Below are 57,671 nucleotides of genomic sequence, written 5' to 3'. Positions count from 1 at the left end.
GGAACTGTTTAGCAGAACACTGCTATATCTGGATGAATCCCAGCGCGACTGGCTTTCCTGGCAGGAGTGGTTTGAGCAGGTTGGCTGGTCTCCCATTACGCCCCGTAACCGGATTAACATCAATAATTATCCCATGCTGATCCAGGCTGCCCTTAATGGTCAGGGTATCGCCCTGGCCTGGGGCTCGCTGGTGGATGAATACCTGGAAAGTGGTGCCCTGGTGCGGCCAGTAGACACAGTGCTGCGTACTCCGGCCAGTTTCTGCATGCTGGAGCCGCTGAACCGGGGCGTGGTGCCCAACAGCGTGAAAACGTTCCGTAGCTGGCTGCTGGAACAATTACCGGGCCAGGTTGGTGAAAAAGGCCTGCATGAACAGTCCGAGTAAGGCGGTGTTTCCCGCCCGCTTCGTAGTCATTCCCGCCCGCTTCGTAGTCATTCCCGTGAAAACGGGAATCCATTCCGCAGACACCGCAGTTGTGTGAGACTCAGCCCAGGCCGCGGCAATAAAAAAACCGGCATGTTTTGCATGCCGGTTTTTTTGTGTGCGAATAGCCGGTTATTTGTTGATCACGGGCGAGCTCAGATCCACAGTGCCAGTGGCCTCAGCGGTTTCTTCAAACAGCGGCTGAACCGAGCCGTCCAGCTTGGCCGGTGCCGGGCGCACATTGTCGGGCACCATGGCCCAGGGCTTGGGCTCACGCCGGATGCTGTGCACCAGCGTCATGCTCATGACCGCAATAAAGATGCAGATGGGGAAGCCGGCAATAATGGATGCGGTTTGCATCGCCTTGAGGCCACCGGCATAGAGCAATACCCCGGCAATGGCCGCAATCATAATGCCCCACAAAATCCGTATGGGTTTGGGAGGCTCCGGATTACCCAAGGAGTCCAGGGTGCAGAGGATCAAGGTGCCCGAGTCTGCCGAGGTGATGAAATACGTACCCAGCAACAGGCAGGCCAGCACACTCAGCAGCTTGCCCATGGCGCCGGCATCCAGCTCGTCAAACAGGGTGAACAGCGCCAGGGTGGTATCTTTCTTGGTGGCCTGAAGAATGGGGCCGCCGGCAAAGGCTTCCTGAGCCGGTTCACCGGCCTCGGCCAGTACCACCGCCTGTTGCTCGTAGGCTACCCGGGCTTCCTGCTCTACCTTCAGCGCCGAACCACCAAATACCGCCATCCACAAAAAGGTCATCAGGGTCGGCACAATCAGGGCTCCGCCAATCAGCTCACGAATGGTACGGCCCTTGGAAATGCGCGCCACAAACATGCCCACAAAGGGAGCCCAGGTCATCCACCAGGGCCAGTAATAGGCGGTCCACCAGTTTTGCCAGCCAGAATCTTTCTGGGTGTCACTCCAGAAGCTCATGCCCACTACCTGGCTGCTGTAGTCACCTACACCTTCCAGAAAGGCGTGCAGAATATAGCGGGTAGGGCCAATGTAGAGTACGACCAGCACCATCAGGACCGACAGCACCATATTCCATTCCGACAGCCGGCGGATGCCCCGGCCGACTCCCGACAGCACAGAGACCACGGCGCAGGTGCACAACACCACAATAATCAGCAGCTGCACACCAAAGCCAATGCTGGTGCCAAAGACCTGGTTCAGCCCGGAGTTAATCTGGATCACCCCCATGCCCAAAGTCTGGGAGATACCGAAGGCGGTAACCGCAACGGTAAGAATGTCCACGGTATGGCCGATGGGGCCGTAAATACGATTGCCGATCAGCGGGTAGAGAATGGATCTCAGGGTCAGCGGCAGTCCTTTACGGTAGGAAAAATAGGTCAGCGCCAGGGCTACGATCAAAAAGATAGACCAGGGGTGCAGGCCCCAGTGAAAGAAGGTCAGCCACATGGATACCCGGGCAGACTCGTTGGTGAGCCCTTCCGCAAACGGGTTGCTGGCATAGTGCCACATGGGCTCGGCCACCGACCAGAATACCAGGCCAATGCCCATGCTGCCCGAGAACAGCATGGCAATCCATGACAGGTAACTGAACTCGGGTTTTTCGTCGTCCTTGCCCAGCCGGATATGACCAAAACGGCTGAGCATCAGATAAAGCAGCAGGCCAGTCACCAGGCTGACCACCAGCAAATAAAACCATTTCATGTTGTGCAGCAAGGCACCGGAAATGGTTTCAAAATACTGGCCAGCCTGGTTGGCCATAATGGCACAAAACAATACGAACCCGATGACCAGCACCTTGGAGGCGATGGTCACCGTTGGGTTGAGTCCTTTCAGGATCCCGGATGTAGCACGCATAACTCCTCCCTCTGCGTAGTACGCTAATTGGTTAATCAGTTGTTAACGCCGTGAGGTTAGGGATAGCAGCATAAGCGCTCAACCTATTTTTTCTCATGCGTCAGTGATGACAACTCATGCGGCAGAGTCAGAACTACAGGAGAAAATATCAGGGTGGTTACATTTGAATCACATTTTACACGGATGACAAAAGCTCATTAACACCCGGCTAAAAAGTCGTTTGTTTGTTGCGGTCCTGTTAACCAGAATCCACTCCATCGGCACCGGAGTGTGCCCATAACAAGGAATCACGCAGCCACTGCTGCGTTACTGTGGAGAAAGCAACATGAGCAACGTCAGCCAAACCATTATTCCTGTTCAGCAGGTTGAAAGCGTACTGAACCCGATTGTAGAAGCCAGCGGCATGCCTAATACCGCCTACATCAGTCAGGAATACTTTGCCTTTGAGCGCGACAAGGTGATTGGCCGTACCTGGGCTTGTATCGGTTTTGCGTCCGATCTGGTTAAAAACGGTTACGTGATGCCGGTCAGTTTTATGGGGCTGCCGCTGTTGATGATGCGCAATAAAGACGGGGAAGTGCAGGTGTTCCATAACGTCTGCAGCCACCGCGGCATGCAGCTGGTGCATGAAGCCGGCGAAGTGCAGGGCATGATCCGCTGCCCCTATCACTCCTGGACCTATGATCTGGACGGTAACCTCAAGGGCACCCCGCACATTGGCGGCATTGCCAAGCATAAGGATGACCGCTTCAAGTGCGAGAAGCATGGCCTCAAGCCACTGCGCTCTGCCATCTGGATGGACATGGTCTTCGTTAACCTGTCCGGTGATGCGCCTTCTTTCGAAGAGCATATCGCACCGCTGGAAACCCGCTGGAACGAGTTTATTGGCAGCGATGGCCTGAGCCAGCTGCGTCGGGTCAATATGGGCGGCCACCTGGAAATTGAAGTGCAGAGCAACTGGAAGCTGACCGTAGAAAACTACTGTGAAGCCTACCATCTGCCCTGGGTACACCCGGCGCTGAACACTTACTCCAAGCTGGAAGATCACTACAACATCATGTTTGAAGACCGCTTTGCGGGACAGGGCAGCTACAAATACGACCTTTCCGGCACCGCCGGCACGCATTTGCCCAAGTTCCCCGGCTGGCCGGAAGACAAGCTGCGTCATGCCGAATACGTCGCGCTGTTCCCCAATGTGCTGCTGGGCATTCAGGCGGATCACGCTTTCGCCATGATGATTGACCCCATTCACGCGGAAAAAACCATTGAGCGGCTGCGTCTCTACTATGTTGGCGACGAAGCCACCAGCGATGAATACGCTGCCTGCCGCACCGCCACCCTGGAGTCCTGGCGTGTGGTGTTCGGCGAAGACATCGGTGCGGTAGAAGGCATGCAGCGTGGCCGTCATTCCCCTGGTTTCGGCGGTGGTGTGTTCTCGCCCGAGATGGATCTGCCTACCCATTTCTTCCAGAAATGGCTGGCCACCCAGACCAAAGCTGCCCTGGAGGACTGAGCATGCAACATTATCTGAATTACGTAGATGGCGAATGGCGGGATGCGTCCCGCCAACTCACTGTCATGAATCCGGGCACCGGTGAAGCCTACGCCACTGTTGCCCAGGCCGGCATTGAAGACGCTGATGCGGCCATGGCTGCCGCCCGCCGCTGTGTGGACAGCGGCGCCCTGAGCGACGTGCGTCCGGCCCAGCGTACCACCTGGATGCTGAAGGCGGCTGAGGCCATCCGTGCCATTGCCGACGAAGGCGGCCTGGTGGGCTGCCGGGAAAACGGCAAGAGCCTGAATGACGCCCGCGATGAATTTATTGAAGCGGCCCGTTACTTTGAATATTACGCCGGCATGGCCGACAAGATTGAGGGCATTTCGGTGCCCTTGGGCAAGGACTATGTGGACTTTACCCAGTACGTGCCTTTTGGTGTGTCGGTGCAGATTGTGCCCTGGAACTTCCCGGTGTCCATCTGTGCCCGCTCACTGGCTCCGGCGCTGGCTGCCGGCAATGCCGTGGTGATCAAGTCACCGGAAATTTCGCCCCTGGCCATGACCCTGCTGATCAAGGCCGTGGAAGAGGCAGGTTTCCCCAAAGGCGCGGTTAACCTGCTGTGTGGCAAGGGCTCGGAAGTGGGCAGCCATCTGGTGCAGCATGCTGACACCAACCAGATCGTGTTCACCGGCTCCGTGCCCACCGGCCAGCGCATTCTGCGCGATGCCGCCGAACGGGCCACCCCGTCGGTAATGGAGCTGGGCGGCAAGTCTGCGGCCATCGCCCTGGCAGATGTGGATCTCGACACCCTGCTGGCCAGTGTGAAAGTCGGCATCTTCTTTAATGCCGGCCAGGTGTGCTCTGCCATGTCCCGCCTGCTGGTGCAGCGCAGCCGCTACGACGAAGTCAAGGCTGCCGTGGTTGCTCTGGCCGAGAGCCTGACCATTGGTCAGGGTGAAGGCAACCCGGATCTCACCCCGGTGGTGTCTGAAGATCAGCAGCAGCGCGTGCTGGCGATGATCGAGCAGGCCCGCAGTGAGGGCGCGACCGTGCTCACCGGCGGTGTGGCCCCGGACTTGTCCGGCTATTTTGTGGCACCCACCGTGATCGAGGCGACGCCGGACATGAGCATTGCCCGGGAAGAAGTGTTCGGTCCCGTGCTGGTGATCATGCCCTTCGACGATGAAGACCACGCCGTGGCGCTGGCCAATGGCACCGATTTCGGTCTGGTGGCCGGGGTATTTGGTGAAGGTCTGAATCAGACCCTGCGCGTAGCCAACCGGCTGCGGGGCGGACAGGTGTTCATTAACGAATGGTTTGCCGGCGGCATTGAAACGCCCTTTGGCGGCGTGGGCCTGTCGGGCTTTGGCCGCGAGAAAGGACAGGAAGCCATTTACAGCTACGTTCAGACCCGCAATATCGGCATTCGCCTGCGTCAGGGCTGACAGTAACAAGGAAAGATCCGGTGTTGGTCTGAGATGGGCCATCACCGGCTTGAAGCAAAGCAGTAACAGGGTAGTGGGGAGAGGAAGATGAAAAAGTGGTTATGCATCATCTGCGGACTGATTTACGACGAAGCCAAGGGCTGGCCGGCTGACGGCATTGCCCCGGGCACCCGTTGGGAAGATGTGCCGGACGACTGGTTGTGCCCCGATTGCCTGGTGGGCAAGGCAGACTTCGAAATGCTCGAGATCACCGACGAAGAGCCGGCACCTGTGGTGGCGGTGGCCGAGGCGGTAACGCCGGCGGCCGAGCCTGAACTGGAGCCGGTGGTGATTATCGGTACCGGTCACGGTGGCTATCAGCTGGCGGCGGCACTGCGTGCCCGCTCTCCCGAACTGCCCATTACCCTGTTTACCGCCGATGACGGCGCCCTTTACAGCAAGCCGGCCTTGTCCAATGCCCTGGCGCTGGGCAAGGACGGCGACAGCCTGGTGAGCGAAACCGCGCTGTCCTGGGAACAACGTCTGGGCGTGCGGGTTTATCCCCATACCCGGGTGGAAAAAATCGACCGGGACAACAAGCGGCTGCACACCAGCATTGGTGAATATCCTTACGGCCGCCTGGTGCTGGCCACCGGTGCTTCCCCCATTGTTATTCCGGTGGCGGGTGAACAGAGCGCCATGATCAGCGTGAACGATTTGCTGGACTACCGCCGTTTCCGCGAACAGCTGGCGGGTAAAAAGCACGTTACCATTCTCGGTGATGGCCTGATCGGCTGCGAGTTCGCCAATGATCTGGCGGCTCAGGGCATTGCGGTGACTGTGGTCGGACTGGGCCAGTGGCCGATGGAGCGGTTGATCCCGCAGCCCCTGGGTGAAGCCTTGCAACGGGCCCTGAGCGGCCTGGGTGTGGAATGGGCGCTGCAGGACAGCATTTCCCACATTGCAGCCGACGGTGACGGTTATCGCCTGCAATTGCAGAGCGGCACCGAGCTGGCCACTGATCTGGTGCTGAGCGCGGTGGGTCTGCGGCCCAATACCGGGCTGGCGCAGGCGGCCGGCCTGACTACCGGACGCGGAATCAGCGTTGATCTGACTCACGCCACCAGCGATCCGGCCATTTTCTCTCTGGGCGACTGTGCCGAAGTAGCCGGGCAGTGGGCACCCTATATCGCTCCTATCAATCAGGCCATTCCTGCCTTGGTGAGCGGTCTGCTGGGCCAGCCCGCCGAGGCCGCGCTCAAGGCCACGCCGGTGCTGGTGAAAACCCCGGTGCTGCCATTGTCGGTACAGCCGGCCATGGGCCCCGGCGAGTGGCGGGTGGAAGCCCACGGCGAAGAGCTGGCGGCCGGTTTTTATGGCCCGGACGGCAGCCTGAACGGGTTTGCGCTGCTGGGCAGTGCACTGCAGAGCCAGCGCGGTCAGTGGCTGGAACAACTTAATCCGGCTCGAAGCGCGGCCTGAGGAAAACATCATGATTGCCTTACCTAACGACGATAACAGCTGCGGCTGGTATCAGGCGCTGCCACCGGCAGCGCCCGTCACCCGGCTCAAGGGCCGGCAACAGGCCGATTACGCCGTGCTGGGCGCGGGGTTTGCCGGCCTGGCTGCAGCCCGCCGGCTGGCTGAGCTCAAACCCGAGGCGCGTATTCTGCTGGTGGATGCCCAGCGGGTGGCGGAAGGTGCCTCCGGGCGCAACTCCGGCTTTGTGATTGATTTACCTCACAAGTTTGCCCTGGAGCATCCGGATCCGGCACACAAGCAGAAACTGCTGGGTCTGAACCGGGCGGCCATCGCCCAGTTGCAGGGGCTGGTGGAGCGCCATGACATCGACTGCCAGTGGTCTGCCGTGGGCAAATATCAGGGTGCGGTGGGGGAGCGCGGCATTGCCTTCCTCGAGCACTTCGAACATTTGATGAAGGATCTGGGCGAGCCTTACCACTGGGTAGAGCAAGCCGAACTGGGCAAGGTGCTGGGCACCGGTTTTTACCGCAAGGCGATTTTTACCCCGGGGTGTTACCTGATGCAGCCGGCGGCCTTGGTGCGCGGCATGGCCGAACACCTGCCCGGCAACGTGGAGCTGCTGGAGCAGTCGGCTATCCGTTCGCTGCGCCGTGAAGGTAATCAGTGGTGGCTGCAGGGGGATAACGGCGAGATCCTGACGCCGACCCTGTTGCTGGGCACCAGTATCTTTACCCGCGAGTTCGGTTACCTGAAAAACCGGCTGCTGCCGGTGATGACGTTTGCCAGCTGGACCCGGCCACTGACCGATGACGAGCTGGCCCGCTATGGTGGTGAGCTGAACTGGGGTCTGACCCCGGCGGATCACGCCGGCACCACGCTGCGCATGACCGCCGACCGGCGCATTCTGATCCGCAACAGCTACAAGCATGTGCCCAAATACGGTGCCAGCGTCAGCGAGCGGATGCGCCAGAAAATTCAGGCCGACCATCGCAAGGCGTTTCTGGATCGTTATCCGGATCTGGCCGGGGTGCCCTTTACCCATACCTGGGGAGGTGCTTATGCCATTTCCCGTAACTTCACCAACTTCTTTGGTGAACTGGAGGACGGCGTGTTTGCCAGTGCCTGTGACAACGGCGTGGGTGCGGCCTGGGGCACCATTTCCGGCACCCTGATGGCAGAGATGGCTGTAGGATCAGATTCCCGGTTGTTACGGGATATTCGTCAGGTTACCGGCATGCCCAGTCTGAACCCGCCCGAGCCCTTTCTGGGAGTGGGCGTGAAAAGCCGTATTCGCCTCGCCAGATGGCAAAGCAGGAGTGAATTGTGAAAGAAGTAAAACTGATTGACAGCAAGCAACTGGATTTTACCGTGCGGGGCGACACGCCCGGTATGGCCTGGGTGGCCCGGGCCCTGAGTCCGGAAGTGTCACCGAACATCGGGGTGGGCTTTGCCCGCTGGGAAGGGGCCGAAGTGGCCTGGACCGTACTTTATGATGAAGTGGTGTTCGTGATTGAAGGTTGTTTTGAACTGACCGCCAACGGTAAAAAGCACGAAGTACGCCCCGGCCAGATGCTGTGGATCCCCGAAGGCACCGAGCTGGTATACGGCGGCCACGCCCTCTTTGGTTATGTGGTGCACCCTGGTAACTGGAAAGAGCTGCACGGCCTGTCCTGAACCGAATAGTGATACGTCTCCAAGCACTACCTTGCCGGCCGGTTGGCCGGCTTTTTTGTGCTGTCAGACGGGGCAGAATGTGCGGTCTGCCCCACTGTTGTTCAGCTCCGGGCCAGATAGGCTGCGGTGGAGGTGACGGTGGCGTAGCCGAACTCAAAGGCTGCCATCATGGCGGCCTGGACATGAGCGGCCGGCACGGTCACGCCGTTAAATGTGAGGTCCAGAGTGGCGCAGGCATCGTGCAGTACGGTGACCGGGTAGCCCATGTCGGCAGCGGCGCGGACGCCCGCATCAACGCACATGTGGCTCATGGCACCGATAATGACGACGCTTTCTACTCCCCGGGACTCAAGCTGCTGTTTAAGGTTCGTCTCACGGAATGAATTGACATAATTTTTGACGATAACGGGCTCGTCGTGGCCGGGAGCGACACAAGGTTGAATTTCAACTCCGGAAGTGCCCGGCACAAACAACGGGGCTTCATTATTGGCGAATTCATGGCGGATATGGATGACAGGCATGCCTCTTTCGCGAGCATCAGCGATGACACTGGCGGCATTGGCCGTGGCGGCTTCGATGCCGGACAGGGGAAGTTTTCCGGTGGGCAGGTATTCATTCTGCAGATCAATAACGATCAGGGCGCATTTTTTCATTGTGCTCTCTCCTCATGAATGGAAAGAACATTGTGCTCGTCCGGGCACAACGCGAACAGTGTCGTGCACGACAATATCCGGGGTAATAACGACAGTCAGAAGTGTTGTTTTATTGTTGCTTTCAGGTGGTAGCACTACCAAAGCGGCGTCTGTACTCACTTGGTGTCAGGCCCACGATGCGCATGAATACTTTGCGAAATGCGCCGGTATCGCTATAACCAACCTCCCATGCCACCCGCTCAATGGTGGTTGTGCTGAATTGCAGTAACTCCCTGGCACGATTGACCCGCAGACGCTGGCAATACTCTGTGGTGGTCATACCGGTGGCTTTCTGGAAACGACGTAGCAGGGTGCGTTGTTCCAGTCTGGCCTGGGCGGCAAGGGTAGACAGGGCGACGTCTTTGGCACCGCTGGCCTGCAACCAGTGCTGGACTCTGAGCACCGCCGCATCGCCATGTGTCAGACAAGGCGAAAACACGCTGTAGTAACGCTGTTCCCGGCCGGGTGGGTCAACCAGCAGCATGCGGGCTGTTTCCAGCATGACAGCGGAGCCGAGAAGGCGATCCACCAGCTGCAGTCCCAGATCAAGCCATGACATCAGCCCGCCGGCAGTAATGATATCGCCGTCATCAATGATCAATCTGTCGGTATCTACCTGCACCGATGGAAAACGCTGTTGCAGTGCGTCGGCATGAGTCCAGTGGGTGGTCATCCGGCGGTTGTCTGTCAGGCCGGTGGCGGCCAGCACAAAAGCACCGGCACATACCGAGCTCAGAATAATGCCCTCGGCATGCCGCTCGCGCAGCCAATGAGCCAGATGTGCGGCTTCCTGAACGCTCATGGGGGTGTTCAGACTGGGTGGCAGGATCAGTGCCATCAGTTGGCCCGGTGGTGCTTCCGGGCAACTATCCGGGGTGCGGTGGGGCGGGACATCCGGATCCTGTGTTTGCCAGTGGCTGATGCGCAAGGCCGGGACATTGCTTCGGTGATCATTAATGGCGATACGATTGGCCATATTGAACAAATCAGTCAGTCCCAGAACGGCCGATTGCTGAGCTCCGGAATACAGAATGATCCCTATTTCGACAGGTGTTGTTTTATTCACGGGGCGATCTTGTCTGATGGTTTCTGAATGTTGTCACGGCAGGGTATAACGCATGATCCAGAAAGTGAGCATACCCAGGCACAGGGGCCAGAACACGCCCCGAAAACGCCAGGCCAGTCCGGCAGTGACAGCGGCGGCAGCCAGGGCTGGCAGGCTGGCCAGCAGGTCCGGTGTTTTGTTTTGCTGCACAATAGCCGGGATGGACAGGGTGGCCAGCACGGCCGGGGCGAGCAGGTGCAGTACCTTTTTATATTTATCCAGCCGGACCATGCCCTTGCCGTGAATCTGAATAAACGACAGCCTGATCAGAAAGGTACCGATACCGACGGCAATAAAAATGATCCATAACGTGGTTTCATTCATCAGGATGAGTCCGTTTCTTTATGAGCAAGGTGCTCGCTAACAGGCCAAGTGCAGTACCGCCGATAATCGCAGCAACAAATCCCAGGTTATAGGGCAAGCCGCTCAGGGCGATAGCCAGTATGGCGGAGCAGGTTGCCGTCACCAGCGCTGTGTTGTCGCGGATATTGGCAACCAGCATGGCCAGAAAAGCCAGAGGAATGGCGAACTCCAGAGACCATTCGGCCGGGATTTGCTCACCGACCAGCAGACCAAGGCCGACAGAGCCGACCCAGCTTACCCACAGGGCAAACGCGGCACCGATGTAGTAATACAGCTTTTCACGGCCATTATCCTGAGGAGAGAACCGCGAGGCGCATAAACCATAGGCCTGATCACTTAGCAGATAGACCAGTGGCCACTTGTGGCGGGTTTTCAGATCATGCAAAAGGGGGGCAAAGGCTGCGCTGTAAATAAGAAAGCGGATATTCACCATCAGGGCGGTAAAAACGATGATGGCGGGTAACGCCTGATCCTGAATCAGCTGATAGGCGGCCAGCTGGGCCGAGCCGGCAAAAAACAGCAGTGTCATGCCCAGGGTCATTTCAGGGGAAAAGCCAAGGCTGGTGCCATTGGCTCCGGCGATCAGGCCAAAGGGCAACACGCCGGGCACCATGGGCAGCAGCTCCTTGACCCCGGTGAGAAAATAAAATCGGTTATCGGGACGGTCTGAACCGGGAAACGCCATGGTGATGGATCCTGTTTTGAGATGTTATGTGATGAGAATGAACCGTTTATCACCCGATAGGCGAGGCTAGGCGGAAAAGAGCACAGGTTCAATACATTTAATGTTATTGCTACTGATTACTTCTGGTTATGGCTTGTGTGAGTCGGGGGGGCCTTGCTGTATATCTGGCACTGCACGGACCTGAATAAACTTTAGTGATCACTAAAATACCCCTTGACGAACAAGTTACCAAATGTATACTTAAGCTTAAGTTACCATTGGTAATTTGATTGGTGGTTATTGAACAGGATGGGGCTGACTCATTCTTTACTTACTCATATTCTGTAACGGAGCCTTGCATGCTTGAACTTAACCTGCGTACCATCGATACCGCTGACGAAATTGCGGCCCCCATCCTGAAAAGCTTTAAAGAGCAGTACGGCATGGTACCCAATTTTTTTGCGGCACTCGGTATTGATGGTGGTGCATTAAGTGGTTATCTCGATTTTGTAAATTCCATCGAAGCGCATGGCCAGCTCAACGAGCGCCAGCGTGAACTTATTTCCCTTGCTGTTGCTAATTACAACGGGTGTCATTACTGTGTCAGCGGCCATACCTTCTCCGCAAAACGTGCGGGATTGAGTTTGGATGAGTGTGAACAAGCACAGCTTGGTCAATCAACAGATCCTTACGAACAAGCGTTACTGAATTTGGTAGAACAGTTGCTTGAGAAAAAAGGGCACCTTGAAGAACAGGATAAACAAGATGCCTGTGATGCCGGAATGACCGAACAACTGGTGATCCAGGTCGCGGCGTGGACGGCACTCAATACGTTCAGCAACTGGGTCAATAACATCGTGCAAACGAAGATTGATTTTCCTAAGGTTCCGCTAGCACAACGCTAACTGGAGAAAAAGGTGGTAACTCGACTGACCAAGGAAGCCCGCCGCGATCAACTGCTGGATGTGGCAACCCAGATCATCCGGGAAAAAGGGACTGAAGCCCTGACACTCATTACCCTCGCACAAGAGGCGGGGGTAACAAAGCCAATCACTTATAATCACTTTGCAACCCGCCAAAGTTTACTGCTCGCAATCTATAAAAGGTGTGACAAGATTTTTGTCGAGACCATGAACGCAAAAATCGAACACCAGGCGAATTGTTTTGATGAAGCCGTTCAGCTCTTTTCTGATGCCTATCTCGAATGTGTGGAACAAAACGGCCGTGAATATGAAGAAGTGGTTTTCGCGCTTATGGCGTATCCGGATCATCGCCATGTCCGGCGCGTGATTCGTGATTTTTTCTGTGATGTTTTAATCGATGTGTTCCGTCCGTTTGTGACACAGCCACAGCAACTTTTGCCACTTCGCATGGCGGCGATTTTTGGTGCCATCGAAGGAATTGCGACCATGTTCAACGAAGCACGGGTCAAGCGTGAAGAGGCACGTAAGGCCATTGAAGACGTATTGTGTTGTCAGTTGCGAGACTGACTACGAGATGGAAGTGGATTACTGACGATAGTGCAGATTCCCCCTAAGCACGCTCCACATGGAGCGTGCTTTTTATTATCTTTTCTAAGAGTTGTTAGCCAGCAAGCCATTGAGGCAGCCACAGTGCCAGCCCCGGGTAAACGCATACCAGGGCCGCCGCCAGACACATCAGCATAAAAAATGGCAGGGCTGAGTAGGCGACCCGGCCGATATGCTCGCCGGTGAGCCCCTGCAGAACGAACAGGTTGAAACCCACCGGAGGGGTTATCTGCCCCAGCTCCACCATGATCACCAGAAATACTCCGAACCAGATTGGATCGTAGCCAGCCTGCAGGACGATAGGCAAGGTAATGGGCAGGCTCATGACGGTAATGGAAATACCATCCAGAAATAGTCCCAGCACAATATAGAACAGCGTCAGGACTATGATATTGCCGAAGTATAATCGCCGTTAACGACGTTCTGCTATCGTCAGATCGCCGGTGCTCAGGCTCCGGGCGTTGACGTTGACGTTGCCGAATGCGCGCGGCGCTGCCGCGGCAAGCGTGGCAGCAGCAGGGCGGTCAGTACCACCAGGCCACCCAGCACGGCTTCTCTGCCTGGCGGCTCGTTCAGTATCAGCCAGACCCAGAGTGGTCCCAGAAGCATTTCCAGTAACAACAGCAGTCCCACTTCTGCCGCCGGCAGATAACGTGGCCCCTGGCTGATCAGGGCATAGGCCAGGGGCACCACGCCCAGGCCAAGCAGACCCAGCCAGATTGCATCGGTGGCCGGTACGGTCAGTACCGGTGCCTGGGTAAAACCCACCAGGGCGATAATCAGGCCGGCGGGTACCAGTGCCGGTGCCATATTGGCCGGGCGGGCGGCGCGGTCGCAAACCAGTTTGCTGCCCAGGCAGACGGCACACAGCAGCGCGGCCAGATCGCCGGTCAGGTTGCCTTCCCGGCTGCCCGACATCACCAGCATCAGTCCTGCCAGGCACAGCGCCAGGGCCATCCAGGTGCGCAGCGTGATTTGCTCTTTCAGCACCAGGCGACTTAGCAGGGCACCCACCAGCGGGGCGGCGGCAAGAATGATCAGGGTATTGGCGACACTGGTGAGGCGCACGGCCAGCACAAAGGTAATGGTGGTGGCGGCATAGCACAGCGCCGAACCCAGCAGCAGCCGGCGCGGTAACCGCGCTTTGGGCCGGCAAAACACGGCCAGGCTCAGGCTGAGCAGCAGCCCGCGCCAGAACAGGAGCGTCCAGTGATCGGCACTGATAAGGCGGATCAGCAGGGCATCCAGGCTCAGCACCGTCACGCCGGCCAGGGTCAGGATTACGCCTTTTTGGTGAGGAGTCATAAGGGCCTCTGCAGTATAAAAATAGAGCTCAGCATGGCGTGTTCGCAGGGTGCGGGTTGTGCTGAAAGCGGCCTGATGGGTAACGGAAACGACTTGCTATCAGGGGCCTTTTGTCTGCTGGCGCAGCAAGCGGCCAACGTCGGGCTGGTCCGGCTGACGGCCGGCAAGGCGCAGGGCATGCCAGTACATGGCCTGGTTGGAACTCACCACGGGCAGGTTAAAGCCTTGTTCAAGCGGCTCCAGCACCGCCAGTGTCTTCAGGTTGGTACAGGACAGAAAGATGCCGTCGGCCTGGCAGCCATCCAGCAGGGCGGCCGAGGCTGCCATGATGGCATCGGGATGGATGGAGGGAATTTCGGTGTCCAGCATCAGCCCAAAGGCACCGAAGGCCACTACTTCAATGCCGGCCTGTTGCAGGGCCTGGTAAAGTGGCCGGTTCACCTCGGTCTGATAAGGCGTCAGTACCGCCAGTCGGTGAATGCCCAGATGCTGAAATGCCGACAGGCTGGCCTGCCAGGGATTGGTGGCGGGCAGCCCCGGCCGATCCCGGGTCAGGCGTTCGGCAACGGTGTCATTGCCAAGCAGCATGCTGGCAGAGGTACAGCCAAAGGCCATGACATCCAGTGACAGTCCCGGTGCTATTTGAGCGGCAGCACCGGCAATATGTTCACCGGTGGCCCTGAGGGCATGCGGGGTCATCTGGCTGCTGCAGGGCAGGCGGGTGCTGTAAATCTCAACCCCGGGTCCGGCCAGCCGGTGCCAGTCGTTTTCCAGGGTGTAATCGCTTGCCAGTTGCACCAGGCCGATACGGAGCTGTGCCCGGCGGGTATCGTTATAAAAGGAGTAAACCTGCTCCAGAGCGGTAAAGGGATCGTTGACGAGACTCATGCTGTGTATCCTTGCAATCACAGCCGAACGGGATCGGCTATCCGTAGATGGCCGGGAAGCGGCCATCTGATAATGGTTGAAAGTCAGGTCTGCGGATCAGCCGTGCAGGCGGTCGGCGGTATAGTTGGCGATGGCGGTGTCCTGCACTCCGGTGCCACTCAGATCGCAGACGGTGATCTGCTGTGCGTTGGTGCGCAGTTGCAGGTGTTCGGCCACCACCTGGCCCAGTTCGAATACCGGCCGGGTAAAGGGGCCGGGGAAATGATGAAGTTCACCAATCACCTCCGACTGTGCTCGTCTGTCCACCACCAACACGTCGGCATTGGCCAGAATGGCGGGCTCCAGCTCCTGCTTGTGGCTGTTGTCCGAGCCCATGGCGGTCACATGGGTACCGGGGCGCAGATCGGTCCAGTGCAGCACCGGACTGGAGGCGGGGGTGGTGGTTACCACTATGTCGGCGGCGGCACAGGCGGAAGCCGCACTGGTGTGCACCGTCACCGGCAAACCATATTGCTGTGCCATCCGCTTTTGGTAAGCGGCCATCTTGTCAGCGTTGCGGGCAAAGACATGCACTTCCCGGATGGGGCGCACCAGGGTGAGGGCGGCTACCTGCAGTTCGGCCTGCAGACCGGCACCGATTACCGCCACTGAGCGGCTATCCGGCCGTGAAAGGTGTTTGGCGGCGATGGCCCCGGCCAGGGCGGTGCGGATATTGGTCAGGTAGCCTTCGTCAAACAACACCGAATCGACCAGGCCGGTTTTGGCCGAGAACAGTACCATCAACCCGTTCAGGCTGGGCAGGCCGAGTCTGGGATTGTCGAAAAAGCCGGGGCTTATCTTGATGGCAAACCTGTCTTTTCCGCGAATATGGGCGGTTTTAACATCCACTTCGCCATTACTTTCACTGATATTCATGTTCAGTACCGGTGGTATGGCGACTTCATTCCGCCCCAGGGCGGCAAAGCCAGCTTCTACCGCCGCCAGCGCATCGGCGGTCAGGCCGGTTACTTTGGCTATCTGTGCCTGGTGATAAATCTTCATCTGTTGCTCCAAAGCGGGTGTCTTGATGAGGGGATCTGGTCAGGATGGGATGGCAGCCAGGCACCGGGCCTGGTCAAAGGTTTCCAGCGCCACGTTATGGCCACTGATCACAAACACCACTTTTTTGCCACGCATGTCCAGCCGGTGCTGCTCCATGGCCGCCACGCCGGCCACGGCGGCACCTTCCACCAGCATTTTTTCCTGCCTGGCAAAGTGCACCATGGCGCGGGCGATGGCACTTTCGCTGACCAGATAGGACTGGCTCATCACCTGGCGTACCGCGTGGAAGCTGTATTGGTTACTCAGCCCGATGCCTCCACCCAGACTGTCGGCAAAGGATGCGTATTCGGTGACCTGTACCGGCCGGCCTTGTTGCAGGCTTTCGACCATGGCGGCACCTTTGTCCATGGACACACCAATCAGCTCGATGGCCGGGTTTATGCTTTTTACGGCAATGCCGATGCCGCCCAGCAGGCCACCGCCGGAGAGGCCGGCAAAGATGGTGTCCACGTCTGGTAAGTCCTCCAGAATTTCCAGACCGATGGTGCCCTGGCCGGCAATAATATCCGGATGATCGAAAGGAGGCAGATAGCTCATGCCCTGCTCTGCGACCAGCCGTAATGCTTCCACTTCGGCCTCATCCTGGGAGTCGCCGATAATCCGGGCTTCGGCACCCAGTTCGCGAATGGCGGTGACCTTGTTGGCCGGCACCAGTCTGGACATACAGATAATGGTGTTAATGCCGAGTTTGTTGCCGGCGTAGGCGATGGCCCTGCCGTGGTTGCCGGTAGAGCAGGTAACCACTCCGTGCTGGCGTTGCTCGCGGGTCAGTTTGCTCATGGCAAAGGTGGCACCGCGCAGTTTGAAGGCGCCGGTGGGTTGCAGGGTTTCCAGCTTGAGCCAGGCTTCGCAGCCGAAACGACGGGATAGCGACTCGGAGCGGATAAGCGGCGTTCGCACCACCTGGCCCTGCAATGCCTGCCGGGCCAGGTACATCTGATGCGGATCGGGGATAAAGGTCGTTGCTGGCATCCGTTGCCTCTTCTTTATACGTTGCTACCGCAAAAGCGAGGACCGGTGGACGATCCTCGCTGGGTTATTGTTTACTGTGGGCCGGCTGATGCCGGAGCGGGCAGCGCCGGGTTATCTGGCGTTCCAGTCACCGCTGCTGATCAGCTTGTCGGTCACCTTGTTCACCGCACGCAGGGTGCGCTCAACGATGTCGTCCACTTCGTTACGGGTCACCACCAGCGGCGGAGCAAAGCCCAGAATGTCGCCGTGGGGCATGGCGCGGGCGATCAGACCCTGCTCCAGACAGGCGGCGGAAATCTGCGGGCCGACCTTGAGGTTGGGATCGAAATGCTCGCGCTTGGTCTTGTTGCTGGAGAATTCCAGGGCGTGCAGCAGGCCGACACCGCGGCTGTCACCCACCAGCGGGTGGTTGGCAAAGGTTTCCTGCATGCGTTGCTGCAGGTAGGCACCGGTGTCACGGGCATTACCGACCAGGTTTTCACGGGCGATGATGTCCAGGTTGCACAGGGCGGAGGCAGCACCGATGGGGTGGCCGGAGTAGGTGTAACCATGACCGATGGCACCCCATTGATCGGTTCCCTGCTCCAGCACGGTCCAGACCTTCTCGCCCACAATCACGCCGGACAGCGGCTGGTAGGCGGAGGTGAGGCCTTTGGCCACGGTGATCAGATCCGGCTTCATGTCGTAATAGATGGAACCAAACTCGGAGCCCAGACGGCCGAAACCACATACTACTTCGTCGGCAATCAGCAGAATGTCGTATTTGTCGAGCACCTTGCGGATCTCGGCCCAGTAGCCTTCGGGCGGCGGTACGATACCGCCGGTGCCCAGTACCGGTTCACCGATCATGGCAGCAACGGTGTCCGGGCCTTCGGCCAGGATCATTTCTTCCAGCTTGGCGGCGCAGTACCTGGAGAACTCCAGCTCGCTCATGTTGTCGTCTTCGCGGCGGTAGTAAACCGGTGCGATGGTGTGCTTGATGCGCTCAAGCGGCAGATCAAAATGGGCATGGAACAACGGCAGGCCGGTCATGGAGCCGGAGGCAATGCTGGAGCCGTGGTAGCCGCGATCCCGGGAGATCACCTTCTTCTTCTGGGGCAGGCCGCGGGCGTTGTTGTAATACCACACCAGCTTGAGCTGGGTTTCATTGGCATCACTGCCGGACATGCCGTAGTACACCTTGCTCATGCCGGCCGGGGCCATCTTGATGATGCGTTCGGACAGTTCGATCAGCGCCTCGTTGGTGTGACCCACGTAGGTGTGGTAATAGGCCAGTTTCTTGGCCTGCTCGTAGATGGCCTCGGCCATTTCGGTGCGGCCATAACCGATATTCACGCAATACAGGCCGGCGAAGGCATCAACCAGCTCAACGCCTTCGGAGTCCTTGATACGAATACCTTCGGCACCGGTGATAATGCGGCCGCCGATTTCCCCATGGGCATATTGCTTCAGGTGAGTAGAGGCGTGAAACACGGTGTTGCGATCGATTTCGAGCAGCTTTTTGGTATCTATGGTCATGTTAAATACTCCTGTAATCAGTACGTGTCGTTGCTGTGTAATTCCATCTATCAGGTTCAGCTGCCGCTGACGGTCGGCATGCCGCCCAGGCAGTAATATTTGAGCTGGCTGTATTCATCGAAGCCATGACGGCTGCCTTCACGGCCCAGGCCGGATTGCTTGACGCCGCCGAAGGGGATCGGATGGCCGGTCATTTTTACCGAGTTGACCGAGACCATGCCGAACTCCAGACCGCGCATCAGTTGCCAGATATGGCGAATATCGTGACCGTAAACATAGGCGGCCAGGCCGTATTCGGTGTCGTTGGCCAGGGGGATCAGCGCGTCAATGCTGTCGTAGGGCAGCACCCCGGCTACCGGACAGAAGTTTTCTTCACGGAACACCTTCATCTCGGGGGTTACGTCGGCCAGCAGGGTGGGCATAAAAAAGTTGTCTCCCGGTGCCTGGCTCTGGTCACCGGCGATCAGCCGGGCACCTTTGGCAATGGCGTCGTCGACAATTTCCCGCGCCTTGGTCACGGCCTGACGGAAGATCAGCGGGCCCATGGTGACGCCGTCATCAAAGCCGTTACCTACTTTTATGGCGGCCATTTCGGCGGCGAAGGCGGCGAGAAATGCCTCGTATTTGTCGCGCGGCACAAAAATGCGGTTGGCGGCCAGACAGTCCTGGCCGGCGGTCTGGAATTTGGCATCCACGGCGGCCTTGGCGGCGGCGGTGATGTCCATGTCGGGCAGCACAATAAAGGGAGCGTTGCCGCCCAGCTCCATGGAGCATTTCTTGACGGTGGCGGCGGCCTGCTCCAGCAGTAGCTTGCCCACCCGGGTTGAGCCGGTAAAGGAAAGAGCCTTGACTTTATCGGACCGGCACAACACCGAGCACACCTCGGCTCCGTCACCGGGGATCACGTTATAGACACCAGCCGGGAAGCCGGCTCGCTCGGCCAGCTCGGCCAGAGCCAGTGCCGAAAAGGGGGTTTCATTCGCGGGCTTGACCAGCACGGTGCAGCCGATGGCCAGAGCCGCTGCGGCCTTGCGGGTGATCATGGCGTGGGGGAAATTCCAGGGCGTGATCAGGGCCGCGACGCCAATAGGCTCACGAATGGTGGCCAGCTGAGCATTGGGTATATGGCTGGGAATGGTGTCGCCATAGGCCCGGCGTGCCTCTTCAGCAAACCAGCGGATAAAGGAAGCACCGTAGTTGACCTCGCCGCGGGCATCATCCAGGGATTTACCCTGCTCCAGCACCATCAGGGTGGCCAGATCTTCCTTGTGCTCCAGGATTAGATCGTGCCAGCGCATCAGAATGGCGGCGCGTTCGTCGGCCATCAGCGCACGCCAGGCGGGTAGTGCCTGTTCGGCGGCATCAATCGCCTGTGAGATTTGCTGTGGCTGCAGTTGGGTACAGTGCCCAATCACATCATCGGTAGCCGGATTCAGTACGGGAACGTCCTGGCTGGCGCTAACCCATTTGCCGTTGATATAGGCCAGTTCGCGCACCAGGCGGGGGTCCTGCAGATAAGGCATAATCGCTTCGGTGACCTTGCTGTCGAAGCTGTCTTGTAAGGGAAGGCTCATAAACACCACCAGTTTGCTCTAGGGGGACGGGTTGTTGCTATGAGGTCATTCTAGGTGGGATAGCCGGGGAATACTTTTTGTTGCCCGGAGCCAAAAGGGGCAATTTTTCTGGAGTTCGGGGTAAAAAATGATGTTTTTGCTGGAGCGGGAACAGGACCGGTGACAGGGAAGGAGAGGGCACCGGCCCGGCGGTGTGCTATGCCAGCATTTCCGGCGAAAACTCCAGTTTGGCAGATCGCTGCTTGATGGTTTTGGTCACAATGTAGGTAAAGTAGCGCTCAATGCCGAGCTCCGATACCAGCCAGCTGTCGATCAGTCGCTGGTAGTGGTCAATGCCTTCACTCATCACCCGCAGAATGTAATCCACGCCGCCGCCGGTGGCGAAGCAGTCCACCACTTCTTCGCATTGCATCATGGCTCTTTCGAAGCGGTGAAAGGCATCAGCATTATGCTGTTTGAGAGTGACTTCCACCATCACCGGGGTGCGTTTGAACAGGATGTCGGTATTAATACGGGCACCATACCCCTGAATGATGCCGGCATCTTCCAGTCGTTTGACTCGTTCCCAGCAAGGGCTGACCGACAGGTTGATCGCCTCGGCCAGCCCCGACTTGGTGATGCGGCCCTGCTGATGCAGTATGTGCAGAATTTTGATGTCGTAACGATCCAGACGCATTGTTACTACCTGTTTACGTTTTTGAAAAATTTCTTGCAGTATACAAAGGGCTGCTGGTGGTAACTAGCAGCCCTTGTTTAATAAATTGCAGTTTTTTGTTAACAAGTCACATCAACGGCCAGTACCGCGAAGGTATCTCCGATATCGATCAAGGAAGGGTGACGGCGTCCGGCCAGAATGCCATCACGCCGGGCCCGGTATTCTGCCGGTGGCTGGCCGGTACGTTCCAGGGTGTGGATGGATGCCACCAGGTCGCCTGCTTTCACCTCATCACCCAGCGTCACGTGCATTTCCAGCAGTCCATGGTGCTCACTCATCATGTAGCAGGAGCCATCGGGCATATCCAGCAGGCGGGGCGGGGTGTCGGGTAACTGGTAATCTCCCTGAGTGAGGCCGGAGAAGAGCAGGAAGTTATGCAGGCCGCGATCCACCATGGCAATGGTTTCCGGGGTACTGGTGCCGCCGCCACACAGCTCGGTGGTGACAAAAACCTTGCCCTGTGATTCCACGGCGGTGTCGTACAGCGAAGCGGTATCGAGTTCGAACATCACCACCGTATTGGGGGCGCCAAACAGCCTGGCTCCTTCGATGCAGGCGGCTTCCTGGGCTGGATCCGGCAGCCGGTGTGCGGCGGAGAACGGGATAAAGTCGAGGGTCTTGCCACCGGAGTGAATATCCAGTGCATAGTCACACATGGGCACCAGATAACGGCTGAAATAGTCGGCAATACGTTGGGTCATGGTGCCTGCCGGATCACCGGGGAAGCTGCGGTTCATGTTGCCCTGATCGATGGGAGATGTACGGCTGCCGTTTCTCACCGCCGGATAGTTCATGGCCGGCACGATGATCACCCGGCCCCGTATCTGCTCAGGAGTCAGGCGGTTGGCCAGCTTGAGCAGGCCGGTGATACCTTCGTATTCATCGCCATGGTTGCCACCGGTGAGCAGGGCGGTGGGACCTTCACCGTTTTTAATCACGGTGATTGGGATCATGATGCAGCCCCAGGCCGATTGATCACTGGAGTAGGGCAATTTCAGAAAACCGTGCTGCTTGCCATCCTGTTCGAAATCCACTGTGGGGGTAATGGTGGTTGCCTGCATGAGTCGTTACCTCTTCACGAAAAGTTGACGCGGATAGTTACACAGGGTTTCGACCCCGGTGTCGGTGATGACAATACTTTCGGTGGTTTCAATGCCCCAGTCGTCGAGCCATAATCCGGGCATGAAGTGGAAGGTCATACCCGGCTCCAGAATGGTCTGATCGGTGTTACGCAGGCTCATGGTGCGCTCACCCCAGTCCGGTGGATAGCTTAGACCGATAGGGTAACCGCAGCGGGCACCTTCACGGTCGAAGCCGTATTCTGCCAGGGTGGCGTTGAGGGCATCGGCGATATCGGCACAGCGGTTACCGGGTCTGGCGGCGGCCAGGCCGGCTTCAAGTCCGGCATTGAGGGCTTCGGAGCCACGCAGAAAGTTATCACTGGGCTGCCCCAGATAGATAGTACGGGACATCGGGCAATGATAGCGGCGGTGGCAGCCAGCAATTTCAAAGAAGGTGCCCTCGTTGTTGTTGAACGGACGCTCATCCCAGGTCAGATGCGGAGCCGAGGCGTCCTTGCCCGAGGGCAGCATGGGAACAATGGCCGGATAGTCGCCAAAATGACCCTCATGTCCCTCCATCGCCACCCGGTATATTTCAGCGACCAGACGGTTTTTGGGCAAACCGGGCTCGATCATGTCGTAGGCGGCCTGGTGCATATTTTCAACAATACGTGCGGCAATACGCATGTATTTAAGTTCGGTTTCCGACTTGACGGCCCGGCACCAGTTGACCAGAGAAGTAACGTCCACCAGGGTGGCATCCGGCAGGTTTTCCGTCAGCGCCAGATAAGCCGTGGGGCTGAAGTAGTAGTTATCCATCTCAATGCCGATATTGCCGCGGGCCCAGTCTCTGGGTTTGAGGATCTGGTTGGCCAGGTACTCCATGGCATGCAGCGGCGGGTTCATCACGTAATGGTCCGGGTACCAGGTAATGTTTTCTTCCAGCATATAAACAGTGCGTTTTGCACCATGCGAGTCCATTTGCCGGCCATACCAGATAGGCTCGCCGGTCATGCTGACCACTACAACCTGCGGAGTATAGAAAGACCAGCCGTCATAGCCGGTTAGCCAGGCAATATTGGACGGATCGTGCACAATCAGGGTGTGGATTTCGTGCTTGTCCATGGCTGCGCGTACTTTGGCCAGCCGCTGCTGGTATTCTTCGATAGCGAAATTGAGAACATGGTTATGCATGGGGTACATCTCATCAATGTCAATCGGGACCACCAAGCCCTGTCTTCCCCTGAGGGAAGTCAGTAAGTGGCATTTCTTTTTGGGGATGTGCGGTTGAATCGGCCGTGGTCACCGACTCAACCGCATATTAGCGATCGAGGGGGAACTGGCCTTTTACTAGAAGGATACGGTTTCGTGCCGGTGAGATAGCGGCATAAAACGAAATAGTATGCTGGCAATATTCATCCATGCGAATTACCTCATCAGGCATCATGCCTTTTTGGAATAAGTAATATGATTCTTCCATGATCACTATTCCATGACCCAGACAGAATATGCTTAATAAAATAAAATTATCACAATAACGATACTTGTCTCACCGTATTGTCAGACCCATTTCAGATGGCGCCAGTACACAACAGTTTATTTAATTGTGTCAATCGTTTTATTTGCTTTAAAAAATAAAAAAATTCTCCTGACTTCCACTGTCTGATGACTTGCTTATCGTGCGGCTGACATACCTCCGTATTGTGACGACCTGGTGCTCTTTTGTCCCCATATTGGACCTTTCCCTGAGCGGGATCAACGCCGGTCAGGTACCTCCTTAAGGTGATAGGTGGTGCCTTTAAAGTCAATTTTATCAATGGTTTGAGCTTGCTTTGATAGGGTGGCCATTCGTTTGTAAGACACAGATTTTCTGTTGTAGAGGCCAATAACAGAAGAAGTCGCAACATCTGCCCCTATGACACAAAAAAAATCCTCCATCGGCTTCGGTAGAGTACAAGAGCACTTAAATTATCAGCCATAGAAATCAGTGTTAAAGCGCGGTGAGGAACGGGCTTCAGAGGCTGCCGCCAAACCCACTTTTATTAAAGTAAAATAAATCATCAGAGGGATTACTGATATGAGTAAGAAAGCGTGGAGTCTTACCACCAACATTTCTGTCGCTGCTTTGGCGTTGTGCTCTCTACAGGCCAATGCCGCTAACTGGCGTTATGCCATTGAAGAAAGCCTGAGCGAAGTCCAGGGCGTTTATGCGACCAGGTTTAAGGAAGTGGTTGAAGCCAATTCCAGTCACAAGGTTCAAATCTATCCATTCGGTACACTGGGAGAGTCTGTTGATGTGATGGAGCAGGCTCAGGCCGGTATTCTGCAATTTGTTGATCAGTCACCTGGTTTTACTGGCAGCCTGATACCCGAAGCTCAGATTTTCCTGATGCCGTATGTTCTTCCTGAAAAGCAAAGCGAAATTAACTATTTCTTTAAAAATTCCAAGGTCATTAACGAAACGTTTCCCAAGCTTTACGCAGAAAGAGACCTGGAATTATTGAGCATGTTCCCCGAGGGCCGGGTGCATATTACTACTCAGCAGCCCTTTGAAACGCCTGAGGATCTGGATGGTGTGAAGATCCGCGTGATGACTTCACCATTGTTGGTTGAAACTTATAAGTCTTTTGGTGCTGTACCGACACCGCTGCCTTGGGGAGAAGTATTTGGTGCGATGCAAACCAAAATGATTCAGGGGCAGGAAAATCCCATGTTCTATATCGAGTCAACCAAGATGTATGAAGTATCTGAGGTGATCACCGATATTGGTCATAACATTTTCACCACTGCGGTGATGGCTAACAAACGCTTTTATGACGGTTTGCCGGCGGAAGATCAGGCATTGATTCAGAAAGCGATCGGCGAGGCTACGGATTACATTCTTGAATATCAGCAAGGGCTGGAAGAAGAGTCCATTGCCAAGGTCAAGGCTGCCAAGCCGGATATCAAGCTGGTTTCACTCGATGAGGATAAGCGAGTGCGCTTCCGCGAAGCTTCTTCCTCGGTAAAGGAAAAGTTTGTCACCATGACCGGTGATTCAGGGAAAGCGATTCTTGAACAAATGGAAGCAGATTTACAGGCAGCCAGCGGCAAGTAAGCTCCTTTCTGTGGTGCAGGGTTTACTGCACCACAATCGTACTCTAAAGATCCAAGGACCTGCTGATGAAAACCTCGTCTCCCAACCAGATAAAATCAGCTTACCATTACTTTATTGGCATCATTAATAAAGTGGAAGGCGCCATACTGGTTATCAGTGTATTGTTAATGGCATTTAACAATATCTTTAATGTTATTGGTCGTGTTATTTTTAATAACAGTCTGTTCTTTGCTGAGGAGGTGAACAGCATTCTGATTATTCTTATCACATTCGCCGGAACAAGTTTTGCTGCCCGCCATGGCAGTCATATCCGGATGACAGCCATTTTTGATGCCCTTCCAAAGAAATATCAGAAAGTTCTGATGATCATCATTTCTTTCGTTACTGCTATCTGTATTCTGGTCATCGGCTATTTTTCAATAAAGTATATATTATGGATTGCACCGCGCGGGCAACTGTTGCCGGCATTGCAAATACCGGTATACACCATTTATCTATGGGCACCCATCAGCCTGTTTATCACTGGTATGGAATACTTTCTTGCCGGAATTAAAAATCTCTTTAATACAGAGGTCTTCCTGGCCAGTGAGGTGACTAACCAGCAGCACGACACTGTGGCAGAACTTTAGGGGATAGAGATGGACATGACCTCATTAATGCTGATCGCGATGGTATTGCTGTTACTGCTTGGATTTCCCATGATGATCCCCATGCTGGTAGCAACCCTCATTGGCTTTTATATACAATTTAGTGGCTTTGATAGCTCTCACTTTATGATTCAGCAGATGTTTGCCGGCATCAGGCCCGCCTCACTGATTGCGGTGCCCATGTTCATTCTGGCGGCGGACATCATGACCAAGGGGCGCTCTGCCAACAAGCTGATTGAGATGGTAATGGCCTATATTGGTCACTACAAAGGTGGACTGGCAGTCAGTACTGCAGCCGCGTGTACCATGTTCGGTGCCGTATCAGGCTCTACTCAGGCCACTGTGGTGGCGGTGGGATCACCGCTTCATCCTAAACTTATTCAGAACGGGTATAAGGACTCGTTTTCACTATCATTGATCATCAGTGCCAGTGGGATTGCACTGCTTATTCCTCCCAGCATTGGCATGATTATCTATGGCGGTATTTCACAAACATCTATATCAGAGTTGTTTATTGCCGGTGTCGTGCCCGGTTTACTGATCCTGATTTTATTTTCGGCTTATTCCGTGTTCTTCGCCGTTAAACATCAGGTGCCAACAGTCGCCAGATCCAGCTGGAACGAAAAAATGAAATCAACCAGGGAAGCTGTCTGGCCGCTTGGTTTCCCCATTATTGTGGTTGTCGGTATTTATGGTGGTCTGTTCAGTCCTACCGAAGCTGCATCGATTTGTGTGCTCTATGCCCTGCTGCTGGAAGTTGTTATATTTCGTGAATTAAATTTTAAGGATGTGCTTGGTATTGCCAAGTCTACCGGGCTGATTACCGCTGTGGTATTTATTCTGGTGGCGGTGGGCAGTGCCTTTTCGTGGGTGATTTCATTTGCCCAGATCCCTCAGGCCATTATGGCCGGGCTGGGGTTAAACGACGCGACGGAAGTCGGGCTGTTGCTGGCCATTTCCATTGCGTTCTTTGTTGGTTGTATGTTCGTTGATTCCATTGTGGTTATCCTGATCCTGGTGCCCATTTTCCTGCCTGAAATTGAACGGTTGGAGCTGGATAAGGTACTGATTGGGGTTATTATTACCCTGCAGGTTGCTATTGGAGCCGTCACTCCTCCTTTTGGCTGTAATATATTTACCGCGGTGGCGGTATTTCGCCGGCGTTATATGGATGTGGTTAAGGGGTCTCTGCCATTTGTTATCATGTTAATTACGGTTGCGGTACTGCTGATACTGATGCCGCAAACAGCCCTGTTTTTGCGTGACCTGGCGTTCGGCAAATAGACTTCGCTACTGTGGCTGGTCCGGACACGTCGATAACGGAATTAACAGAGCACCAAAAACGGGCCGGATGGCCCGTTTTTTATGTTATTCGAGCAGTACTACTTTGCTGGTGCCGGCGCAGCCAGTTCGGCGGCTTCCTGTTGCCACTGTGCCTTTTCACTGGCCGACGCCTTGGGCGAGAACCAGCCCAGGTGGGCATAGGCCATGCCGATCAGCGGCGACAGCCAGCAGGCGAAGGCCAGCGGAATATACAGCAGGTTCTCGGTGTTGCCGTCGGAGATGCCGAGCCCCAGGGCGGTGATCACCACGGCCCCGCCGGCATTCCAGGGAATCAGCGGTGAGATCAGGGTGCCGCCTTCCTCACAGGCGCGGGACAGATTGAGCGGTGAGTAGCCTTTGGTCTTGTAAGCGGGGGCATACATGCGGCCGGGCAGGGCAATGGACAGATAAGGATCGCCGCCCACCACGTTGGTCATGGCCGAGGTGGCAATGGCGGAAGACTGCAGGGCACCAAAGCTTTTGGCCCGGCTCAGTATTTTTTCCACAATGACTTCCAGACAGCCGGTACGCTCGAGCACGCCGCCAAAGGCCAGGGCCACCAGCATCAGGGTGATCACCCAGGTCATGCTCTGAATGCCGCCCCGGTTGAGCAGGGTGTCGATTTCGCGCACGCCGGTGTCAATCTGGTAACCACTGAACATAAACTCAAAAGCCTGTTGCAGGCCGACCCCCTGGGTCAGCATGGCGGTGGCCAGCCCCAGCAGAGCACCGGCAAACAGGGTGGGCAGGGCCGGCATTTTCTTCAGCGCCAGGCCAATGGTAACCACCAGCGGCAGCAGCAGGCTCCAGGACAGTGCAAAGTGTTGCTCCAGGCCGTTAATAATGGTGTCTATACGGGCAAAATTGACCAACTGATCGCCAATCAGAGCAAAGCCTGCCACCAGGTAAATAACCAGTGCAATGAGCATGGCGGGAATGGTGGTGGGCAGCATGTTACGGATGTGGTCGAACAGGTTGACCCCGGTGACGGCGGGGGCCAGGTTAGTGGTGTCGGACAGCGGCGACATCTTGTCACCGAAGAAGGCGCCCGACACTACGGCCCCGGCAGTCCAGTACATGGGAATGTCAAAGCCGTTGCCGATGCCCATCAGCGCCAGACCCACGGTGCCGGTGGTGCCCCAGGAGGTACCAAGCGACAGCGATACCACGGTGCAGATCAGCACGGATGCCGCCAGGAACAGTTCCGGTGAAATTAAGCTTAGGCCCAGTTTAATCAGATAGGGAACAGTGCCGCTGGCAATCCAGATGCCGACAATCATGCCCACGATGATCAGAATCCCTACCGACTGCAGGCCGAGACGCACCACGTGCATCATGCCCTCTTCCATGTCATTCCAGCGATAGCCACGCAGCCAGCCGATCAGTGCGGTGACGGCCACGCCGATGGCGAGGGGAATATGGGGAGTAAAATTGCCGAAGTAAAACAGTTGCACACCCAGCACCATAAAGGTGAGGGCGATGGGCAGACAGGCCAGCCAGAAGCCGGGTTTGTGGGGTTTGTTGATTGTCATGGTTCTCTCCTTGAGCCTGAGCCCTCCCGATAAGTGCCGGGAGGCAATATGTAACGGTCTCAGGCTAATGAGAGAATGTTTATTACTGTTTCACTATTTGTAATTTTTTGTAAATAATTTGTGTTATTTTTTGTTTTCCAGACGCTGACATAGCACGGTCAGAGTTTTACGGGTGTCCCGTATAATACGCTCCAGGGCATTGACGGGCAGCTGCCGGAAGGAAGTTTGTGCATTGGCGGCCTGCTCCAGCTCGGCCAGCGCGTCCGCCAGCCGGGTTTGTGCCAGCATGCCTGCGGTGCCACCCAGGCGATGGGCCAGGCGGGCGAGCTCGTGATGATCTTCATGTTCAATGGCCCGTTGCAGCTCTGCCGTTCTTGCGGGCAGCTCCCCGGTAAAACTTTTTACCATGGCCAGCAGCCGGCCCCGGCCCAGTACCCGCAAGTGTTCCTGCAGCAGAGGTTGCTCCAGCACCAGCTCGGGCTGCAGCTTGATGTCCATGGCCCGGGCCAGTGCCTGAGTCAGCCGGGGCCATTGCACCGGTTTGGCCACCACGGCCTTGAGGCCGGCGTCCAGGTAACGGCGAATGTCCTCCGGTGTGACGCTGGCGGTCAGTGCGATAACGGGGGTGCTCTGATTCAGGCCGGTAATTTGTTCACGCAGATGCCGGCTGGTCTCCAGTCCGTCCATGCCGGGCAGGTGCATGTCCATCAGGATCACATCAAAGGCCTGCTGGCGTGCTATTTCCAGAGCTTGCTCACCGCTTTCTGCCTGGCTGACAAGGTGATGATGTTGCTCCAGCAGTGCCGTGAGAATGCCCCGGTTAATGGCCACATCTTCCACCAGTAACAGACTGAGACTGGGCAGGGCGGCCAGTTCGGTGTGTTGATCCTTAATCTGGGCGGCCACCTGTGTGAGTGGCAGCGTAAAGCTGAACCGGCTTCCCTGGCCGGGTGTGCTGTCTAGATGCAGTGTTCCCCCCATGGCTTCAATCAGGCGGCGGGAAATCGCCAGGCCCAGGCCGGTACCGCCATAACGGCGGCCGATGCTTTCGTCAGCCTGGGTAAAGCGTTCAAAAATGCGATCCTGCTGCTCGCTGGCAATACCAATGCCATTGTCTTCAACCACAAACTGCCAGCCCTTGCTTACCGGACGTACCGTCAGTCTGATGTGTCCGCCTTCACTGGTAAATTTGATGGCATTTGATAAGAGGTTAATCAGTACCTGGCGCACCCGGCCGGCATGGCCCGACAGCCAGGGCAGGGTATCGGGGGCGTTCAGTCTGAGTCGGATCTGTTTGGCACCGGCATAGCCCTGCATCATGGCAATGGTGCTTTCCAGCAGTTCGCTCAGGGCAAACGGTGCCGGCTCTTCCGGCAGTGGTCCTTGTTCCAGTGCGGCATAATCAAGCACGTCGTTCAGCAGCATCAGCAGGTGGTCTGCCGAGTGCTGCAGCGTGTCGAGCAGACCTTTCTCGGAGCGGTTTTCCAGTGCCGGCTTGAGCAGGGTCAGGGTGCCCATGATGCCGTTCATGGGGGTGCGCAGCTCGTGAGTCATATTCGCAATAAAACGGGATTTGGCGTTGTTGGCTGCTTCTGCTTCTTCTTTAGCCTGGCGCAGGTTCAGCGTGCGTTTGTCGACCAGTGCCTCGAGTTTTTCCTTGTCATGCTGCAGTTCGCTCTGGCGGCGTTCCACCGACTGACGCATGCTGTTGATGGCACCCACCAGGGTGTCGAGTTCGTCGGACAGCTCGCCGGGGTTACGAGACAGGTTGAGCGGTTCAGCCCCGGGGCGGCCTTTGCCTATCTGCTCGACATAGCTGGCCATGTGCTCCAGATGACGGGTAACCCTCCGCCGAAATACCAGCATCAGGCTCAGGGCAATCATCAGTACCGTCAGTGACTGCCCCAGCAAAATAGTGCGTGCGCGTGAAAACAGCTGATGACGAATGCTTTGCCGGCTGAAGGAAACTTCAAGCTGGCCGACGCTTTGCAGCCCCAGTACCGGACTCGGGTAAATCAGTTCAAAGCTGTGCGGGTTAACGCCGTCGTGATCCGGCCCTTTGCTGAGGGTGAGCGGCTGCTCCAGACCGTCACCGGTGACGGTAAGACTGGCCATGTGCGGCATGTCGAGCATGCTGTCCAGTTGCAGCATGACCTGAGGCAGGTTCAGATCCCACAGGCTCTGGGACAGTCCGTCCAGATAGCTTTCTTCGATCAGTGCCAGCCGTTTATCCATATCCTGACTGATTTTACGGTGATCCATCCAGACCTGTACGGCTGTAGACAGGAGGGTAAAGCACAGACTGACGCCAATAACCAGCCAGAACAGGCGAAAACTCAGGGTACGCGGCCTCCGGTGGCGGGGCAGCAGGCTCAGCAAAGTGCTCATCAGGGGGCGTCCAGGTATTTTTGTTCAAAAAAAGGCGTAATGCGCTCGATGTAATGATCTTCAACCAGTGCGTTTAATCTCGCCGAAAGTAGCGGCAGCAGGGGTTCGAGCACGGAGCCTTTGGGAATGGCAATATGATAACGTTCCAGGGCCAGTAGTCCGGGCAGGGGATGTACCCTGTCGGTCAGCGCCAGCTTTTGTGCCTGCAGCCGGCCGGTAGCAAGTCCGATGGGCATATAGTCAATGCGCCCCAGTGCCAGTTTATGAAAATTTTGTCTGCCGGTAGACACCCGCTCCACATTGGGGTGGTGACCGGCCTGGCGGTCAAATTCATCACCGAAGCTGTCGCCAAACAGCAGGCCGACCGTATTGCTGGTAAGAGTCCAGGGAGAGCGGCCGCCATTGCCGAAGTGTGTAAACAAGACCACCGGATCTGCCACCATGGGGGTGTCGCTGAACAGAAAGTGCTGTTCTCGATCGTGCGTCTTGTAGGCGGAGACCAGCAGGTCGACCTTCCCCCGTCTGGCTGCCAGCTGGCAGCGTTCCCAGTTACCAAACACCTGCATATTGATGGTATAGCCCTGTTCAGCGAGCAGTTTGCGCATCAGATGGGGGGCAATGCCGGTCAGTTCGTTGTCCTGCTCCCAGGACAGGGGAGGTATTTCCGGGTGACCACAGGCGGTAATGGCAGATAACTCTGCACTGACTGCTGAAGATGTTGTCAATAACAACGTGAGAAAAATCAGTAACACGGCACTGCCTTGGGAGTAAAGACATAGCCAGCACCATGTACGGTAAGAATGATACGCGGGTTGGCAGGGGCATCATGTAATTTTCGTCTCAGCCGGCCTACTAATACATCAATAGTGCGATCATTGGGAGTCCATTCCCGGTTTTTAATGCGATCCATTAATTGATCTCGTGACAGAGTGTGACCGGCATTATTGATAAATGCGCATAGCAGCTGATATTCACCATGGGTGAGTGCCGTCGTTTCGTTTTTTTCACTTAACAGCAGACGTCTGTCGAGATCTAATTTCCAATTTTCAAACCGACGCAGGTTGGCCCGGTTTTCGTTACCGGGGGCGGCAGCCCGGACACGCGCTGCCAGATTCTTTGTACGAGCGAGTAATTCACGCAAATTGAACGGTTTGGACACATATTCATCAGCACCACATTCCAGCCCGATAATACGTTCTATTTCATCCTGTCTGCTGGTTACCAGAATAATACCGGTATTTCCCCGGGTACGAATTTCCCGGGTGAGGGTAAGACCATCTTTCCCTGGCAGCTGTATATCAAGCAAAATAAGATCAATATTATGATCCTGCATAATACTTTCTGCTTTCTCAGCGCTGGCTGCTTCGTATACGGTGTATTGCTCCTGACGAAAATAGTCAACCAGGCAATGTCGGGTGATGCTGTCATCTTCTACTATCAGAATGCTGATATCCATATCGCGCCTGCCCTGAAGGTTGGTAGCGGCATTACTTATCACCACTGCTGAGAACTTGTCAATGTGTTCACTCATGGGCCCCGGTGCGGCGCAGCTGACGGGCCTGGCTGGGGGATACCCCGAAAAAATCTTTAAAACAGTGGCTGAAGTGAGTCGAGCTGACAAAACCACAGGCCACCGCAATGTTAGCGATGCTGGTATCGCTTTGCAGCAGCAGGCGGCGGGCCTGGGTGATACGCAGCTCCAGATAATAGCGCGATGGCGTGGCCTGCAGGTGGGTCTGAAATAACCGTTCCATCCGCCGTCGCGACAATCCGGCATAACTGGCCAGCTCGTCAATACTGAGTGGCTCCTCAATGTTGCTGTTCATCAGTCGCAGCAGATCTCTGAGCGGGCGGGGCAGGGCGGGATCGTTTTCCGCCAGGGCGAGCCGGGTTTCGCTGCTGTCGGCCAGACGATCGCTGCTCAGAATTTCACGAATGGCCCGTACCGTGTCGGTGCCGTGCAGTCGCTCAATCAGCAACAGCATCATTTCCAGGGCGCTGCTGGGGCCGGCACTGGTCAGAATGTGACTGTTTGCTTCCAGGGCCCGGCTGGAGATCTCTACCCGTGAAAAGCGCTCTTTGGCAAAGCTGTGGTTATCGGGGTGGATGGCGCAGCACAGGCCATCCAGGGTGCCGGCATGGGCCAGCGCCACTGCACCGTTCCATAGCCCGCCCAGTACTCTCTCACGCCGGGCCGCCAGTCTGAGTTTGCGGCTAAGCAGACCCTGCTCGGATAAGTCGCAGCGAAATCCGCCACATACCACCACCACATCCAGGGCGTTATCGCCGTCCAGAGGCAGTTCGTCGAGGGTGTGATTGGCTGAAATATCAATTGCCAGGTCGCTGCACACCGTGGCGCTGTCGAGGCCATAGCTGCTGATGGTGAACAGCGGCGTGGAGTGGACCAGGTTGGCAGTCACCAGAGCGTCGACGGCGGCGGTGAACGCCATCATCGAGAAATGGGGCTGCAGCACGAAGCCGACCCGCACCGGTGCCGTGCCGGCAGCTCGGGCAGGCAGGAAAGCGCTGTTGGTGTCACGCAGCCGGTGGCTGAAGAGACGTTTTTCACTGGCTTGATACATGTTTTTAATCGTTAGTGCACCCGGATGAAGGAGCACAGTCTGTTGGTAACCGTGTTCACCGGATTCTACCCCGCCGGCATGCCCTTTGCACTCCCCGGGCGGTCGGCCTGGAGACCGTACTGTGTCACGAATGTTGCGCCAATGTGATTTTTTGTCGCAAATACGCAGTATTCAGCCGCAGGCAGGCATCTTTGTCCGGCTGGCCGGCAGTAGTATGCCAGCAATGTAACAGCGGCAGGCCTGTACCGGCCCCTGATAAAACGGATAACACGCAAACCTGCATGGCGGGTTTGCAGGCGCAAGGAGAAGTTAACATGTTCAGCAAGCACACCCGCATTCAGGACACAGATCCGGCACTGTGGTCGGCGATGGAAGAAGAGGCCAGCCGTCAGGAACAGCATATCGAGCTGATTGCTTCGGAAAACTACACCAGCCCGGCGGTGATGGAAGCGCAAGGCTCGGTGCTCACCAATAAATATGCGGAAGGCTACCCGGGCAAACGCTACTACGGCGGCTGCGAAGCGGTAGACAAGGTGGAGCAGCTGGCCATTGATCGCGCCATGGCACTGTTCGGTGCCAGTTATGCCAACGTACAGCCGCATTCCGGCTCGCAGGCCAACGCCGCCGTGTATATGGCGCTGTGCGCCCCCGGCGACACCGTGCTGGGCATGAGCCTTGCCCATGGTGGTCATCTGACTCACGGTGCCAAGGTGAGCTTCTCCGGCAAACTCTATCATGCCGTACAGTATGGCCTGAATGACGCTACCGGTGAGGTGGATTACGACCAGGTCGAGCAGCTGGCCCTGGAGCACAAGCCGAAAATGATTGTGGCGGGCTTCTCTGCCTACTCTCAAATCATGGACTGGGCCCGTTTTCGTGCCATCGCCGACAAGGTAGGGGCTTACCTGTTTGTGGACATGGCCCACGTTGCCGGTCTGGTGGCCGCCGGGGTCTATCCCAATCCGGTGCCTTTTGCCGATGTGGTGACCACCACTACCCATAAAACCCTGCGCGGCCCCCGTGGCGGCCTGATCCTGGCCCGCTCAAACCCGGAGCTGGAAAAGAAACTCAATGCCGCTGTGTTCCCCGGTGGCCAGGGCGGCCCGCTGATGCACGCCATCGCCGCCAAGGCCGTGGCCTTTGCCGAGGCGCTCAAGCCCGAATTCCGTACCTACCAGCAAGCGGTGGTGGAAAATGCTCAGGCCATGGTGGAAGTGTTTCAGCAGCGCGGTTTTGATGTGGTGTCTAACGGCACACAGAACCATCTGTTTCTGCTCGATCTGTCTGCCCGGGGCATTACCGGCAAGGACGCGGATCGGGTGCTGGGTGATGCCAACATTACCGTGAACAAGAATGCGGTGCCGAACGATCCGCAGCCTCCTTTTGTCACCTCGGGACTGCGCATCGGCACCCCGGCGGTGACCAGCCGCGGCTTCAAGGCCGAGCATTGCCGCCAGCTGGCGGGCTGGATTTGTGACATTCTGGAGCACATGGACGACCCTGAGGTGATTATCTCGGTCAAGGACCAGGTGGCCAGCCTTTGCAGCTATTTCCCGGTGTATCGCTAAGCGGCATAACCCCGAGATGAATTTGGAATAACAGGTGACCCTCATGCAGAAATATTCAGGATTTGGCCTGCTCAAGCACGCCCTGACTCACCACGAAAACTGGCAGAAAGTGTGGCGCAATCCCACGCCCAAGCACGAAGGCTACGATGTGATCATCGTGGGCGGCGGCGGCCACGGTCTGGCCACTGCCTACTACCTGGCCAAAGAGCACGGCATCACCAACGTGGCGGTGATCGAAAAGGGTTATCTGGGCGGCGGCAACACCGCCCGTAACACCACTATCGTGCGCTCCAACTACCTGTGGGATGAAGCGTCCTGGCTCTATGAGCATTCCATGAAACTGTGGGAAGGGCTGGCACAGGATCTGAACTACAACCTGATGTTCAGCCAGCGTGGCGTGCTTAACCTGGGTCACACTCTGCAGGACATGCGTGACATCGAGCGCCGGGTCAGTGCCAACCGCCTGAACGGCATCGACAGTGAAGTGCTCTACACCAAGGATGTGCAGGAGCTGGTGCCTATTCTTGACTGTTCCAAAAATGCCCGCTACCCGGTGCTGGGGGCGTCCTGGCAGCCCCGCGGCGGAACCGCCCGTCACGATGCCGTGGCCTGGGGCTTTGCCCGCGCCGCCGATGCCATGGGCGTGCACCTGATCCAGCAGACCGAAGTGACCGGCATTCGCCGTGAGAACGGGGCCGTTACCGGCGTGGACACCACCCGCGGCTTTATCAAGGCACCCAAGGTGGCCTGTGTCACTGCCGGCAACTCCGGGGTGATGGCCAACATGGTAGGCATGAAGCTGCCGCTGGAATCCCACCCGCTGCAGGCCATGGTGTCCGAGCCGGTGAAGCCGATCCTTGATACCGTGGTGATGTCCAACCACGTGCACGGCTATGTGTCCCAATCCGACAAGGGCGACCTGGTGATCGGTGCCGGTATCGACAGCTATCTGGGCTATGGTCAGCGTGGCTCCTTCCCGGTGGTGGAGCACACCATGGCGGCAATTGTGGAAATGTTCCCGATCTTCAGCCGGGTGCGCCTGAACCGGACCTGGGGCGGCATTGTGGACACCTGCCCGGATGCCTGCCCGATTATTTCCAAGACTCACATCAAGGGCCTGTATTTCAATTGTGGCTGGGGTACCGGTGGCTTCAAGGCCACTCCGGGGTCGGGCAACGTGTTTGCGCACACCATTGCCAAGGACGATCCGCACCCACTGGCCAAACCGTTTAATGTGGACCGTTTTACCACCGGTCACCTGATTGACGAACACGGCGCAGCCGGCGTTGCCCACTAAAGGAGAGAGACAATGTTTAACATTTATTGTCCGCACTGCGGCGAACACCGGGAAGAAGAAGAGTTTCACTACGGCGGCGAGGCGCACATTGCCCGTCCGGCGGATCCCAATGCGCTGAGTGACAAAGAGTGGGCTGAGTATCTGTTTTTGCGCAAAAACCCCCGTGGTCTGCATCACGAGATGTGGTATCACGCCGCCGGTTGCCGCAAGTTCTTTAATGCTACCCGGCACACCGTGACCTATGAAATCCAGGAAACCTACAAGGTGGGCGAACAGCCGCAGCAAGGAGGCCAGTCATGAGCCAGCAGAACCGCATTCAGGGCAAGGGCCGGGTCGATGCCGGCAAGCCGATCAACTTTATTTTCAACGGCAAGCGCTATGAAGGCCTGGCCGGTGACACCATCGCTTCGGCATTGCTGGCCAACGGCGTGGATGTAGTCGGCCGTTCATTCAAGTACTCCCGTCCGCGCGGCATTATGGCTGCCGGTGCCGACGAGCCGAACTGCATTCTGCAGGTGGGCTCCTCTGAGGCCACCATGATCCCCAACGTTCGCGGCACCCAGGCCGAGCTGTATGACGGCCTGACCGCCGCCAGTACCAACGGCTGGCCCAATGTTGATAAGGACATTATGGGCGTGATGGGCAAGCTCGGCGGCAGCATGATGCCTCCCGGCTTTTACTACAAAACCTTTATGTACCCCCAGTCCATGTGGCCCAAGTACGAGCATCTGATCCGCAAGGCCGCCGGACTGGGCCGGGTGCCCGGCGAGCGGGATCCGGATACTTACGACAAAATTAACCACCACTGCGATGTGCTGGTGGTGGGGGGCGGTGCCGCCGGCTTGACTGCGGCCCTGGCGGCTGGCCGTCGTGGTGCCCGGGTGATCCTGGTGGACGAGCAGAACGAATTTGGTGGCCACCTGCTGCACAGCACTCAGCCCATTAACGGCCAGGCTCCGGCGGTTTGGGTGGACGCGGCGGTAAGAGAGCTGGAAAACCTGCCCGATGTCACCCTGCTGCCGCGCAGTACTGCGGCCGGTTACTATGATCAGAACTTTGTGTCGGTGATGGAACGCCGTACCGATCACCTGGGTGAGCGTATCTCCGGCAAAACACGTCAGCGCCTCCATCGCATTCGTGCCGGTCGCGTCATTCTGGCCACCGGTGCCCAGGAGCGTCCGCTGGTGTTCGCCAACAACGATCTGCCGGGCTGCTATGTGGCCGGTGCCCTGTCCACTTACGTTAACCGTTATGGCGTGGCTCCGGGTGAGCGCCTGGTGCTGATGACCTGTAATGATTACGGCTATCAGGCTGCGATTGACTGGCTGGAAGCGGGCCGTGAAGTGGTGGCGGTGGTCGACAGCCGGTCCAACCCCAGCGGTGACCGCTATCAGCAGGTCAAGGCCCGTGGCGTGAAGATCTACACCGGTCATGGCCTGATTGAAGCCACCGGCAAGAAGCGGGTAAATGGTGCCAAAGTGGCTCCGGTTACCAGTGACGGCAGCCGGGTGACCGGCGATGCCGTGTCCCTGAACTGTGACATCATTGCCACCTCCGGCGGCTGGAGCCCGGTGGTACACCTGACCGCTCATACCGGTTCCCGTCCGGTGTGGAATGCCGATGTGATTGGTTTTGTGCCCGGCGAAACCGTGCAAAAGCAGCTGCTCGCCGGCGGTGTGCAAGGCAGCTATATGCTGTCTGCCGTGCTCAATGAAGGCCTGAAGGCCGGTCGTGAGGCGGCCGAAGCCACGGGTTACGGTGAGCTGGCTGCCAATGTCACGGACGCTGACGTTAACACCACGGATCCGCGGGAAGATCAGGCTCAGGCGCTGTTCCTGGTGCCGCACAGCCGCGCCATCAGCCGGGCGCCCAAGCAGTTCGTCGACTACCAGAACGACGTGACTGCCGCCGGCATCGAGCTGGCCGTGCGCGAAGGCTTTGAGTCCATCGAGCACATCAAACGTTATACTGCCATGGGCTTCGGTACCGATCAGGGTAAGCTCGGCAACATCAATGGCATGGCCATTGCCGCCAATGCCATGGGCAAAAGCATTCCGGAAACCGGCACCACCATTTTCCGTCCGAACTACACCCCGATCACCATGGGTGCCTTTGCCGGCCGTGACGCGGGTCACCTGTTCGACCCGGCCCGGTTCAGCGCTATGCATGCCTGGCACGTGAAAAATGGTGCCGAGTTCGAGGATGTGGGTCAGTGGAAGCGCCCCTGGTACTTCCCCAAGGCGGGCGAAGACATGCACCAGGCGGTGAACCGTGAGTGTGTGGCCACCCGTACCAGCGTGGGTATTCTTGATGCCTCTACCCTGGGCAAGATCGATATTCAGGGAGCGGATGCCCGGGAATTCCTGCAGCGCATCTATACCAACGCCTGGGCCAAACTGAACCCTGGTTTTTGCCGCTACGGTCTGATGTGTAAAGAAGATGGCATGGTGTTCGACGATGGGGTGACCTCGTGTATCAGCGACAATCATTTCATTATGACTACCACCACCGGCGGGGCCGCGGGCGTATTGCAGTGGCTGGAGCTGTGGCACCAGACCGAATGGCCGGAACTGGACGTGTATTTCACCTCTGTGACAGACCATTGGGCCACCATGACCGTCTCCGGTCCTAACAGTCGCAAGGTGCTGGAAAAGGTGGTGCAGGATCTGGATCTGTCCGGTGATTCCTTCCCCTTCATGACCTGGAAAGATGCCACCATCGCCGGCGTGAACGGCCGTATCTTCCGCATTTCCTTCACCGGTGAGCTGAGCTTTGAGGTGAATGTGCAGGCCAACTACGGCATGCATGTGTGGGAAGCGCTGATGGAAGCGGGGGCCGAGTTCAATATTACCCCGTATGGCACCGAGACCATGCACGTGCTGCGGGCCGAAAAGGGCTTCATCATCGTGGGGCAGGACACCGATGGTTCGGTGACGCCGCAGGATCTGAACATGAGCTGGTGTGTGGGCAAGAACAAGCCGTTCCCCTTTATTGGCCAGCGTTCCTGGGCGCGTGAAGACACCGCGCGTACCGATCGCAAGCAACTGGTGGGGCTGAAGTGCAAGGACGCCAAAACGGTGATTCCGGAAGGTGCCCAGATTGTGCTGGATCCCAGCCACCCGATCCCCATGCCGATGGTAGGCCATGTGACCTCCAGTTATTACAGTGCCAACCTGGGCCACAACATCGCCATGGGCGTGGTCAAGGATGGTCTGAACCGAATGGGCGACACTGTGTATTGCCCGCTGGCGGACGGCAGGGTGCTGGAAGCCGAAATCACCAGCACAGTTTTCTATGATCCTAAAGGAGAGCGTCAGCATGTTTAACAACACCGCCAAAGTGAGCGAAGTACAACGCCAGGTGCGGGGGGAGTCCCCGCTGTATCACGCCAACCTGGAGACGCTGGCCAGGCAGGATCAGCAGGGTGAGGTCAGGCTGCGCGAAAAAGCCTTTATGGGACACCTGATTTTACGGGGCAATGTCGGTAACGAACTGTTTGCCAAAACCGTGGAAAAGGTACTGGGTGTGGCGCTGCCCACCCAGGCCAGCCACTCGGTGGAAAACGACAAGGTACTGGTGCAGTGGCTGTCTCCTGACGAATGGCTGATCATCACCGAAGGCGGGCAGGAAGGCCCGCTGCAGCAGGCGCTGCGTGAACAGTTGTCCGGACATTACGCCATTACTGATGTAAGCGGTGGCCAGACCGTGATTGAACTGTCCGGCCCCAAGGCGGAAATGGTGATTCGCAAGTCGTGCCCCTATGACGTGCACCCGTCCAACTTCCCGACCGGCAAGTGTGTGGGTACGGTGTTTGCCAAGAGCACGGTGCTGCTGCGCCGCACTGGTGCTGAAAGCTTTGAGCTGGTGATCCGCCGCAGCTTCTCCGACTATTTGTGGCTGTGGCTGCAGGATGCCAGCCGGGAATACGGTCTGGTGATTGGCAAGTAAGTACTCTGGCTCTGGATTCCCGCCCTGGCGGGAATGACATTGAGGGCCGTCACCCCCGCTAGGGCGGGGGGCCATAACGCAAGGCCTGGTATGCCGGGCCCGTTGCAAGGGACGATCATAGTCGGGGAGGCGACACCATGGAGCAGCACGATACCTTTATCCTTACCGCCAGCTGTGAAAGCCGGCTGGGCACTGTGGATGCGGTGACCGGCTATCTGTTTCAGCAGGGGTGTTATGTGGCGGATATGCAGACCTTTGACGATGCTCGTGCCGGCCACTTTTTTATTCGGGTAGAGTTCCGCAAACCCGAGCAGGGCGAGTTCGATGAAGCGGCATTTCGCGACGGCTTTGCGCGCCGTGCCGAAAAATTCGGCATGGCGTGGGAGCTGACCGAACGCAGCCGCCGGCCCAATGTGGTGATCCTGGTGTCAAAGTTCGATCATTGCCTGAACGATCTGTTGTACCGCTATCGCACCGGTCAGCTGGCCATTGAGATCCCGGCCATTATTTCCAATCATCCGGATCTGCAGCGACTGGCCGACTGGCACCATATTCCCTATTACCACTTGCCGATCACGCCGGATACCAAGGCGGAGCAGGAAGCCCAGTTGTGGAAGATAGTGCAGGAGTCGGATGCGGATCTGGTGGTGCTGGCGCGCTACATGCAGGTGCTGAGCCCGGATCTGTGCGACAAGATGGCCGGCCGTGCCATCAACATTCACCACTCATTGCTGCCCGGTTTCAAGGGCGCCCAGCCTTACCATCAGGCCTATGCCAAGGGAGTTAAGCTGGTCGGGGCCACCGCCCACTATATCAACAACGAACTGGATGAAGGACCCATCATCACCCAGGGCGTACAGGCGGTAGACCACAGTCATTATCCGGAAGATCTGGTGGCCAAGGGCCGGGACATCGAATGTGTGACCCTGGCCCGGGCCATTCAGTATCACATTGAAAAGCGAGTGTTTATGTACCAGGGAAAGACAGTGGTACTGGGCAGCTGACACTCATTTAACTTATCGAATGCACGAGCATTCGGCATGAAACAAGGAGCCATCATGTCTCAGAAAATCACGGTACTGCGCGACACTCAGCCCCAGGTGCTGCTGGACGCCACTAAGTGGGAAAAACTGTCAGGTGACCCCCACACCGTTAACCTCAACGCCTATACCTCGGAAGACGGTAGCAAGATCATGGGTACCTGGATCTGTACTCCGGGTAAGTGGGCGGTGAATTACACCAAGTGGGAATATTGTGATTTCCGTGAAGGGTACTGCATTCTCACTCCCGAGGGTGGTGAACCCATTCATCTCAAGGCTGGCGACATCTTTGTGGTGGAGCCGGGCTTCCAGGGCACCTGGGAAGTAGTGGAAACCGTGCGCAAGTACTTCGTGTTTGCCTGATCGGACAAGACGCCAGTCCTGTTTTCGGCCTGCCTGGTGCAGGCCGTTTTTGTTTCCATGCCCACCTGCAGAACATCACAAAGCCAACCCGCACAGTCGTCTGCCCTGGGCCCCCGCCTGCGCGGGGGCGACAGTCTTGCTCCTGTCATGCCCGTGCAGACCGGCATCCAGGGCAGGGGGCACGACATTGATAATATGGCGGCGTCAGCAGGGACGTATGGGCCCCGGCCTGCGCGGGGGCGACAGTCTTGCTCCTGTCATGCCCGTGCAGACGGGCATCCAGGGCAGAGGGCACGATATTGATAATATGGCGGCGTCAGCAGAGACGCATGGCCCCCGCCTGCGCGGGGGCGACAGTCTTGCTCCTGTCATGCCCGTGCAGACGGGCATCCAGGGCAGGGGGCTCGATATTGATAATGTGGCGGCGTCAGCAGAGACAGATGGGCCCCCGCCTTAGCGGGGACGACGTTTATGCGCGGGGGTGACAAGGTGAGGGAGAAAGTTACTTCACCTTACAGCGCATCTCAGGGGCGTTGTGTCCCCAGCGAATGGTAGCTTCACCCTGGTGCTCCCAGAAGCTTTCATTGCGGCCTTCATAGCGGCTGCCACTGGCGCTGGGCTGGGAGTACATCAGGGAGACGCTGTCGCCATGCTCGGCGACCAGGGTATCAGGTTGTGTGTCAAAAAAGGTGACCACCACCTCGTTGGCCGGGTTGTCGTTGCAGACAAAGCGGAACGGACCGTTCCCGGGGATCAGCCGGTAGCCAGCCTGCAGCTCGGCGGTACGCTGCTGGTATTGCTCCTGCACGCAGGCTCTCGGGTTCTCGTTTTTCCAGCACTCGTTACGGCCCTTGAGCCAGCCTCGTTGCTCGGCCTTAAGCATCGGTGGCTGTTCATTGACGGCTTTAGCCTGGGCCTGCTGGTATATTTCAGCCAGTTTTCGGTCCTGTGCCGCCAGGCCGGCATCGTTGCAGATCATTTCTTCGGTACTGCCGGGCTGAACGCCTTCACAGGAAAAGGACGGGCCCTTCCTGACCAGCGCATCAATATGCTCACACCAGGCCGGTGTATCGTGCGCAGGCACGCTGGCATCACCGCGAATCCCCAGCCGGAATTCCACCACTGATTTCCATTCTCCGGAGCCGAGATCGGGGCCATGTCCCTGACCATCACCGGTATTGACCTTTTGTTCGACCCACTCAGCCCATTCGGGAGAGCAGGGAGCCACCGTGGTTTGAGTGCAGGCAGACAAGGCCGGGATCGTCAGTAACAACAGAATGCGCTTCATGAAAATAACTCCGTTTTTGTTGTGGAGCGGCGTTATGCCGGAAAACCATGCAACATGCCATGCAGTTGCTGAATTGACCGTTGCGGATACCACGTTGAACGGTTATTTCTTGTGCTTGCCAATGCCGTATTCACGCAGTTTATTGGCCACCGCAGTATGCGAAATACTGAGACGTTTGGCCAGCAGCCGGCTGGACGGATATTCCGGGTAAAGCCGCTCCAGTAACAAGCGCTCAAACCCTTTCACCGCGTTATCCAGTGAGCCCTCGCACAATGCCGTCAGTTCCGGCAGGCTATTTTGTTCCGGCAGTGATAAATCGGTCATGTCCAGTTCGTCGCCTTCCAGCAGACTGATGGCCCGGTACAGGCTGTTACTGAGCTGGCGCACGTTGCCGGGCCAGGAATAATGTTGCAGGTAGTCGGCAAGTTTTGCTGACAGCCGGGGTTGGGGGCGTTCCAGGGCGGCGGCGTAGCGGGTACACAAATGCCGGGCCAGGGGCAAGATGTCCTTTTGTCGCTCCCGCAGGGAAGGCACCCGCAGGTTGAGCACATTGAGCCGGTAGAACAAGTCCTGACGGAACTGACCGTTGTCCACCAGGGCAGCCAGATCCTGCTGGCTGGTGCAAATCACGCGAATGTCGACTTTCACTTCCTGCTCGTCCCCGAGCCGTCGAAACACGCCGTCTTGCAATACGCGCAGCAGTTTTCGTTGCAGCAGCGGCGACATTTCACCGATTTCGTCCAGCAGCAGAGTACCGCCATTGGCCTGTTCCAGCACGCCGCGTTTGCCGTTGGCATTATTGCCAAAAGCCCCGGGGGCATAACCAAACAGTTCGTTCTCGGCGGCATCATCGGGCATTGAAGCGCAATTCAGCAAAATAAAGGGGCCTTCGCCCCGCAGGCTGGCCTTATGGCAGGCGCGGGCCAGCTGCTCCTTGCCGGTACCGGTTTCTCCCGTGATCAGCAGAGGGGCATCCAGCACTGCCAGCCGGCGGGCTTCCCGCAGCAGTGCGCTCATGGCCTGGCTATGGTCAATGAAATCGTCGAAATACTTGGACTCTCGATGGCGCATGGCCTTGAAGTGCTGGCCGATGCGCCAGGCTGATTTGAACACCACAACAGCACCGGCCAGGCTTTTTTCTCCGGATTCTTCTGTCACCCAGATGGGTAACAGATCGGCCAGCCAGGGCTCACCTTCAATGGTCACCCGCTCGCTCAGTGGCCGCGGATTTTCCTGCTCCAGCCAGCGACTGACAAATACTCCTTTCAGCCTGGGGCCAAGGGGCTGCTGGATCAGTTGTGCCTGAGTCTCGTTGAGCAGAGCGCAGGCAGCGTCGTTAGCCAGGGTGATCCGGCCTTTCAGATCCACCGCCACCACGGCATCCGGCAGCACTCTGAGCAGGGCGGAAATGGCATTATGCTCCTGCTCTGAGGGCATACAGGCAATGGTCTGTACATCATGCACCCCAGGCAGGCGACGGATGGCCGGCATCAAGTGCTGCAGCTCGGCAAAGTCGAGGGCGGGAAAGTTGAGGTAGATAATGCCACTGGTGTCAATTTCGATACCACGCAGATCAATACGGTGTTCTACCAGAATATTGAGCAGCTCCCGGGTCAGGCCCAGACGGTCTTCACAGTTTACTTTCAGGCGCATGAGTTACATCGGTAAAGTGCAATAAGTGTAAATAATACCTTACACTTGTTGCCGCAGGCGACTAAAGTCGTAGTAAAACGTGATTAATTCGCTTTTTACGGTCTTATGCGGTTTACCTGAGGGGCCGGCTCGTCCATGCTTGCCGACCGGTGCATTCAGGTGCACGCTAATCACATAAAACAGTAAGTATTTCAGGTGAAGTAATGAGCGAAGCGGTTTTTTGTACGGTTAAATCGTCCCAGGTGATCCTCAAGGAGTTGATGGTGCCTTCTTACGCCAATTTTGGCGGTAAGGTCCACGGAGGCATTATTCTGTCATTGATGGACAAAATTGCCTACACCTGTGCTGCCAGCCACGCCAAGGGCTATTGTGTGACTGCCTCGGTCGATTCGGTAGACTTTCTCAACCCGGTGGAAGTGGGCGAGCTGCTCACTCTGTATGCCTCGGTGAACTATGTGGGGAAAAGCTCGATGGAAGTGGGCATTAAGGTGGTGTCGGAAGACTTCAAACAGGGCATCGTCAAACACACCAATACTTCCTATTTCACCATGGTGGCGCTGGATGAAAAAACCCGCAAGCCCACCGCTGTAGCTGGCCTGGTGCTGGAAGACGAGCAGGAAATTCGCCGTTTTGTCATGGGTAAGCTGCGCAAAAAACTACGCCGGGCCCATCAGCAGGAGGTGGCCGATCTGCGTCAGTCTCTGAGCCTGGCTCAGGAAATGGCCGAGCTGGAAGGGGAAAACTGCCAGCTGGCGCTGTGACCAGTAAATACCGCCGCCTTGCCCGGCAGTTGCAAGGACAGATTGAAGCTGGTGTGTGGCAGTCCGGAGATAAACTGCCTTCTCTCAGGGACACCGTAAAGCAATCCGGCTTCAGTCTGATGACGGTATTAAATGCTTATCAATTGCTGGAAAGTCAGGGCTGGATCCTGGCTCAACCCCAGTCCGGTTACCGGGTCGCTCCCCGTCAGCACAGTCCGGCCAATACGGCCCGTCCGGCGCTGCATGCTGCCGAGGCAGTGGATATTAATGCTTTCATTTTCAATGTCCTGCAAGCCGGTCAGCGCTCGGATTGTGTGGCCTTTGGCTCGGCTTTTCCTGATTCGTCACTATTTCCTCAAGAGCAACTGGCCCGCTCTCTGAGTCGGGTTGCCCGGCACCTTACTCCGGATCAGCAACTGGTGCTTCCGCCAGGTTGCGCCGAACTGCGCCGGGCAATTGCGCGCCGCTACGCCGCCCGGGGAACGGAGGTGGCCCCGGAGGAAATCGTGATTACTTCCGGGGCCCTGGAAGCACTGAACCTGAGCCTGCAGGTGCTGACCCGTCCGGGAGACTGGGTAGTGGTGGAAGCGCCGGCCTTTTATGGTGCCTTGCAGGCGATTGAGCGCTTACAGCTAAAAGCGCTGGCCGTGCCGGTGGATGTGGCATCCGGCCTGGATCTCGGTGCTCTTGCCGATGCACTTGGCCGTTATCCGGTGAAGGCCTGCTGGCTGATGAGTCATTGCCAGAACCCGCTGGGTGTGAGCCTCGGGGCCGAGTCCCGTTCCCGGCTGCTGGCACTGTTGCGTGAGCATCAGGTGCCGTTGATTGAAGATGATGTTTATGCGGAGCTCTATGATGGGGAGCAGGCGCCATTACCGCTGCGCGCACTGGACCGGGATGTGTTGCACTGCTCTTCTTTTTCCAAGACCCTGGCCACAGGACTGCGTATTGGCTGGGTCTCGGCAGGAGAGCGGGCTCCCGATATTCAACGGCTGCAACTGATGAGTACTCTGTCTACCAGCGCACCGATGCAGCTGGCACTGGCCGACTATCTGGCTTCCCATCATTACGACCGGCATCTGCATACCCTGCGGAGGGTACTGTTACAACGTAAACAGCGGTTTTATAAAGCGCTGTGTCAGCAGTTACCGGAGCAGGTCTGCGTGCACCCCGGTGGTGGTTACTTTTTATGGCTGAGCCTGCCGGACGGGATGGATGCAACCCGCCTGTATCACCGTGCCCTGTCCGAAGACATCACTATTGCGCCCGGCCGAATGTTCGCCGCCGGCGATCAGTTCCGGCATTGTTTCAGGCTGAATGTGTCTTTGCCCTGGAATTCCCGGACAGAAGCGGCGATAGCCCGCCTGGCTGCACTGGCCAGGGAGCTTATTCAGGGCTGCTGAACGACACACTGTTATGGTTTCGGCTGATTACCGGCGCCGAACTGTTATAGCTTTTGTTACTGTGACTGTTTATGTCCGGGATATGACCGGCATGTTCTACTGCGTTATTTGCCGGCCCAGAGCAGGGCCGTAAACCACAACGCAAGTGAGCTTTATGAACGACACTTCATCTTCCCGCATCGACGTCAAAGTGTGTACTGAGACCACCCGGCCCCGAGACCAGGGCCATATCTATGTGCGTGCACAGCAGGGCCGGTGGCAGCGGCTACGCCGCCAGCTGAGCTGGGGCCTGATGTTACTGTTTCTGGCTGGTCCCTGGTTACGGTGGAACGGTAACCAGGCCATCTTGCTTGACTGGGAAGCCCAACGTTTTCATCTGTTCGGGATGACCATCTGGCCGCAGGATCTGACGCTGCTGGCGCTGTTGCTGATGGTGGCGGCGTTTGCCTTGTTTTTTATGACGGCCTGGCTGGGCAGGGTATGGTGTGGTTTTTTGTGCCCGCAAACAGTCTGGACGTTCTGGTTTATATGGGTGGAAGAAAAACTGGAAGGCAGTGCCAACCAGCGCCGCCATCGGGATCGGCAGCCGGCCAGTCTTGACTCCCGCTTGCGCAAAGGCGGCAAACACCTGATCTGGTCGCTGATCGCCTTGTTGAGTGGTTTTACCTTTGTAGCCTATTTCACCCCTGCCGGTGAGCTGGCGCAGGGGCTGGTGACGCTGTCGGCAGCACCCTGGCCGGTATTCTGGGTGGTATTGTTTGCGCTCTGTACCTACCTCAATGCGGGATGGATGCGCACCATAATGTGCACTCATATGTGTCCTTATTCGCGCTTTCAGTCTGCCATGTTCGACGCCAATACCCTGAGTGCTGCCTATGATGCGGGGCGGGGTGAGCAGCGGGGGCCCCGTTCACGCAAAAGCGATCACCGGGCGCAGGGGCTGGGTGACTGTATTGATTGTGAGCTGTGTGTGCAGGTGTGCCCGGCCGGCATCGATATTCGGGATGGCCTGCAATATGAGTGCATAAACTGCGGTGCCTGCATTGATGCCTGTGATCAAACCATGAACAAGATGGGGTATGCGCCGGGGCTTATCAGGTATGCCAGTGAAAATACCCTGGCCGGACGAGCAGCCGGGCGCTCCCGGTTCAAAATGCTGGGATATGGGGTGTTCACGGCGGCATTGCTGGCGTTGCTGGTGCTGACGGTGGCCAGCCGCACGCCTTTGGCACTGGAAGTGGTGCGTGACCGCCAGCAGCTTTACCGCGAGGCATTGGATGGCAGTATTGAAAACACCTTTACGCTTAAACTTGCGAACAAGAGCCAGCATGAACAGCTGGTGGTGCTGACGGCGGAAGGCCTGAATAACCCTGCCTGGCACGGGCCTCAACGGATTGTCCTGGAAGCGGGTAAAGTCATGGAAGTGCCGATCAGCCTGTCACTGGATGCGCCGGAGCCAGGTACTACTTCGCGGACGGTGGTGTTTGTGGCAACTACGGAGCGTCATCAGGTGCGTACCGACAGTCGTTTTCTTACCCCCTGAGGAGGACGGCCGGTCAGACGGTTCTTAATCTGGGCCGTATGCCGGCCGGATGATGAGAGCGGCTCGAGGGGGTTAACACCCGCTCCAGCTCGGCGGTCAGTTGTCGGTGCAGCTGACACAGCTCCTGAAATTCGTCCGATGCTTGCTGCTCCTGTCCGGCCTGATGGGAGGCATGCAGCCGGCTGGCCAGTTCGTGTAGCTGCTGATGCAGTCCCGACAAGCGGGTCAGCGGTGCCCGCTCTTCAGTAGAGCATTGCCGGTACCAGGTTTCAAAGCGGCTGTGCTCCCGGCTAAGTTGTGGCCATGGTGTTCCGGGGTGGTCAAGGGCACTACGCATGGATTCTATCCAGGCCATCTGCTCAATGCCCGCGTATAGCAATGGCAGCATGTTTCTGTCTGTTTTGGCGAGGCTGGCCCAGTGAGGGGCCGGCTTCCAGGCTGAAGCCCACTTGGGAATGTCGGCGGCCGGCATAGGGTGGGCAATACCATACCCCTGAGCCAGCTCGCAGCCGATCCGCAGCAGCATATCTCCGTGTTGTATGGTTTCTACACCTTCGGCAATGACACTACGGCCAAAGGCCCGGGCCAAGCTGATCACACCGTCAAGAATGGTTAAATCTTCCGGATCTTCCAGAATATCGCGTACAAAACTTTGGTCTACTTTCACCATACCGGCAGGCAGCTGTTTCAGGTAGGTGAGAGACGAGTATCCGGTGCCAAAGTCATCAAGAGAAATATTCAGGCCCAATTGCCGGCAGCGGCGCAGGCGTTCGGAAATTTGTGCCAGATCACCCAGGGTACTGGTTTCCAGTACTTCCAGCTCAAGCCAGGCCGGATTAATGTCCGGGTAGTGGCCCAGCAGTTGCTGCAGTCGTTCCACAAAGTCACTCTGGCGCAGCTGGCGTGCTCCCAGGTTGACGCTGACAACCAGCTCAAGTCCCTGATTCCGCCATTCCCGGATCTGTTGCAGGGCAGCGTCAATGACCCAGTTGCCCACTTCAATGGCCATCGGATGTTCTTCAATAGCGGGTAAGAAATGAGCCGGTGTAAGCAGTCCCTGCTGTGGATGCTGCCAGCGAATCAAAGCCTCGGCGCCGACCAGCTGGCCGGTGCGCATATTGACCTTGGGCTGGTAGTAAAGCACAAATTCGCCGTTATGCAGGGCATGGCGAATGTGCTCCAGGCTCTCATGGTGAGTGCGCATGTCCCTGTCCTGTTCGGTATCGAACAGATGATAGCGGTTTTTACCCGACAGCTTGGCCTGATACATGGCCTGATCGGCCTGGCGCAGTAATTGGTCCGGCTCCAGCTCTTCGGGCTGAGGGTAAAAGGTTACCCCCAGGCTGGCGGTGACCTTCAGCTCGAGTCCATCCATATCAACCGGTTTTGCTGCCGCCTGCAGCAGGCGGCTAAGCTGAGGCTTGCAGTGATGTGTATCCTTGAGATCCAGTAAAATAGCCACAAATTCGTCCCCCCCCACTCTGGCAAGGGTGTCGCCTTCCCGGATAACGTCTTTCATGCGGGCGGCAACCGTCATCAGTAACTTATCGCCAGCATTATGGCCGTGGGTATCGTTAATGGCCTTGAAACCGTCGAGATCCAGATAGGCGACGGCCAGGCATTGCTGATGGCGGCGAGCCTGACTCATGGCTTGGTTAAGACGGTCAGACAGCAGTACCCGGTTGTGCAGTTTGGTGAGTGGATCAAAATGTGCCAGCTGACGCAGTTGCTGTTCGCTGTTTTTAAGCAGGGTGATATCGGTCCTGATGCCGATCAGGCCAATAATTTCCTGTTGTTCGGGATCATCAAAAATAGGGGTTTTCACGTCCATATAAACGATACGCCGACCATCTTTTCCCATAATTTCGACTTCTTCGGAAAGGGATTCGCCGGCAAGCACCCGGTTATCTGACTCGCGTAACGCATGGGCAACTTCGGATGAAAAAAACTGCTCGTCCTGGCCGCCAATCAGGGTGGTGCTGTTGCAGCCAAACTGCTCCAGGGCCGCCCTGTTGGCATAGATGTAGCGAAAGCGGCTGTCTTTCATGTAGATAAAGGAGGAGACGTGATCCAGCGCCTCCCGGAAATGCCGGGTCTGATTATTGGCTGACTTAAGGGCCAGCTCAGCCTCTTTGCGATAGGTCATGTCGGTAATGACGCCACACCAGTTGGTGGCACCACTTTCTTCCCGCTGGGGCAGGGCGTCACCCTGTAACCAGCGCGTGCGGCCATCATTACTTGTTATTCTGAATTCATGCCGCCATGGGGTAAGCGTGTGGGCAGAATGATGCATTGAGTTAATCAGTTCTTCCATGTCGTCACTATGTACAGCATCAAAGACAGGCGCTGCATTTTTTTTCACTTGTTCAGGGTGAATGCCATACAGCCGGTGAATACCGTCGCTGGCATAGGGAAAGCTGCTGTGCCCGTTGCTTTGCAGACGAAACTCAAAAATCATGCCCGGTACGCGGCTGGCGATGGTTTTAAAGCGGTTCTCGAGCTGATTAAAACGGGTTTCTTGCCGGCGGATATCTTCGGACAGTTGCTCGGCAAGCTGCGTGGCCCGGATACGGGTATTCAGGGAAGTGCGGAGTAATAATACCAGCAGCAGCGTCAGCGCAAAGCCTGCCGTCAGGGTCAGTAGGGTAGGGACATTATCGGTAAAGGCGGCAGGCTTCAGGCTGTCCAGTACCAGCAGCCACTGGTGTCCGTTGAGATCGATGACCCTTTGTTGCTGCAACGGAGAAACGGTGTCGGCGGCTTCTCCCTGCTGATAGACCAGAGCTGCGGGCGCAGCATTGTTGCCGTCATAAACCTTCACGCTGAGCCACTGGCTATGCGGATGTGGTAAACCGGTCAGTATATTGCTGAGCATGTCGTTCACATTCATGATGGCAAACACCCAGCCATACAATGCCTGCTCTGCCTGACCGGATTCTTTAAAGACGGCATCAAACAGCACCATGACAGAAGGCGTGCCGGTTGCCGTATGCAGCTTGCCCGACATGATGGTTTTTTTTGTTTCGGCTGCCCGCTCCATGGCCAGGCGAAGCGGTGGTTTTGTGAGTAAATCCAGCCCCGAGGGCAGGCTCGCAATATTGTTAAGGTTAGCCTGATATAACACGTAGCCGTAATTGTCGCGTTTGCCGGGCGGGGAAATGGTATAGCCGGCAATATTGTTTTTCTTCAGGGTGGCATTATGAGTATGGCGTTCCTGTTCGCTAATAAAGCGGGCAAACCCCAGGCTGTCTATTCCGTCCAGGGATTGACCGCTTTTGATGCGAGCGGCAAATTGTTGCCAGTCGGCAGGTGTGACCATGGTGGAAGCGTTAAATAAAGCGGCACTGCTGCGGGTGAGCAGGCTATAACCGGACAGGCGTTCCCGCAGCTTGAGCGTGAGCCTGTCTGCCAGTGTGGAAAACTCCTGAACTGCGCGTTCATCCTGTTGCTGTTTCTGACTCAGTGCTGCGACAGAGGTAAATGTCAGCCCGCCGGCGAGCACAAGCCAGGAAATAGAGTGCAGAGCAAAGGTGCTGAGTCGTGACATGGCCGCTGCTTGTTGTCTTAAAATGGTTTTTTAAAAGGTTAGCAAGCCGGCAGCAAAAAGGAGAAGGAAACGGCAGATAATTGTGTCTGCCCTGAGTCGTACAACATGGCTGAAACTTTGGTGTTAACCCTGAGCGGAGATGCCGGTGACAGATCAATAAAAAAGGTTGGGACTCATCAGTCCCAACCTTTTGTTGTCTGCTGCCGGAATGGAGCCCCGGCAGTGGATCAGGCGCCGATCATACCGCCGTCCTCACGGGTGATGATCATCACGCTGGAGCGGGGAGTGCGGTTGCCGCCAAAGGGGAAATGAGAGCCGGCCATTTCTTCGCCCGGGTGCTGCACGCCCACAAACATGGTGCGCTGATCCGGCGTGAAGGTCAGGCCAGTGATTTCACAGGCCACCGGACCGGTCAGGAAACGTTTGATCTCACCGGTATGGGGATCGGCACACAGCATCTGGTTGTTGCCCTGGCCGGCAAAGTTACCCTCGTTGGAGTAATTGCCATCGGTCTGAATCCACAACCGGCCGGCTTTGTCAAAACCAATTCCATCCGGGCTGTTGAACATATTGTCGGCAGTGATATTGGCCGAGCCGGCATAGAGGGTGCCCGGGTGGACCGTGGGGTTGCCTGCCAGTACAAACAGATCCCAGTCAAACTCATTGGTGGTGTGCTGACCACCAGCGGGTTTCCAGCGCAGGATCTGACCATAGTGGTTTTCGGCGCGGGGGTTGGGGCCATCAACCGGCTGGTTATCTTTTACGCCACGGTTCTTATTGTTGGTAAGGGTACAGAACACAACGGGCTCGCTGGGATGCGCGGCTACCCACTCAGGACGGTCCATGGTTGTTGCACCAACCTGAGTGGCGGCCATACGGGCATGAATGAGGATATCAGCCTGGCTGGCAAAGCCGTTCTCGGCGGTCAGGCCGTTTTTACCATGGGTCAGCTCCAGCCACTCGCCTTTGCCCTTGAGTTCGCCGTCTTTGTCTGCGTGGAAGCGGGCTACATACAGGGTGCCTTCCTCCAGCAGCTCCCGGTTGGCAGCCATGTTGTCGGGGTTGTACTTGCCCTTACTGACAAAGCGATACAGATGCTCACCGCGCTCGTCATCACCCAGATACACGACCACATGGCCATTGTCGGCGATAACCAGCTCGGCATTTTCATGCTTGAACCGGCCCAGTGCCGTGCGTTTTACCGGGACTGAATCGGGATCTTTCGGATCGATTTCCACTACCCAGCCAAAGCGGTTGGGCTCGTTGGGGTTTTCGGCCAGATCAAAACGGGTATCGTGCTGATGCCATTTCCAGCCGGCACCCTCATGGCCAATACCGTAGCGGGCCATGGCGGGAGTAATGTCGGCATTGCCGGGGCTGCCGAAGTAGCCGTTGAAGTTTTCTTCGCAGGTCAGGTAGGTGCCCCAGGGGGTCATGCCGTTGGCACAGTTGTTAAAGGTACCCAGGGCGCGTTCGCCTTTGGGATCGGCGGCGGTTTTCAGCAACTCGTGGCCTTTGGCCGGACCGCTGATGGCCATGGGAGTATTGGCGTGAATACGGCGGTTGTATTTGCCGTCTTTAACCAGCTGCCAGCGACCGTTCTGCTTTTTCAGGGTCAGCACAGACACACCGTGAGCGGCCTGGGCATATTTCACGTCCTGCGCGCTCATGTTATCGCCCTGATGGGCGAACATCAGCTCGTAGTTACAGTATTCGTTATTGACCGCCAGAATGGCGTTGTTGTCATCGATGGCAAAGAAGCTCATGCCATCATTGTTGTCACCAAACTGACCTGCCTGGGCATCGGCGGTGTTGCCGCTGTCTTTGAATTCAGGCACAGCGTCAAACAACACGTCACCCCAGGACACCAGTCGCTCGGCTTTATAGCCTTCAGGCACGATAAAAGCGTCGTCGGTACTGGTCGCGACCGGTTTAAAGCCGAGCAGGGGGCTGCTGGTTGCGGCAGCAACCGCGCGGGATAAAGGAGTGGTTGCAAAAAAGGCAGCGGCACCCAGGGCAGCAGCGCCACCCAAAAAGCGGCGGCGGCTCAGGCTTTTTTCTACCATCTGGGTAAATTCGGGAACCTCATTACGGGGATGGTTCAGCTCGTCCTGACGATCAAAGCGGCTCATTTTATTATTTTCCTTTGCTCACAGCAGGTTAATGATATTTACCGCGTATGCTGACGAGTGGATATGACAGTATGATAACAGCAGGATGACAGTGTGATGACGAGGCCCGGGATCAAACAAGGCAGCCGGTGGCTGCCTGTGCATCGGGGTTAATCGTCCCAGTCCCGGCGATGCTTGCGCTTGTGTTTGTAGTAATGTTTGCGCTTGCCATGATAATGATGACGAACTTCGCGGTGTCCGTCACCGGAGCTGGCTCCCAGCGCCGAGCCGGCGGCACCGCCCACGCCGGCACCAATCAGCTGTCCGCTGTCGCCGCCCACATTTCTGCCCAGTGCGGCACCTCCCAGGGCACCTACGGCCCCCCCCAGTGCGGCTTCGTTTTTATTACCGCGGTCGGCGGTGGCAGCCCCGCCGGCGGCACCTCCCAGGGCAGCACCGACCAGCGCACCAGTATCACCGCCCATCTGTTTGCCCAGCAGGGCACCGGCCACACCGCCGGCACCACCACCAATGATGGTATTGAGCGATTCGCCGGCCGTGGCCGTATTGATGCCAAGCAGCATCGGCAACATCACAATCGCACAGGTCTTTTTAAGCATGGCTGTCTCACTCAGCAGTTAAATCTGCCCAGTAACATAGCGGCTTTTTTAGCTAAGGGAAGGGGGCCTCGGGGTGCCAGTGGTGGCTTCACTTGAGTTTAATTTTATTTTAAGTTTCTGTTTTTACATTGGTTTTGTTCTTTTTTATGGATGAGGCGCGACCAAAGCTGACCGACAGCTACTGACCCATGCTTACGTATTGGCCACCCATACCAGCGCCCGCAGCGCGTTTTGTCCATAGCGGGCCAGGCGATCAAAACGCTGGCGGGCAATGGGCAAATATTGCTTGTCGACCGGGCTTTCACCGGCATCGTCGTCAATATCCGGATCGTGAATATAAACGAATTCTTTGTCCATGGCGCATACCAGCACCCAGTGCGGTGCCTTGCGCCCGTCCAGGTGATAGGTACTGATCAGCACCAGTGGTAACCGGCTTTGATTCAGCCCCTGTTCCAGCTGGTCAAGGGTAAAATGTTCATGGCTGGGCACGATGCCCGCCTGTTCCAGGTTGCCCAGGAACTGTTGGTGTACCCGCTCCAGTACCTGTTTTTTACCGGGGCTGCGCACACTGCTGACAAACAGCGGGCCCTGCTGATTGAGCACCAGCTGCACGGCAAATCCCCGCCGATGTGCAGCCAGTGCCAGGCCATGAGGCCCGCAGCCACCATGCCCCTGGGTCATAAAAATAGTGGTGGCCTCACGCCACAGCTGCAGTTCCAGATCCGGTTCGGATGCCTGTTGGGGGGCCAGGCTGCTCATGGCCATCATCAGTGATGCCGGACCGCAGGTGAATTCGGTGGTCTGGCGGTAGTAAGGGACGGCACGGCTGCCTGCCAGAGGATGATAATGATGAATGCGTTTCTGGTAGCGCAGGGCGCTGCCATGATCTTCGTAGTAATCGTGATAAATACCAAACTGGCGATATCCCAGCCGCTGGTACAGGTTTTGCGCAGCGATATTGTCGGTGCGGACTTCAAGCCGCATAAAGACGGCAGAACGCGCTTGTGCGGCCGTTTCGGCGGCTTCAAGCAGGGCGCGGCCCAGCCCCAGTCCCTGAGCATCCGGAGCGACGGCGACGGAGTAAATGCGGGCAAGGTGGGTATTGCGGCGAAACAGGAGCAGCACATAGCCAGATAACGCATTATTCAATTCGGCCACCAGCAGCACATCCTGCGGGTGCTCAATAAAGCGTAAAAAACTGCGTCGGCTGACCCTGTCCTGTTCAAAACAGCGGGCTTCCAGGCTCAGCAGGGCGGTGATGTCGGAACGCAGGGCAGGGCGGATAACAGGCGCGGACATAATGCACCCGGGGATAAAGGAGGAATGCTTCAACATACGATAATTTTTCCCCTTCGGCGAGAAAATTTCACCGTATTCCGTGGGGTTTAGGCATAGATTAGGAAGCACAAAAAACAGCGAATCAAGCAAGGATATTTTCGATGACACAACTGGTTCTGGTGGTGGATGAACTCAGCGCCTGGGCACCGTATTTCCCCAGTGAAAACCTGGTGGACTTTCAGACTTACCTCAAACAGCTGCCGGTGAAGAATGCGCCCCGTACTCGGGTAATCAACCTGTGCCATACCGGCAAATACCTGTCTAACGGGTATTACTGTTCGTTATTGGCAGAAGCCCGGGGGCAGCATGTAATCCCGTCGGTATCTACGCTTAATAACCTGCGTAACAAGGGGTTGTTTGCGTTTGGTTTCGATGGTGTCTCCCAGGCGCTGGAAGCACACTTCGGCGAGCAGGAAGCGGGCACCAGGCTGAAGATTAAAAGCTGTTTTGGCCAGAGCGCCGTGCCGGGGCTGGAAGGCCTGTGCCGGGAGCTGTTTGAGCGGTTGCCATGCCCTATTCTGGAACTGACTTTCAAGCGCCGCAGTCGTTGGGAGCTGACCGGTCTGGGCACACTGTCGCCGGGCGAGCTGACAGAGCAGGAAGAAGATGTGTTTGCCGGTGCTCTCGACAAATATTCCCGCATTATCTGGCGCAAGCCCAAATCGACAAAACGTTACCGTTACGATCTGGCAGTGCTGGTGAACCCTGATGAGGCACTGCCGCCATCCGATGCCGGTGCACTGAAGCGGTTTGTTCGTGCCGGTGAGCGGGCCGGGGTGAACGTGGAGATGATTACCCGCAAGGACTATCAGCGGCTGGCGGAATACGACGGCCTGTTTATTCGTGAGACCACCGCCATTGACCATCATACCTTTCGTTTTGCCCAGAAAGCAGAGCACGAAGGCCTGGTGGTGATCGACTCGCCCGATTCCATTTTGCGCTGTGCCAACAAGGTATTTCTGGCAGAAAGCTTTGCCAGGCACGGGGTGCCCACGCCCAAAACCCTGATGGTCAACCCGAAACAGAAAGGGGCTGACAGCTGGCTGGAAGCGGAGTTGGGCTACCCTCTGGTGCTGAAAATACCCGACGGGGCCTTTTCACGGGGTGTATACCGGGTGACCAGCAGGGAGCAACTGACAGAAACCCTTGGCAAGTTACGGAGTGCGTCAGCTCTGGTGCTGGCGCAGGAGTATTTTTTCACCGAGTTTGACTGGCGCATCGGTGTGCTGAATCACCAGCCCATTTTTGCCTGTAAATATTTTATGGTGAAAGGGCACTGGCAGATTTACCGTCATCACGATGGCAAAGAGGCAGACTCCGGTGGGTTTGTCACGCTGCCGACTCATGAGGCTCCACCGGCTGTGATTAATGCCGCGCTGAAGGCGGTCAAACCCATCGGCGACGGCCTGTACGGTGTCGACATTAAGGAAGGCAAGGGCCGGGTGGCGGTGATTGAAGTGAACGACAACCCCAACATCGACCACGGGGTGGAAGATGTGTTTCTTAAAGACCGGCTCTACGACATGGTCATCGAGGATTTTGTGCGCCGGTTTGAAAAAGACAGGGAGGCCGTCGTTGCCAGAAAAGGCCGGCGTGACGGCCGGTGAGTATTATAAAAAGCCGGTTTCGCCCCGTTTGAGAGGATCCGGCTTGGCATCGCCGCTGGCACAAAAGCCCAGCGAAGCGGAGTTCAGGCAGTAGCGCAGGCCGGTGGGCGGCGGGCCATCGGGGAAGACGTGCCCCAGATGGCAGTCGCAGCGGGCACAGCGAATTTCCACCCGGCGCATGCCGTGG

The 57,671-nt window shown here is 57.0% G+C and carries 50 protein-coding genes (2 of these 50 running past the window's edge); 22 read left to right on the top strand and 28 right to left on the bottom strand.

The genetic code is table 11. From position 1 onward, the window contains the following. A protein-coding gene (gene gcvA, locus B6S09_RS07190) for a transcriptional regulator GcvA (protein WP_094277828.1) crosses the window boundary here: on the top strand, positions 1–385 show its final stretch. Its footprint begins 554 nt before the window's first position; 385 of the gene's 939 nt are visible here — the last part of the coding sequence; its start codon lies beyond the left edge, outside the window; its stop codon occupies positions 383–385. A 171-nt stretch (positions 386–556) separates the two neighbouring features. On the opposite strand, the gene B6S09_RS07185 is transcribed toward gcvA, so the two are convergent. Then, complete coding sequence (locus tag B6S09_RS07185) at positions 557–2,263, bottom strand: BCCT family transporter (RefSeq protein WP_094277827.1); 1,707 nt, start codon at positions 2,261–2,263, stop codon at positions 557–559. A gap of 325 nt (positions 2,264–2,588) precedes the next feature. Here B6S09_RS07185 and B6S09_RS07180 point away from each other — a divergent pair, with 325 nt between their 5' ends. The 5 genes from B6S09_RS07180 (at position 2,589) to B6S09_RS07160 (ending at position 8,341) form a co-directional block, all read left to right on the top strand. Further along, complete coding sequence (locus B6S09_RS07180) at positions 2,589–3,776, top strand: aromatic ring-hydroxylating oxygenase subunit alpha (RefSeq protein WP_094277826.1); 1,188 nt, start codon at positions 2,589–2,591, stop codon at positions 3,774–3,776. Positions 3,777–3,778: 2 nt separating this feature from the next. After that, on the top strand, positions 3,779–5,206 hold the full coding sequence (locus B6S09_RS07175) for an aldehyde dehydrogenase family protein (protein ID WP_094277825.1): 1,428 nt from the start codon (positions 3,779–3,781) through the stop codon (positions 5,204–5,206). A gap of 87 nt (positions 5,207–5,293) precedes the next feature. After that, positions 5,294–6,667, top strand: coding sequence for an FAD-dependent oxidoreductase (locus B6S09_RS07170; protein WP_094277824.1), 1,374 nt, complete (start codon positions 5,294–5,296; stop codon positions 6,665–6,667). Positions 6,668–6,677: 10 nt separating this feature from the next. After that, entirely contained in the window at positions 6,678–7,994 is a 1,317-nt protein-coding gene (locus B6S09_RS07165; protein WP_094277823.1) for an NAD(P)/FAD-dependent oxidoreductase, read from the top strand. Beyond that, positions 7,991–8,341, top strand: a complete 351-nt coding sequence (locus B6S09_RS07160) for a EutQ-related cupin domain-containing protein (RefSeq protein WP_094277822.1) — start codon at positions 7,991–7,993, stop codon at positions 8,339–8,341. Before B6S09_RS07165 ends, B6S09_RS07160 begins: the two co-directional genes overlap by 4 nt. Before the next feature lie 101 nt (positions 8,342–8,442). On the opposite strand, the gene B6S09_RS07155 is transcribed toward B6S09_RS07160, so the two are convergent. The 4 genes from B6S09_RS07155 to B6S09_RS07140 form a co-directional block, all read right to left on the bottom strand. After that, positions 8,443–8,994 carry a cysteine hydrolase family protein gene (locus B6S09_RS07155; RefSeq protein WP_094277821.1) on the bottom strand — a complete coding sequence of 184 codons (552 nt, stop codon included), beginning with the start codon at positions 8,992–8,994 and terminating at the stop codon, positions 8,443–8,445. Between the two features lie 121 nt (positions 8,995–9,115). Next, positions 9,116–10,099: a GlxA family transcriptional regulator gene (locus B6S09_RS07150; protein ID WP_208321704.1), complete on the bottom strand. Its 984-nt coding sequence runs from the start codon at positions 10,097–10,099 to the stop codon at positions 9,116–9,118. A gap of 33 nt (positions 10,100–10,132) precedes the next feature. After that, positions 10,133–10,462, bottom strand: a complete 330-nt coding sequence (locus B6S09_RS07145) for an AzlD domain-containing protein (protein WP_094277820.1) — start codon at positions 10,460–10,462, stop codon at positions 10,133–10,135. After that, positions 10,455–11,186 (bottom strand): AzlC family ABC transporter permease, encoded by a 732-nt coding sequence (locus B6S09_RS07140; protein ID WP_094277819.1) that lies wholly within the window; start codon positions 11,184–11,186, stop codon positions 10,455–10,457. Before B6S09_RS07140 ends, B6S09_RS07145 begins: the two co-directional genes overlap by 8 nt. A 338-nt stretch (positions 11,187–11,524) precedes the next feature. On the opposite strand from B6S09_RS07140, the gene B6S09_RS07135 reads away from it, so the two are divergent. Both B6S09_RS07135 and B6S09_RS07130 read left to right on the top strand, forming a co-directional pair. Continuing rightward, positions 11,525–12,070 (top strand): carboxymuconolactone decarboxylase family protein, encoded by a 546-nt coding sequence (locus B6S09_RS07135; RefSeq protein WP_094277818.1) that lies wholly within the window; start codon positions 11,525–11,527, stop codon positions 12,068–12,070. A 12-nt stretch (positions 12,071–12,082) separates the two neighbouring features. Then, positions 12,083–12,655: a TetR/AcrR family transcriptional regulator gene (locus tag B6S09_RS07130; RefSeq protein WP_166670286.1), complete on the top strand. Its 573-nt coding sequence runs from the start codon at positions 12,083–12,085 to the stop codon at positions 12,653–12,655. 94 nt (positions 12,656–12,749) lie between these two features. On the opposite strand, the gene B6S09_RS07125 is transcribed toward B6S09_RS07130, so the two are convergent. The 11 genes from B6S09_RS07125 to B6S09_RS18440 all read right to left on the bottom strand — a co-directional run bounded on the left by B6S09_RS07125 (position 12,750) and on the right by B6S09_RS18440 (position 23,308). Continuing rightward, on the bottom strand, positions 12,750–13,076 hold the full coding sequence (locus tag B6S09_RS07125) for a TRAP transporter large permease subunit (protein WP_279586645.1): 327 nt from the start codon (positions 13,074–13,076) through the stop codon (positions 12,750–12,752). Between the two features lie 65 nt (positions 13,077–13,141). Then, the gene (locus B6S09_RS07120; protein ID WP_094277816.1) at positions 13,142–13,999 is read right to left on the bottom strand and encodes a DMT family transporter; all 858 of its coding nucleotides are present in this window, start codon (positions 13,997–13,999) and stop codon (positions 13,142–13,144) included. Between the two features lie 99 nt (positions 14,000–14,098). After that, on the bottom strand, positions 14,099–14,887 hold the full coding sequence (locus B6S09_RS07115; RefSeq protein WP_094277815.1) for a maleate cis-trans isomerase family protein: 789 nt from the start codon (positions 14,885–14,887) through the stop codon (positions 14,099–14,101). A gap of 96 nt (positions 14,888–14,983) precedes the next feature. After that, entirely contained in the window at positions 14,984–15,928 is a 945-nt protein-coding gene (locus B6S09_RS07110; protein WP_094277814.1) for a cyclodeaminase, read from the bottom strand. A 39-nt stretch (positions 15,929–15,967) separates the two neighbouring features. Beyond that, a complete protein-coding gene (gene eutB / locus B6S09_RS07105) occupies positions 15,968–16,960 on the bottom strand; it encodes a hydroxyectoine utilization dehydratase EutB (RefSeq protein ID WP_243832800.1) in 993 nt (330 codons plus the stop codon). Positions 16,961–17,071: 111 nt separating this feature from the next. Next, positions 17,072–18,478 carry an aspartate aminotransferase family protein gene (locus B6S09_RS07100; RefSeq protein WP_094277812.1) on the bottom strand — a complete coding sequence of 469 codons (1,407 nt, stop codon included), beginning with the start codon at positions 18,476–18,478 and terminating at the stop codon, positions 17,072–17,074. A gap of 56 nt (positions 18,479–18,534) precedes the next feature. After that, the gene (locus B6S09_RS07095; RefSeq protein ID WP_094277811.1) at positions 18,535–20,052 is read right to left on the bottom strand and encodes an NAD-dependent succinate-semialdehyde dehydrogenase; all 1,518 of its coding nucleotides are present in this window, start codon (positions 20,050–20,052) and stop codon (positions 18,535–18,537) included. 196 nt (positions 20,053–20,248) lie between these two features. After that, positions 20,249–20,728 (bottom strand): Lrp/AsnC family transcriptional regulator, encoded by a 480-nt coding sequence (locus tag B6S09_RS07090; protein WP_094277810.1) that lies wholly within the window; start codon positions 20,726–20,728, stop codon positions 20,249–20,251. Positions 20,729–20,826: 98 nt separating this feature from the next. Continuing rightward, positions 20,827–21,828, bottom strand: a complete 1,002-nt coding sequence (gene doeB, locus B6S09_RS07085) for a N(2)-acetyl-L-2,4-diaminobutanoate deacetylase DoeB (RefSeq protein WP_094277809.1) — start codon at positions 21,826–21,828, stop codon at positions 20,827–20,829. 6 nt (positions 21,829–21,834) lie between these two features. After that, positions 21,835–23,022 (bottom strand): M24 family metallopeptidase, encoded by a 1,188-nt coding sequence (locus tag B6S09_RS07080; protein ID WP_094277808.1) that lies wholly within the window; start codon positions 23,020–23,022, stop codon positions 21,835–21,837. 127 nt (positions 23,023–23,149) lie between these two features. Beyond that, a complete protein-coding gene (locus B6S09_RS18440; RefSeq protein ID WP_166670285.1) occupies positions 23,150–23,308 on the bottom strand; it encodes a hypothetical protein in 159 nt (52 codons plus the stop codon). Positions 23,309–23,905: 597 nt separating this feature from the next. On the opposite strand from B6S09_RS18440, the gene B6S09_RS07075 reads away from it, so the two are divergent. The 3 genes from B6S09_RS07075 to B6S09_RS07065 all read left to right on the top strand — a co-directional run bounded on the left by B6S09_RS07075 (position 23,906) and on the right by B6S09_RS07065 (position 26,856). Then, a complete protein-coding gene (locus B6S09_RS07075) occupies positions 23,906–24,925 on the top strand; it encodes a TRAP transporter substrate-binding protein (protein WP_166670284.1) in 1,020 nt (339 codons plus the stop codon). A 65-nt stretch (positions 24,926–24,990) separates the two neighbouring features. Further along, the gene (locus tag B6S09_RS07070; protein ID WP_094277807.1) at positions 24,991–25,554 is read left to right on the top strand and encodes a TRAP transporter small permease; all 564 of its coding nucleotides are present in this window, start codon (positions 24,991–24,993) and stop codon (positions 25,552–25,554) included. 15 nt (positions 25,555–25,569) lie between these two features. Then, complete coding sequence (locus tag B6S09_RS07065; protein WP_094277806.1) at positions 25,570–26,856, top strand: TRAP transporter large permease; 1,287 nt, start codon at positions 25,570–25,572, stop codon at positions 26,854–26,856. A gap of 98 nt (positions 26,857–26,954) precedes the next feature. Here the strand turns inward: B6S09_RS07065 and nhaC are convergent, their stop codons facing one another. The 5 genes from nhaC to B6S09_RS07040 form a co-directional block, all read right to left on the bottom strand. Then, positions 26,955–28,427, bottom strand: coding sequence for a Na+/H+ antiporter NhaC (nhaC, locus tag B6S09_RS07060; RefSeq protein ID WP_094277805.1), 1,473 nt, complete (start codon positions 28,425–28,427; stop codon positions 26,955–26,957). Positions 28,428–28,550: 123 nt separating this feature from the next. Then, a complete protein-coding gene (locus tag B6S09_RS07055) occupies positions 28,551–30,815 on the bottom strand; it encodes an ATP-binding protein (protein ID WP_094277804.1) in 2,265 nt (754 codons plus the stop codon). Next, complete coding sequence (locus tag B6S09_RS07050) at positions 30,815–31,567, bottom strand: substrate-binding periplasmic protein (RefSeq protein ID WP_094277803.1); 753 nt, start codon at positions 31,565–31,567, stop codon at positions 30,815–30,817. Before B6S09_RS07050 ends, B6S09_RS07055 begins: the two co-directional genes overlap by 1 nt. Then, positions 31,558–32,346 carry a response regulator gene (locus B6S09_RS07045; RefSeq protein ID WP_279586641.1) on the bottom strand — a complete coding sequence of 263 codons (789 nt, stop codon included), beginning with the start codon at positions 32,344–32,346 and terminating at the stop codon, positions 31,558–31,560. The genes B6S09_RS07050 and B6S09_RS07045 overlap by 10 nt, the downstream gene beginning before the upstream one ends. Continuing rightward, a complete protein-coding gene (locus B6S09_RS07040; RefSeq protein WP_094277802.1) occupies positions 32,339–33,397 on the bottom strand; it encodes a GlxA family transcriptional regulator in 1,059 nt (352 codons plus the stop codon). Before B6S09_RS07040 ends, B6S09_RS07045 begins: the two co-directional genes overlap by 8 nt. Before the next feature lie 314 nt (positions 33,398–33,711). On the opposite strand from B6S09_RS07040, the gene glyA reads away from it, so the two are divergent. The 7 genes from glyA to B6S09_RS07005 all read left to right on the top strand — a co-directional run bounded on the left by glyA (position 33,712) and on the right by B6S09_RS07005 (position 41,613). Further along, a complete protein-coding gene (glyA, locus tag B6S09_RS07035) occupies positions 33,712–34,965 on the top strand; it encodes a serine hydroxymethyltransferase (RefSeq protein ID WP_094277801.1) in 1,254 nt (417 codons plus the stop codon). 43 nt (positions 34,966–35,008) lie between these two features. Further along, positions 35,009–36,262 carry a sarcosine oxidase subunit beta family protein gene (locus tag B6S09_RS07030; RefSeq protein ID WP_094277800.1) on the top strand — a complete coding sequence of 418 codons (1,254 nt, stop codon included), beginning with the start codon at positions 35,009–35,011 and terminating at the stop codon, positions 36,260–36,262. A 12-nt stretch (positions 36,263–36,274) separates the two neighbouring features. Next, positions 36,275–36,562: a sarcosine oxidase subunit delta gene (locus B6S09_RS07025; RefSeq protein WP_094277799.1), complete on the top strand. Its 288-nt coding sequence runs from the start codon at positions 36,275–36,277 to the stop codon at positions 36,560–36,562. Further along, complete coding sequence (locus B6S09_RS07020) at positions 36,559–39,588, top strand: sarcosine oxidase subunit alpha (RefSeq protein WP_094277798.1); 3,030 nt, start codon at positions 36,559–36,561, stop codon at positions 39,586–39,588. The genes B6S09_RS07025 and B6S09_RS07020 overlap by 4 nt, the downstream gene beginning before the upstream one ends. Then, the gene (locus tag B6S09_RS07015) at positions 39,581–40,210 is read left to right on the top strand and encodes a sarcosine oxidase subunit gamma (protein ID WP_094277797.1); all 630 of its coding nucleotides are present in this window, start codon (positions 39,581–39,583) and stop codon (positions 40,208–40,210) included. The genes B6S09_RS07020 and B6S09_RS07015 overlap by 8 nt, the downstream gene beginning before the upstream one ends. A gap of 137 nt (positions 40,211–40,347) precedes the next feature. After that, positions 40,348–41,214 (top strand): formyltetrahydrofolate deformylase, encoded by an 867-nt coding sequence (gene purU / locus B6S09_RS07010; RefSeq protein WP_094277796.1) that lies wholly within the window; start codon positions 40,348–40,350, stop codon positions 41,212–41,214. A 54-nt stretch (positions 41,215–41,268) separates the two neighbouring features. Beyond that, on the top strand, positions 41,269–41,613 hold the full coding sequence (locus tag B6S09_RS07005) for a cupin domain-containing protein (protein ID WP_094199003.1): 345 nt from the start codon (positions 41,269–41,271) through the stop codon (positions 41,611–41,613). Between the two features lie 502 nt (positions 41,614–42,115). On the opposite strand, the gene B6S09_RS06995 is transcribed toward B6S09_RS07005, so the two are convergent. Both B6S09_RS06995 and tyrR read right to left on the bottom strand, forming a co-directional pair. Then, positions 42,116–42,901, bottom strand: a complete 786-nt coding sequence (locus tag B6S09_RS06995) for an MliC family protein (RefSeq protein ID WP_094277794.1) — start codon at positions 42,899–42,901, stop codon at positions 42,116–42,118. A gap of 102 nt (positions 42,902–43,003) precedes the next feature. Beyond that, positions 43,004–44,554, bottom strand: coding sequence for a transcriptional regulator TyrR (gene tyrR, locus B6S09_RS06990; RefSeq protein ID WP_094277793.1), 1,551 nt, complete (start codon positions 44,552–44,554; stop codon positions 43,004–43,006). A 203-nt stretch (positions 44,555–44,757) separates the two neighbouring features. Here tyrR and B6S09_RS06985 point away from each other — a divergent pair, with 203 nt between their 5' ends. From B6S09_RS06985 to ccoG, 3 genes are all read left to right on the top strand, one after another. Continuing rightward, positions 44,758–45,315, top strand: a complete 558-nt coding sequence (locus B6S09_RS06985) for an acyl-CoA thioesterase (RefSeq protein WP_094277792.1) — start codon at positions 44,758–44,760, stop codon at positions 45,313–45,315. Continuing rightward, positions 45,312–46,718: an aminotransferase-like domain-containing protein gene (locus tag B6S09_RS06980; RefSeq protein ID WP_094277791.1), complete on the top strand. Its 1,407-nt coding sequence runs from the start codon at positions 45,312–45,314 to the stop codon at positions 46,716–46,718. The genes B6S09_RS06985 and B6S09_RS06980 overlap by 4 nt, the downstream gene beginning before the upstream one ends. A gap of 154 nt (positions 46,719–46,872) precedes the next feature. After that, entirely contained in the window at positions 46,873–48,261 is a 1,389-nt protein-coding gene (gene ccoG / locus B6S09_RS06975) for a cytochrome c oxidase accessory protein CcoG (RefSeq protein ID WP_094277790.1), read from the top strand. Positions 48,262–48,274: 13 nt separating this feature from the next. Here the strand turns inward: ccoG and B6S09_RS06970 are convergent, their stop codons facing one another. The 4 genes from B6S09_RS06970 to B6S09_RS06955 all read right to left on the bottom strand — a co-directional run bounded on the left by B6S09_RS06970 (position 48,275) and on the right by B6S09_RS06955 (position 55,838). After that, a complete protein-coding gene (locus tag B6S09_RS06970) occupies positions 48,275–51,808 on the bottom strand; it encodes a bifunctional diguanylate cyclase/phosphodiesterase (RefSeq protein ID WP_094277789.1) in 3,534 nt (1,177 codons plus the stop codon). A gap of 227 nt (positions 51,809–52,035) precedes the next feature. Further along, positions 52,036–53,940 (bottom strand): PhoX family protein, encoded by a 1,905-nt coding sequence (locus tag B6S09_RS06965; RefSeq protein ID WP_094277788.1) that lies wholly within the window; start codon positions 53,938–53,940, stop codon positions 52,036–52,038. A gap of 149 nt (positions 53,941–54,089) precedes the next feature. Next, positions 54,090–54,539: a YMGG-like glycine zipper-containing protein gene (locus tag B6S09_RS06960; RefSeq protein WP_094277787.1), complete on the bottom strand. Its 450-nt coding sequence runs from the start codon at positions 54,537–54,539 to the stop codon at positions 54,090–54,092. A gap of 192 nt (positions 54,540–54,731) precedes the next feature. Beyond that, complete coding sequence (locus B6S09_RS06955) at positions 54,732–55,838, bottom strand: GNAT family N-acetyltransferase/peptidase C39 family protein (protein ID WP_094277943.1); 1,107 nt, start codon at positions 55,836–55,838, stop codon at positions 54,732–54,734. A gap of 140 nt (positions 55,839–55,978) precedes the next feature. Here B6S09_RS06955 and B6S09_RS06950 point away from each other — a divergent pair, with 140 nt between their 5' ends. Beyond that, positions 55,979–57,484: a RimK family ATP-grasp domain-containing protein gene (locus B6S09_RS06950; RefSeq protein WP_094277786.1), complete on the top strand. Its 1,506-nt coding sequence runs from the start codon at positions 55,979–55,981 to the stop codon at positions 57,482–57,484. 3 nt (positions 57,485–57,487) lie between these two features. Here B6S09_RS06950 and msrB read toward each other — a convergent pair whose 3' ends face one another. Beyond that, positions 57,488–57,671 carry the 3' end of a peptide-methionine (R)-S-oxide reductase MsrB gene (gene msrB, locus B6S09_RS06945; RefSeq protein WP_094277785.1) on the bottom strand. 287 nt of this gene lie beyond the right edge of the window, so the window shows 184 of its 471 coding nt (coding positions 288–471); its start codon lies beyond the right edge, outside the window; its stop codon occupies positions 57,488–57,490.

Source organism: Oceanimonas baumannii (assembly GCF_002245495.1).
GTDB classification, from domain to species: domain Bacteria; phylum Pseudomonadota; class Gammaproteobacteria; order Enterobacterales; family Aeromonadaceae; genus Oceanimonas; species Oceanimonas baumannii.
The sequence above is the reverse complement of the archived record's forward strand: the minus strand, read 5'-3'. Positions and strand labels throughout refer to the sequence as shown.

Coding starts and splice junctions, on each gene's coding strand:
- B6S09_RS07185 (WP_094277827.1), bottom strand. CDS start 2,263: ATGCGTGCTACATCCGGGATCCTGAAAGGACTCAACCCAACGGTGACC.
- B6S09_RS07180 (WP_094277826.1), top strand. CDS start 2,589: ATGAGCAACGTCAGCCAAACCATTATTCCTGTTCAGCAGGTTGAAAGC.
- B6S09_RS07175 (WP_094277825.1), top strand. CDS start 3,779: ATGCAACATTATCTGAATTACGTAGATGGCGAATGGCGGGATGCGTCC.
- B6S09_RS07170 (WP_094277824.1), top strand. CDS start 5,294: ATGAAAAAGTGGTTATGCATCATCTGCGGACTGATTTACGACGAAGCC.
- B6S09_RS07165 (WP_094277823.1), top strand. CDS start 6,678: ATGATTGCCTTACCTAACGACGATAACAGCTGCGGCTGGTATCAGGCG.
- B6S09_RS07155 (WP_094277821.1), bottom strand. CDS start 8,994: ATGAAAAAATGCGCCCTGATCGTTATTGATCTGCAGAATGAATACCTG.
- B6S09_RS07145 (WP_094277820.1), bottom strand. CDS start 10,462: ATGAATGAAACCACGTTATGGATCATTTTTATTGCCGTCGGTATCGGT.
- B6S09_RS07140 (WP_094277819.1), bottom strand. CDS start 11,186: ATGGCGTTTCCCGGTTCAGACCGTCCCGATAACCGATTTTATTTTCTC.
- B6S09_RS07135 (WP_094277818.1), top strand. CDS start 11,525: ATGCTTGAACTTAACCTGCGTACCATCGATACCGCTGACGAAATTGCG.
- B6S09_RS07120 (WP_094277816.1), bottom strand. CDS start 13,999: ATGACTCCTCACCAAAAAGGCGTAATCCTGACCCTGGCCGGCGTGACG.
- B6S09_RS07115 (WP_094277815.1), bottom strand. CDS start 14,887: ATGAGTCTCGTCAACGATCCCTTTACCGCTCTGGAGCAGGTTTACTCC.
- B6S09_RS07110 (WP_094277814.1), bottom strand. CDS start 15,928: ATGAAGATTTATCACCAGGCACAGATAGCCAAAGTAACCGGCCTGACC.
- eutB (WP_243832800.1), bottom strand. CDS start 16,960: ATGCCAGCAACGACCTTTATCCCCGATCCGCATCAGATGTACCTGGCC.
- B6S09_RS07100 (WP_094277812.1), bottom strand. CDS start 18,478: ATGACCATAGATACCAAAAAGCTGCTCGAAATCGATCGCAACACCGTG.
- B6S09_RS07095 (WP_094277811.1), bottom strand. CDS start 20,052: ATGAGCCTTCCCTTACAAGACAGCTTCGACAGCAAGGTCACCGAAGCG.
- B6S09_RS07090 (WP_094277810.1), bottom strand. CDS start 20,728: ATGCGTCTGGATCGTTACGACATCAAAATTCTGCACATACTGCATCAG.
- doeB (WP_094277809.1), bottom strand. CDS start 21,828: ATGCAGGCAACCACCATTACCCCCACAGTGGATTTCGAACAGGATGGC.
- B6S09_RS07080 (WP_094277808.1), bottom strand. CDS start 23,022: ATGCATAACCATGTTCTCAATTTCGCTATCGAAGAATACCAGCAGCGG.
- B6S09_RS18440 (WP_166670285.1), bottom strand. CDS start 23,308: ATGGAAGAATCATATTACTTATTCCAAAAAGGCATGATGCCTGATGAG.
- B6S09_RS07075 (WP_166670284.1), top strand. CDS start 23,906: ATGAGTAAGAAAGCGTGGAGTCTTACCACCAACATTTCTGTCGCTGCT.
- B6S09_RS07070 (WP_094277807.1), top strand. CDS start 24,991: ATGAAAACCTCGTCTCCCAACCAGATAAAATCAGCTTACCATTACTTT.
- B6S09_RS07065 (WP_094277806.1), top strand. CDS start 25,570: ATGACCTCATTAATGCTGATCGCGATGGTATTGCTGTTACTGCTTGGA.
- nhaC (WP_094277805.1), bottom strand. CDS start 28,427: ATGACAATCAACAAACCCCACAAACCCGGCTTCTGGCTGGCCTGTCTG.
- B6S09_RS07055 (WP_094277804.1), bottom strand. CDS start 30,815: ATGAGCACTTTGCTGAGCCTGCTGCCCCGCCACCGGAGGCCGCGTACC.
- B6S09_RS07045 (WP_279586641.1), bottom strand. CDS start 32,346: ATGAGTGAACACATTGACAAGTTCTCAGCAGTGGTGATAAGTAATGCC.
- B6S09_RS07040 (WP_094277802.1), bottom strand. CDS start 33,397: ATGTATCAAGCCAGTGAAAAACGTCTCTTCAGCCACCGGCTGCGTGAC.
- glyA (WP_094277801.1), top strand. CDS start 33,712: ATGTTCAGCAAGCACACCCGCATTCAGGACACAGATCCGGCACTGTGG.
- B6S09_RS07030 (WP_094277800.1), top strand. CDS start 35,009: ATGCAGAAATATTCAGGATTTGGCCTGCTCAAGCACGCCCTGACTCAC.
- B6S09_RS07025 (WP_094277799.1), top strand. CDS start 36,275: ATGTTTAACATTTATTGTCCGCACTGCGGCGAACACCGGGAAGAAGAA.
- B6S09_RS07020 (WP_094277798.1), top strand. CDS start 36,559: ATGAGCCAGCAGAACCGCATTCAGGGCAAGGGCCGGGTCGATGCCGGC.
- B6S09_RS07015 (WP_094277797.1), top strand. CDS start 39,581: ATGTTTAACAACACCGCCAAAGTGAGCGAAGTACAACGCCAGGTGCGG.
- purU (WP_094277796.1), top strand. CDS start 40,348: ATGGAGCAGCACGATACCTTTATCCTTACCGCCAGCTGTGAAAGCCGG.
- B6S09_RS07005 (WP_094199003.1), top strand. CDS start 41,269: ATGTCTCAGAAAATCACGGTACTGCGCGACACTCAGCCCCAGGTGCTG.
- B6S09_RS06995 (WP_094277794.1), bottom strand. CDS start 42,901: ATGAAGCGCATTCTGTTGTTACTGACGATCCCGGCCTTGTCTGCCTGC.
- tyrR (WP_094277793.1), bottom strand. CDS start 44,554: ATGCGCCTGAAAGTAAACTGTGAAGACCGTCTGGGCCTGACCCGGGAG.
- B6S09_RS06985 (WP_094277792.1), top strand. CDS start 44,758: ATGAGCGAAGCGGTTTTTTGTACGGTTAAATCGTCCCAGGTGATCCTC.
- ccoG (WP_094277790.1), top strand. CDS start 46,873: ATGAACGACACTTCATCTTCCCGCATCGACGTCAAAGTGTGTACTGAG.
- B6S09_RS06970 (WP_094277789.1), bottom strand. CDS start 51,808: ATGTCACGACTCAGCACCTTTGCTCTGCACTCTATTTCCTGGCTTGTG.
- B6S09_RS06965 (WP_094277788.1), bottom strand. CDS start 53,940: ATGAGCCGCTTTGATCGTCAGGACGAGCTGAACCATCCCCGTAATGAG.
- B6S09_RS06960 (WP_094277787.1), bottom strand. CDS start 54,539: ATGCTTAAAAAGACCTGTGCGATTGTGATGTTGCCGATGCTGCTTGGC.
- B6S09_RS06955 (WP_094277943.1), bottom strand. CDS start 55,838: ATGTCCGCGCCTGTTATCCGCCCTGCCCTGCGTTCCGACATCACCGCC.
- B6S09_RS06950 (WP_094277786.1), top strand. CDS start 55,979: ATGACACAACTGGTTCTGGTGGTGGATGAACTCAGCGCCTGGGCACCG.